Below are 54,817 nucleotides of genomic sequence, written 5' to 3'. Positions count from 1 at the left end.
CGGGACAATAGGAACCCGGCAGACCCGAAAGTCTCCCGCGCACAGCCGCCATAACAGAAAAGTACGAGCGAAAAAAAAAGCCAGCAATCGTAATGGTGGCGCCTGTGCGCCTATTGTAAATCGGGTCGCCAAACCCGTTCGCTGAATTTGCAGCGATGACGGGAGCCTAGCGTGCGGGCCGATAGTCCGCAAGCGTGGCGAAGTGCTGGCCGAGGCTCGAGTGAACCTGCATCTGCGCGGCACAGTCGCCTGATTCGTTACTCCAAGCGCCATTGCTGTTGACGTTTCCAATCACTTTGAAAACCCATGAGTCTCAAGTTTGCCGGCCCCTGCTGATCCATTATTTCGGCAAGACGAGGCTTCCACTGGCTGTCGGGGCTGATCAAGTCGGTTAGATAGGCAAGAATCGTCAAAACGATATATAGCCGTTGCTTGGGCTGAGGCTGGCTGGCAGGCGCATTGGGGATGACCCATTCTTTGGGTAGGGAGGGCCGAATCGAGAGCTCTCGGTTCCATAACCGTGAGTGGTGAGCGCAACAGTTTCGAATGAAAGTCAGGGTATGCAGCCAAGAGGCTAATACATCAAAGGGCAGATCAAATCGGGCGGCGATTGCTTTCTTATCGGCACTTTTGCCTATGGCATAGAAGAGGGTAGAGACCGTCCCAAGGCTGAGCTCTTCCAGGACCGCCCAAGCTGGCGGTAGCTCAGGATGAGCATAAGTCGCCCCGTAGTATCGGAAATAGTTATCACGCTTGCGGTTTTCGATCCGCTGTTGCTGGAGCCCATCGATCTGCCGACCTTTCGCAATGCGATCAATTTCACGTCCGAGTTTGTTGCGCTCCTTATTCAGTTGATCCCGCAGGGGGCGTAATAGCTCGGGATGCGAGTATGACGAGGAGAAAACTGATGCATCAGCTATCCAGTCAGGCCCATATTTTGGGCACATGTGATTACTAATAGTTGCTCGCACGGCGACTTCGACACGCTCGATGGCATCCATGGTAGTGCGCCGCAATGAGCCATCGAAGCGGTAGATGTCTACGACTGCTTTAAGGGTGCTACCGGGCTTGAAGGTGTGTTCGGAGCCCGGCTCTTGGAACGGGCGCATGTAGGGGCTCAGGCGAAACAGCGTGACTACTTCGAGGAAGCGCATGGCTCGGTCGTCGTTAGCGACGTGCAGGCCTCGTTGCTTTAGCAGTTCCAATTGCTGTTCTACGCTGAGGGCCGGCTTGTCAAAGGGCCTCATGTAGTTTTCTCCAGGCAAAAAAAACCCGCACGATTTGAGCTTGCTGACGGGGTCAACCTAGGCTTGGCGGGTGTGTTGGGGTGCATTATAGGTTGGCGGAGAGGGCCGTCAACGTTGTGCTGATGTGGAATTGTAACGGGTGGGTGTAGTGGTCAATTAATTCCGGACACGACATTAAGTTTTCTGGCCTGAGAGCTTCCAGATCAGCGTTCGTCCAGGATTTCTCAGGGGCATAGCACTGGTTTAGACATACCAAAGTCCCGCCCATATTAATTACATCACGTCACTAATGATGTGCTTGAACCCATCTTTATCCCACCAAGGCAACGTCATACAGTCATCTCCACTACCTGCCCATCATCCCGAAGGGAAGGTCACTGGAGAGTCGTCATGCCTTTTGTCAGCGTACGCATTACCCGCGATGGCGTTACCTCGGAGCAGAAAGCTCAGGTGATCGCCGAAATCACTGAAACCCTGGAGCGGGTCCTCAACAAACGCCCGGACCTGACCCACATCGTGATCGAAGAAGTCGACACCGATAACTGGGGTTATGCCGGGATCACCACCACCCAGTACCGAAAACAACTGGCAGAGGGGCAGTCATGAGCCAGCCCGTCACCATCGATTTCATCTCCGATGTGGTGTGCCCGTGGTGCGCCTTGGGTGTGACGGCGCTGGAGCGGGCTATCGAGAATCTGGCCGGTGAAGTATCGGTCGAGTTGGCCTTCAAACCCTTCGAGTTGAACCCGGACATGCCGGCCGAAGGCGAAAACGCGGTCCAGCACCTGATGCGCAAATACGGGCGCAGCGCCGAGGACATCGCGGCCGGCAAAGCGATGCAGATCGCCCGTGGTCAAGCCATCGGTTTCACGTTCGATCTGGAGAAACGCAGCCACTTCTACAACACCTTCGATGCTCACCGTCTGTTGTTCTGGGCATTGCAGGAAGGGCGGCAGATCGAACTGAAGAAAGGCTTGCTGCGCGGTTATTTCCGCGACGGCCAGAACCCCAGCGATCGCGAGACGCTGGTCCGTCTGGCGGCTGAAGCGGGTCTGGATGCGGCGCGTGCGCGTGAGGTGTTGGCGTCCGGAGCGTTTGCCACGGAGGTGCGTGAGCTCGAAGCGTTTTACCGCGATCACGGCATCAACTCGGTACCGGCCATGATCCTCAACGGTCGTCACCTGGTGTCCGGTTCGCAATCGGTCGAGTACTACGAACAGATGCTGAAGCAAATGGCGCAGGCACCCGCTGAAGCCTGATTGATCACGTTTAAAACTCCATTATTTTGTAGAGGTTCATCATGAGCAATTCGAAAAAAGTCATTGTTATTACCGGCGCATCCCAAGGCCTTGGTGCAGGCATGGTCAAGGCCTTCCGTGATCTCGATTACCGGGTGGTTGCCACCTCGCGTTCGATCAAACCGTCCACCGACCCGGACATCCTCACCGTGGCGGGCGACATCGGCGACCCGGCGATTGCCGAGCGCGTGATTCGTGAAGCGGTCGCACGTTTTGGCCGTATCGACACCCTGGTCAACAACGCCGGGATCTTCGTCGCCAAGCCGTTCACCGCTTATACCCACGAAGACTACGCCAATGTGTTGTCGGTGAACCTGAATGGCTTCTTCTACATCACCCAACTCGCCATCGCCGAGATGGAAAAACAAGGCCGTGGCCACGTCGTCAACATCACCACCAGCCTGACAGACCACGCGGTCGACGGCGTGCCGTCGGTACTGGCATCGTTGACCAAAGGGGGCCTCAACGCGGCAACCAAATCCCTGGCCATCGAATACGCCAAGCGCGGCATTCGCGTGAACGCGGTCAGCCCCGGCATCATCAAAACGCCGATGCACGCCGAAGAAACCCACGAAGCGCTGGGCAATTTGCACCCGGTCGGGCACATGGGTGAAATCAGCGACATCGCCCAGGCCGTTGTGTATCTGGACTCCGCCGGATTCGTCACCGGCGAAATCCTCCACGTCGATGGCGGTCAGAGTGCGGGTCACTAAGACCTGCTTTTCCAAGCCCCGGAAACAACAAAGCCCTCGCATTTCTGCGGGGGCTTTGTTTGATAACTCCAAGCATTTAGTGGCCCGCCATTGCGCCAAAAAAGTCTAAATCCATCCTGTTGTTTCTACGATATTTAAGGATTCGTTGCTGGAGTCGTGCTGCTGCCGGCTCTGGCATGGCCGCCAGCGAACTAAACTAAGTTGTACCTCTGGTGCAGATGTCTCCAGAGAGGTAAGGAGGTGCCAAATGGCCATTCGTGATACCTATCGGGAAATTGAGCAGACCCTGGGTCAGGTACCGGAGTGGATCAAGCAGATGCCGGAAGGTGCAGCGAACGGATTCTGGGTCGTAGCCAGGGATTTCTGGCTGGCAGAAACCAAAATTCCTAACAAGTACAAGGAGTTGATAGGTCTGGCAGTGTCCGGGGCGACTCGTTGTAAGTATTGCGCCCTGTTCCATACCGAAGCCGCGCGCTTGTTTGGCGCGAGCGATGAGGAAATTTCCGAAGCCAGCTTTATGGGGTCGCTGACCATGATGGGCAGCACCTTTATTAACGCCCAGCAGATCGACTACGAGCAGTTCCGGCAGGAAACGCTGAGTATCGTCCGGTATGTCAAAGAACACTCGCAACCCAAAGCCGCTTAAGCCGTTGCGGGAACCAGCCCTTCGCCAGTTGACGGAGGATAAGTTGATTGCAATCACCGGCGATGGTCTTAGGACCACCGCTCGGTGGCAAGCGGCAGTGATGCGAGCCGTCAGCGAACTCATGCAATACAGCGATAGCGCCCGCGAAGAAAACCAGGACCTGCGTATCCCCTTCGCCAAAGCACTCCATGACCTCTATGCGGGACAGAAGTCCGACGCTGAATTGACGGAAATGGTTTTGCTGATGCTGGAAGTGGAAACTGCGCCTTTTCTTGGTAAAGGGCCTTAGGCGGGAGCGCAGGGTTTTCCAAACGCCAGAAACAACGAAGCCCCTGCATTTCTGCAGGGGCTTCGTTTTGTATGGTGCCGGCACCAGGAGTCGAACCCGGGACCTACTGATTACAAGTCAGTTGCTCTACCAACTGAGCTATACCGGCGTGTTGGGCGACGATTATAGCGATTGGCGAGGTTCTGTAAACCCCTGATTACTGACTATTTTTCAGCGGGTCTCCGACAAGGTTCGCGCCCTTGTGTGTGCTTGAGCGCTCCGGGGCTGGTTTCGCTCAGCCCATGGTTATCGCTCGTTGTAAAAAGTGCATTCCGCCGGGATGCTTTTGTTGACGAATGACATGGCCCAAATCGTGACGTTGTCACCAATTGAGAGGCTGTCAGCGATGATGCAGCTGTTCGCCCCGACGCCTGATGTGAGGTCTGCAGTGTCAGGTGCGAACCAGCACGTTCTTGAGTGTCTGAATTGCCCGCCACGAGCGGCTGTTGCGCAGTGCGTGCAGCTCGGCCTCGGCGCGGTCGGCGCGTTGGCGTTCAGCGGTTAGTGCTGTTTCAAGGTCTGCAACCGGGTGGCTGAACTTATGGCCTTTGCAGAACTGGAAGTCGTCCAGGTTGCACGGTGGAATCTCGAAGGCAGGCTTGAGGTTCAGGTGCTCTTCGGCGAGGTAGAAGGTGTTGATACCGTCGAACAGCACCGGGTGGTAGCCGGCCTCGGTGACGATTTTTTCCCAGGTCTGGTCGCGGTTCCATGGGGTTTCAATGAGCATGATCCACGGCCGCCATTGGACGAAGTCCATGCCGCGCAGGACGGTTTCTTCGTGGCCTTCGACGTCGATTTTCAGGAAGTGGATCGGGCCTTTGACGTGTTCTTCGCAGATCGACGCCAGGGTGCGCGAGGTGACGGTCTGGGTCTGCACGTGCATGCCGGCGTCTTTGTGCTGTTGGGCGATGGCGGGGTCGAGGGTCGAAAGGCCGGTGTCGGCGATGCCGTAGAACGTCAGGGCCTCTGCGGTTTCGCCCGCGACGCATTGCAGGTTGATGTCTTTGGGGCGTTGCTGGCACAGGGCATCGAAATAAGCCTGCACCGGTTCGACGTTGATGCCGGTCCAGTTGTGTTCGTAGAACGCCCGGGTCACGGAGTCGTGGCTCGGGTCATTGGCACCGATGTCGATGTAAAAGCCGTTCTCGATGTTTTTCAGTACGCGCCACAACCGGATGTCTTCGAAATTTTGTGCATAAGAAATGAACGTCACGGTCTCTTCCTGATAGCTCGAATTGCCTGGGAAATGGGCGCGTGCGTTGAATGTCGCCGCAGGCCAGGTTTCGGAGTGTAGCGACCTTCAATCAGAAAGTGTGCGGGCATAGCGGCCAAATACGGGAGGGTGTGGCAGGCCCGCCGAGGGTTCGACGAGCCTGGTCTTGCGGATCGCGTTGGCCGGGTTACACGCCGTTTTTAACCGCGTTGATCAAGGCCTGGCTCAGGACTTGGGCGGGAGCCACCTGCACGCTTTGGGTATAGAACGGCGGCAGGTTCTGGGCCAGTTGCGACAGCTCCTGGGCCGTGGTGTTGCCTGGCAACAACACGTATTGCAGGTTCGACGGGTAGCTTTGCGGCACCGGGCCTTCCATGGTCGAGCCGTACGCGCCGAAGGTCATCACCGCTTGAGGGGTGGTCGGGTCTGGTGCGTAGAGGAACACGAAAGTGCCGTATTTCGGATGCGTCAGGTACTGCTCGGCCTGGGCACGTACCGCCGGGTCCGGGTCGTTCATCAGGGTCCAGCGCATGACCGCATAGCTGCGGGTGGTTTCCATGAATGCCGTGCGAATCGGTGACTGGTTTTCCACGCCGCCCAGGCACACCAGCAGGTTGCCGAAGGGGTCCAGCAAGGCCACAGAGTTGAACACACTGGCTTGCTGGGCGGTTTTCAGCAGCGGCGGCGCCAGTTCCGCACCAGGGTCGCGCGGGTTGCTGGAGGTGACCGTCAAGGCGTACGGACTCACTTTGGTCAATGCCTGGCGTACCGGACTGTTCGCCGGCAATGTGGCCGGGTTTTTCAGTTTCGAAGGCTCAAGACCGCTGTTGTTGCTCGCCTCGCGCACGGTGTTGACGCTGGCAGAGAAGATCGAACTGGTGAGGTAGTACGCCGCCGAGTCGATGCTCTGGCCACCAAACACCGGGCTCATTGAGCCTTGATAAGCACGGCCGACAGGAGCGGCGACCGCGTAATAGCCCCAGGTTTTTTGCGCCTGCTGACGAATGTGCGGTGGCAACGACGGGAAGTTGAACTGGCTGTTGTAGTTGACCCCCGCGTAGTCATCGATCGCACTCACGGCGACGTTGAATCCGGCCGTGAGCAAAGCGCCGGCGCACATGGCGCAAGGGTCCAGCGTGGTCACGATGGTCAATTTGTTGGGCGGCGGAAGCTTCAGCGATTCCGCTTTTGCGTAGTACCAGTCCACCAGTTGCCGCTCGCCATGGGCGGTCGGATCATGGGGGAGGAAGTAGGTGGTGCCGCTCCCCGGAAAAGGCATCAATACGTTGTTGTGAAGTGCTGCGATGACTTCGCCGGTGGCATTGTTGATGATCGCCCCGCCAACGGCGAAGGTTTGTTGAATGGCCGCGAGAATGGCCTGGTTGGCGACGGTATCGACGGCTTCCTGTGCACTTTTCAGTGTGGTCATTGTGTCCCAGCTCCTTGCTGTCCTGAGTGCCAGAGAGTTCTGGCGCCTCGCAACGATAGTTCAGATAGCGGAGGTTGGTTATGACCTTTCGGATTAATGCTTATGCACAGCGGGGGATGGATTCGCTGTGTTTACGGCGTATTTTGTGGAGCAGTTCTCAATAAATCGCAACTGGCTGTTTTTTCGCCTGTTTTTTTATGTGAACAAAAAATGACCAAGCGCTTTTTTGGCCTATAAGCCATGGATCCAAAGGCTTTTGTCAAGTTTCATCAACAGACTTATCCACAGGCTGTTGATCGAAATGAAGGGGTTACCGACGCTCGGCGAGCAGCATCAGATTGCGCGGTGTCAGTGGGGTTTCGCAGAACAATCCCAGGTGCACCGAATAACCCTGTTCTTCGAGAAACAGTGCTCGGTCGAGTACCAGCCACAGCTCCAGCGGGCGCCGGAACAGGCCGCGTAGCAGCTCAAGATTGCGCACCTGGGCCAGGCGTTCCCAACCAGCGGCTTCCAGCGCCACCCAATCCTGCGCCGGGACTGTGGATAAGTCTTTCAGCGCCGCCAGGTCGCGGCAGTAATCGGCGAATGGTTTATCCAGCCAGGCGCTGGGCAGTGACGGTGTAGGCAGGTAGTCGTCACAACCGCGCAGTTGTCGTTGCAGCAGGTCGAAAGCCAATCGGCGGGCCATGGACGTGTCGCGTTGACGTCGGACGCGGGCACCGGCGGTGACGGTTTCACTCAGCGGCAGGGCCAGATCGTCGAGGGAAAGCTGTAGGCCGGAACCTTTAGCTGTGTCGGACAGCGGCTGATACTGGTGAGCGCTGATGCGGTTGTAACAGCAGGGCGCAATGGCCAGTTGTTTGCACCTGGCCGCGCTGGCGAGTTGCATCAGTCGCACATGCAGGTCGCCGCAGGCGTGCAGGGCGACCGGCGTGTGTTCGGCGCTCAGGCGCGCCGCCGCATCGGCGGCCATCACGTCTTGTTGAAGATGATTGACCGTGAGGTGATGGTGTTGGCTCAGCGCCTGACCACTGGCGATCAGCGTCGGGTCATATTCCAGGCAGGTCAGTTGTTGGTCGGCTTGCAGCAGGCGTCGTCCCAAATGACCTTTGCCCGAGCACCAGTCCAGCCAGTGTCGGGGTTTTGCGGCAAATTGCAGGCAACCGGCGAACGCTTCGATCTGCTGCCATTTGCGCCCGGGCACGTCGACGTTCAGCCGTCGGGTCGAAGGCTCTGTTGTATGAAAGGGCAACTCGCCTACAGCGCTGAGCGCAATGGCCTGCGCAGCCAGTCCTGGAAAAGGCGCGGGTGCCAGCAGATGCTCAGGATGGTTGTGGCTGGTTTCCGCGTCTTCCAGCGAACGCTGGCGTAGCCAATCCGCCAATTCGGGATAGGTCGCTTCCCACGGCAGTTGCCAATGGGTAAACGGCCGCGGTCGCCACAGCGCCTGATGCTCGGTCAGAAACTCGTCCAGCGCCTTGAAGCGGGCGAGCAACTGCTCGCCCGCAAGCACTGGCCGATCAGCGTCCCTGGCAGGCATCGACGCGCAACCAGCGCTCCAGCAGCTTGAAGCCACGCACCAGGATGTAGGCCATCAACAGGTAGAACATGCCGGCCGCGAAGAAAATCTCCACGGGCAAGTAGGTCCGGGCAATGATGGTGCGGGCCATGCCGGTCAGTTCCAGCAAGGTCACGGTGCTGGCCAGAGCGCTGGCCTTGAGCATCAGGATCACCTCGTTGCTGTAGGCCGGCAGGCCGATCCGCGCGGCACGCGGGAGCATGATGTAGAACAGCGCTTTGGGCCGCGACATGCCCAACGCCCGAGCCGCTTCGATCTCGCCCTTCGGGATGGCCTGGATCGCCCCGCGCAGGATCTCGGCGATGTAGGCGGCGGTATGCAGGGTCATGGTGGCGGTGGCGCACCAGAACGGATCGCGCAGGTACGGCCACATCGCACTCGCACGCACGGCATCGAACTGCGCCAGGCCGTAATAGACCAGAAACAGCTGCACCAGCAGCGGCGTGCCACGGAAGAAGAAAATGTACGCGTAAGGCAATGCGCGCACGTACCACAGGCGCGACGAGCGGGCGATGCCCAGCGGAATCGCCAGCAGCAAACCGAGGACGACGGCGATGGCCACCAGTTCCAGGGTCAGGGTCGCGCCCTGTGCCAGTTTCGGCAGCCACTTGATGATGACTTCCCAGTTCATTGCGTGCTCCTCGCGAAGCCGCGAGCGGCGCGTTTTTCCAGCAGGTGCATGCCGGTCATGGCCAGAATCGTCAGGCCCAGGTACATGAAGGCCGCGACCATGTAGAAGGTGAACGGCTGCTTGGTCATGGTGACGCCGTTTTGCGCATGACGCATGATTTCTTCCAGGCCGATCACCGACACCAGTGCGGTGTCTTTCATCAGGATCATGAACAGGTTGCCCAGGCCCGGCAGGGCGATGCGCCACATCTGCGGCATGATCAGCCGGGTAAAGATCCGGAACTTCGAAAGACCCAGCGCAACACCGGCTTCACGGTGACCCTTGGGGATCGCCAGAATCGCGCCGCGGAAGACTTCCGTGGCGTAGGCGCCGAAGCACAGGCCGAGGGCGATCACGCCAGCGGCGAACGCATTGAGCGCGAGATCGGAGTTGCCGAAAAACTCGCCCAGGGCACGCATAAGGTTGACCGTGCCAAAGTAGATCAACAGCACCCAGAGCAATTCCGGGATACCGCGAACCAGAGTCGAGTAAGTGCCGCCAAGCCATTGCAACGGCTTGTACGGGGAAGTCTTGGCCAAGGCACCGAGCAGGCCAAGCACCAGTCCCAGGCACAATGCCGAGAGGGCCAGTTTGACGGTCATCAGCGCACCAGCGGCAAGCGCCGGGCCGAATCCGTAGAGGTCGATAGTCATGGAGTTCTATTCAAGTTGCCGCAGGCATTGCCAAGGACCGGCACCGTCAGAGCGCGGCGCCGGTCAGGCCGGTCAGAATCAATAAATGCTGAACGGGAAGTACTTGTCGTTGATCTTTTTGTAGGTGCCATCCGCGACGATTTCTTTCAGCGCGGCATTCAGCTTGTTACGCAGTTCGTCCTGGCCCTTGCGCACGGCAATCCCGATTTTGTCGCTGGATACAACCGGTTCGCCTTTGAACTCGTAGTTTTTGCCAGCGTCGCTTTTCAGCCAGTCGTAGTTGGCGTATTTGTCGGCGAGGATCGCATCGACACGGCCGGAGGTCAGGTCCAGGTAGGCGTTTTCCTGAGTGTCATAGAGTTTGATGTTGACGTCGTTGCCGTAGTTATCCTCAAGCCAGGTGCCGGCCAGAGTGGCGCGCTGGGTGCCGATGATCTTGCCTTTGAGCGAATCCTTGTCGGTTTTCAGGTCGACGTTTTTCGGCGCGATGAACTGCAGCTTGTTCGAGTAGTACGGGTCGGTGAAATCAACGGCTTGCTTGCGCTCTTCGGTGATCGACAGCGAGGAAATCAGGAAGTCGAATTTCTTGGCGTTCAATGCCGGAATGATGCCGTCCCAGTCGGAGGTAACGACTTCACATTCGACCCGCATCTTGGCGCACAGGGCGTCGCCGATGTCTTTGTCGAAACCGACCACCTGGCCGCTGGCATCTTTATTGTTGAACGGCGGGTAAGCCGCTTCGATGCCCATTTTCAGTTTTTCGGCGGCCATCGCGTTGGCCGAAAACACGAGTGTGGCGGCCGCGGCCAGGAGGAGTTTTTTGTAAGTCTGCATGTAGGTAGCTCCGTTAGCGGTTGCTGGACATGAATTGTTTGCAGCGCGCCGAAAGCGGGTTTTCGAACACCTGCTGGGGCGATCCTTGCTCTTCGATGAGCCCCTGGTGAAGGAACACCACTTCGCTGGACACCTGGCGGGCGAAGCCCATTTCGTGGGTGACCAACAGCATGGTGCGACCTTCTTCGGCCAGGGCGCGGATCACGTTTAGTACTTCCTGAACCATTTCCGGGTCAAGCGCGGAAGTCGGCTCATCAAACAGAATGACTTTGGGCTGCATTGCCAAGGTGCGGGCGATGGCGGCGCGTTGCTGCTGGCCACCGGAAAGTTCTGCAGGGTAGGCGTGACGCTTGTCGGCGATGCCGACCTTGGCCAGCAAGGCTTCTGCCACTTCGATGGCCTCGGCCTTGCTTTGCCCGAGGACGCGGCGCGGCGCTTCGATGATGTTGTCGAGCACGCTCATGTGCGGCCACAGGTTAAAGTTTTGAAATACAAAACCGATTTCGCTGCGCAGGCGATTGATCTGCTTGCCGTCGGCGGCGACCAGTTCGCCGTTTTTCGCAGGCTTTAGCTTGAGCTCTTCACCGGCCACCAGAATCTGGCCCTGGTGCGGGTTTTCGAGCAGGTTGATGCAGCGCAGGAAAGTGGACTTGCCGGAACCGGAGGAGCCCAGGATCGAGATCACATCGCCGTCGCGTGCGGTCAGCGAGACGCCTTTGAGCACCTCAAGCGTCCCGTAGCGTTTGTGCAAGTTGCGGATTTCAAGCGCGGGCGCGGCCTCAGCCATGTGCGGTCCTCATTGTGTCTGTTGTGCTCCTGCTGTTGGCCGGGCCTTTCTGGCGAGGCGCCAAGCTAGCATAGCGGTCGAATGGCGGCCAACAGCCCCACGGGGCGTAGACGGGCAGTGCGTGACCGGTTGTCGCATCAGCGCAGCAGACTGTCGCGCCATCAACAACCCATCCCCCGTTTGAAGCCAGGTCTGCGCGGGTGTCGCGTAAAAAAAGGCGCGATGGTGCCAGCTTTGGCCGGGTGTTGGAAGCGCTAACCGGACAAACGTTCCCGATCTGCACTTTTATTGTGCGTGAGCCGATTTTTCGGTGTGTTTCCGGTGCATGAATTCATCCATGAAGTGTGTGGCAGGGTAACGATCTGGCGAAGTGCCATTAATTTCAATGACTTGCGATGACTGTCCGGTCAAGGCGAGATCGCCGGGATAGAAGGGTATGAAACATTTTGGCGCAATTATTGCGTGCAGAATCCAGAACGCCCTGTTGGCTTCTTTTTACGAGAAGGACGCCAAGCGGGATGGAGGCAATCGCTTTTCCTTACAAAGGTAGTTTCAATGAGCAGTACCCAAAGCTCTAATGGCCTCGAACAGGGGCTCAAACCGCGCCATGTGACCATGCTGTCGATTGCCGGTGTTATCGGCGCCGGCCTGTTCGTTGGCTCGGGTCACGCCATCGCCGCCGCAGGCCCTGCCGTGCTGTTGGCCTACGCTGCTGCCGGTATGTTGGTAGTACTGGTTATGCGCATGCTTGGCGAAATGGCCGTTGCTTCTCCAGACACAGGCTCTTTTTCGACCTACGCTGATCGCGCTATCGGTCACTGGGCCGGTTTCACCATTGGCTGGCTCTACTGGTGGTTCTGGGTTCTGGTGATCCCGCTGGAGGCCAACGCCGCCGCGACTATCCTGCATGCCTGGTTCCCTAACGTGGCTATCTGGGCATTTACCCTGATCATCACGTTGCTGCTGACAGTGACCAACCTGTTCAGCGTGAAGAACTACGGTGAGTTCGAATTCTGGTTCGCTCTGATCAAAGTCCTGGCGATCATCGGTTTCATTGTCCTCGGTGTCATGGCGATCTTCGGCTACCTGCCAGGCAGCCAGGTCAGCGGCGTTTCGCACCTGTTCGACACCCAGGGCTTCTTGCCAAACGGCATGGGCGCGGTACTGGGCGCCATTCTGACCACCATGTTTTCCTTCATGGGCACCGAGATCGTGACCATCGCGGCCGCGGAGTCGAAGAACCCTGGTCAGCAAATCTCCAAGGCCACCAATTCGGTGATCTGGCGGATTGGCTTGTTCTACCTCGTATCAATCTTCATCGTTGTGGCGCTGGTGCCATGGAACGACCCGGTTTTGGCGAGCGTCGGTTCCTATCAGACCGTGCTTGAGCGCATGGGCATCCCGAACGCGAAGCTGATCGTCGACCTCGTGGTGCTGGTTGCTGTGACCAGTTGCCTGAACTCGGCGCTGTACACCGCATCCCGCATGATGTTCTCCCTGGGCAAGCGCGGTGATGCACCGGCCGTTTCCCAGCGCACCAACAAGAGCGGCACGCCGTACTGGGCCGTCATGTTGTCGACCTGCGCGGCGTTCCTCGCAGTGTTCGCCAACTACGTGGCCCCGGCTGCGGTGTTCGATTTCCTGCTGGCCAGCTCCGGCGCTATTGCACTGTTGGTGTACCTGGTGATCGCGATTTCGCAACTGCGCATGCGCAAACAGCGCATGGCCCGCGGCGAAAAAATCGCCTTCAGCATGTGGCTGTTCCCGGGCCTGACCTACGCGGTGATCGTATTCATCGTCGCGGCCCTGACCATCATGCTGTTTCAGGATGCCCATCGCGTGGAAATCCTTGCCACGGGGCTGTTGAGCCTTTTGGTGGTGGCTGCCGGTTTGTTTGTGGCTCGCCGTCGCAAGCTGGAACAGCGTGGCGCGGTAGTGTTGAGCTGATTCGCCCCACGTAATGAAAACGGCCGCTGTCAGGGATGACAGCGGCCGTTTTTGTTTCTGGTGCCGACTTCAATCGAGGTGTACCCAATCCTCTACGCGCAATCCGGGAACACGCTCAAATTCCCGAAGATTATTCGTCACCACAATGAACCCTTGTGAGCGCGCGTGACCCGCGATCATGTGGTCGTAAGGGCCTATCGGTGTACCCGCCTTTGCAAGTTCAGAGCGAATCATTCCGGTGTGGGCAGCGGCTTCGTAGTCGAAGGGCAGGACTTCAAGGCGAGCTGCAAAACCTTCGATGACGGCCAGGTTCTTTTCCGGTGCCGCCGATTTTTCAGCGCCGTAAATCAACTCCATCAACGTGACTGCGCTGATACACAGCTGGCCGTGATGGCGATTGAAAGCGTCGCGTACGACCTGTGGTTTGTTCTTGATGGTAAAAATGCAGATGTTGGTATCGAGCATGTATTTGATCATCAGAACGACTCGCGCTCCTGATCGGCCGGTTGCTCGCGGTCGGCCATAAAATCGGCAGTAACGTTATCGCCATCGAACCAGCTATCCCAGGCTTCATCGGCCGGCGTGATGATGCGAGCGCGGCCAATGGCTACAACGTTGACGCGCTTTACATCTTCAGGCATCGCCACGGCTTTGGGCAAGCGGACGGCCTGGCTTCGATTGCTCATGAAAAGGGTGGTCTGTTCCATTGGGTGTCCTCCGCTTTTGGTGCGCTTAGAGCCCAAGAATAGGTTGTGGTGGGGATATGTCAATGGGATATACGTTTGGGCTGATGGAGGGTAGTGCCAGCTCTTCGATAGGGTGATGACCTTTAAAAAAAGAAACGGCCGCTGTCAGGGACGACAGCGGCCGTTTTTGTTTTCGTAAGCTTCAGTGGCGTGTTATTCGGCTTTTGCCTCTGGCTCTTCCAGCGACTCGCGGTAGCTGTCCAGTGCATTGCCGAAGTCGGTGATGAACTGCGGGTCTGTCAGCCAGGCCTGGGCGGCCTCACGGTCCATGCCATCGGTCCACATGCGGTAGTCGATCAACATGTCGGCAGCCAGGTGAGTGGCGGCCATGGCTTCGTTCTCGGCGTTTTCCATGTCCAGTAGTTCTGGATGGTCGTTGATGATCTCGCTGAGGTTCGACAGCAGGGTCAGCAGCATGTCGTTGCGGCTGATGGCCTCGGCCTCACGCATTTTGCTGAACATCGCCAGGGTGTACTCGGGAATCTGCTCGGCTGGCGCGTTCGGGTCGTCATGCATTGCGATGGGTTTTCTGCCGCTGATGCGAATCTGCTTGGCTTTGATCTTGGCGCGTTTGGCGCGTTTCTGTTGCTTGTTCGTGGCGGCCATGTACTTCGTTCCGTATTCGTGTGGGGGAGCGCAGTCAGGTGGGTACGCTGCGCGGTACCAACCGTCCTGGCGTGTCGGGATGCAATTCGCCGTTCTGTAGCCAGGACAATGCAATGGGCCATAGTGTGGCTTGGTACGGGCTGCGAAAAAAGGCGAAATGTCCGACTTCCACTTCGCCGATGTCTTCTGGAGCGATTCGCAGGTGCGTGTTGGAACTGGCCTGGAAGTAGCCGAGCAAGCGCTCGATGGCAGAAATCGTCCCGTACGGATCGTCGCTAAGGCTGATAGCCAGGGTTTGTGCGGTGACGGTGGCGAAGGGCAGACCTTGGGCTTTTGCGGCGATTACACGGCCACTGGGCCGCTCTTCGTAGCGAGCGGTCGGCGTGCTCCAGTCGTGGACGACGCCAGCGGGCGTATCTTCGAGCCAGCCGAGACGTTTGCCGGGAAAGTAACCGTAGAACTTCGTCATCAGCGGCATGAACAGATGCCACTTGATGAACATCCGCCAGCGGCTGGCCGAGGCGTAGTCGCGCCAATAAGCGAACTGCGCGCCCACGGTGACCAGGCGCCGGATCAGTTCTGCGGAAGCGGCCAACCCTGCCGCGCAGCCACCGAAGCTATGAGCGACTACATCGATCGGTTGGCCTGGAAATTCCCGTGTCGCCCGTTGCAGCATCGCTTCGAAATCCAGTGCGCCCCAGTCCGACCAGGACGCTTTGAATCCGCGCAGCGAGTCAGGCCGGGATTCGCCGATGCCACGGTAATCGTAAACCATGACATCAAAACCGTTGGCAAACAGGTAATCGGCGAAACGAAAGTAATGCCGAGAGCGCACCGAGGTTGCCGCGTTGATGATCACCACCGGGCGATTGGGATTTTGAAGGGAATGGCGCCAGGTAAAACCGCCGAGGACAAAACCATCGGCGGCCGGCTCTTTGAATGATTCGCTGGGGCCGGTGGTTGGCAGCGGCAATTCAATCCGGGCTGGCGACGACGGTGCCTTTGACGGTGTGTTCGACAGAGTCATTGGATGGAGACCTGAGCGCGGTTTGCTGCCAACGATAGACGTCAAATTGCGGGGTAACAATCTGCTGGTATTTCCCGGTGCTAGCGCGCCATAAAAAAACGGCCATTGTCATCGCTGACAGCAGCCGTTCTTCCGGTTCGCAGAAATTACCGTGGCGATTTCACCAGCGCCTCGGAGGCGGCCACGTAGTCCGCCTGGAACTGCGGGCTTTCGATCCATGCCAGGGCCTTGGCTTCGTCCGCTTCGGTCGACCACTGGCGATACTCGATCAGTGCCGCGAGGATGAAATCGGTGGCGCCTTCTTCGCCTTCCTGTTCAAACACGATTTCGAGCAGCGGGTCTTCCAGGAATGCCGTGCACAGTGCTTGTTGGCTGGTCTTTTCGGCATCGCGCATTTTTATGAACAGCTCGGTCAGGTCCACCGACTCAAAGTCGATACGCTCATCGTTCGGGTCCAGTTCGACCGGAGCACTCGCGCGCTGCACGCGATTTTGTTTGGCCTTGGCTTTCGCGCGTTGGGTTCTTTTGTGCTGCTTGTTCGCCGATGCCATGGGCTTCGATCCTTAGTTCAGGAGCAAGGGGGAGGGTGCTATTGAAGCGCAGGTCGGTGAATTTCCCAAGGATGGATTGCTCGGTTGTCCACGATAGCGGCTTGGCGGGCGAACTGGCTGACAACCGGTAGTCGTATCGGCGGCGGCTTTCACAACCAATTGATCTAAACGATGGGTCTGAGCGGGAAGTCATAAAAGTGTAAGCAGTGCTCTAACCGGTTTTCGGTTTGGGCAGTGATGTTGGGGATAGCACTGGGTGTCACCGTTTTATGGCATCGGCTTCATGGGTGGCATCGCATTCGTTGGACCCGTAACGGGTCCGGGAGTCGTCATCATGAGATCCTTGCGTTTACTCACGCTATCCGGCGTTGCTCTGCTCGGGCTCGCTGGCTTGCCTATTTCCAGTGTTCAGGCGGAGGTTTGTCGTGACCCGATTGACCCGCAGGGCGTGCAGCTGGAACAGCAACAACAGAACGGCGTTAACTTCATGTCCGGTGGTATCGGTCAGGATGAGTCGTGCGCAATCCAGCGGATGGGTGGCTATAACTTGCACATGACTTTTTCCACTGGACCGTCCAATGAGTACGTGCCTGACGTCAAGGTAGCCATTCAGGGGCCGAAAGGTCATGAAGTGTTGTCGCTGGACCAGGCGGGCCCGATTGTTTTGACTCGGTTGCCCGCAGGTAAGTACGTCGTCGTGACGGAGCGTAATGGCCGCGAACTACGTCACACGATTGACCTCAGCGGTGGTGGAGTTCGTACGCTGAACATCCATTGGGCTGATGCAAGCTGACCCTCAGGGATTGCAGGTCAATCAAAAAACGCAGACAACAAAAAACCCGCACGAGGCGGGTTTTTTGTTGGGCTTTCACGTGATGCTGACACCACATGAAAGCTGAATGTGGTGCCCAGAGACGGAATCGAACCGCCGACACGGGGATTTTCAATCCCCTGCTCTACCGACTGAGCTATCTGGGCAACGGGGCGCATTAAACGGGTTTTTCAGGGGGGCGTCAAGCAAGTTTTCAAAAAATATTTAATTATTACCGTCGCTTACGATCCAACCCCCGTTTTTACGGGATTACTCGGCAGGTGGAACGTAGCCTTCGGCCTTGGCGTATTCCTCGCCGGAGAAGTACTTGTCCATCTCGCCCTGAAGATATTTGCGATCTTCGGCGTTCATCATGTTCAGACGTTTTTCGTTGATCAGCAGGGTCTGGTGTTTTTGCCAGTCGGCCCAGGCCTTGGCCGAGACGTGGTCAAAAATGTCCTGACCTTTGGCGCCCGGGAACGGGGCGCGCTCCAGGCCTGGCAATTGTTCTTTGTACTTGCGGCACATGATGGTGCGGGTCATGACGACTCTCCTGCGTTCAATACATCGGCCGCGCGCTTCAGCAGTTTTTTCACCGGGGCGGCAAGGCCCAGGCGCGGCGGGGTGGCGAGGTTATACCAGAGCCAGTCGGCCTCGGCCACGTGATGGCCGGCCTCCTGGACCTGGACCAGCCAGGGTTCGATAGCCAGTTGGAAATGGCTGAAGGTGTGGACCAGGCTTGGCAGTTCAACGTGCCTGCCCAGTTCCAGCGAGTGTTGCGATGCCAGATGCTCCAGATCGCCTAGGTCGTCGAGTTCCGGCAGGCTCCACAAGCCGCCCCACAAGCCCGTGGAAGGGCGGCGGTAAAGCAGAATGGCGCCGTCGCGGTTGGCGAGCATCGGCATCAGCGTGCGCTTCTGTGGCACGGTTTTACGCGGTTTGGGAATCGGGTAGCGGGTCTCCAGGCCGAGCATGTGCGCTTCGCAGCCTTTTTCCAGCGGACACAGCAGGCAACTTGGCTTGCTGCGAGTGCAGAGCGTCGCGCCCAGGTCCATCATCGCCTGGGTGTAGGCGTTGACCCGATCGTAAGGCGTGAAGCGCTCAGCGTTGGCCCACAGCTGCTTGGCAACCTTCGGTTCGCCGGGGTAGCCCTCTTGCGCGGTAAAGCGTGCCAGCACCCGTTTGACGTTGCCGTCGAGGATCGGCGCGCGCAGGCCCATGCTCAGGCTGGCGATGGCGCCAGCGGTGGACAGGCCGATGCCCGGCAAGTCCGTGAGTTTTTCCACATCCCGGGGAAACTCGCCGCCGTACTCGGCAACGACGATCTTCGCGGTTTTTTGCAGGTTGCGGGCGCGGGTGTAGTAACCCAGTCCGGTCCACAGGTGCAGCACTTCATCTTCTGGCGCAGCGGCCAGGGCTTCGACTGTTGGCAACGACGCCATGAACCGGTCGAAGTAGTTCAGTACGGTGCTGACCTGAGTTTGCTGCAGCATGATTTCGGAGACCCACACCCGATACGGGGTGATGCCCTGTTGCCAAGGCAGGTCGTGGCGGCCGTGGCGGTCGTACCAGTCCAGCACTGCGGTTGAGAACTGCTCGGCTTTCATCGCTTGAACAACCCCTTGAGGGCGTTTTTCAGTTCCGGACTGACTTTGTCGCCGAGTTTCTCATCGATTTTTTCGCCGAGCTTGTCGCCTGCCAGTTTGCTTGCCATCTGACCGAGACGCTCATTGTCCAGGCGGCAGGCCTTGGCGCCGAGTTCCAGCGGGCCACGGCAGCGCAATGGCCACTCGATACTGGCATAGCGTTCGTTGACCTGGCAGGCCGGGTCCGGCATGTCGCTCTTGTCACCTTCGACGATGATGCCGATGCGGTAATCCATGCCCAGCACACGCAGGTCGACGTCACCGTTGCCGTTGACGGTCATGCCTGGGATACGGACTTTCAGGTCTGGATTGCTGGCCACGCCATTGCGCAACGTCAGGTTGCCCTTGAGTTCCTGGAAGGGGGTGTCCTTGCCGTGCGGTTCGCCGCTGAGGGTTTTGTGGTTCAGGGTGGCGATGCCTTTGCACAGCTGTTGCTCGAGGTTGGCGTTGAGCAGCACGCCGTTATTGAGCACAAAACTGGCCGTGCCGTTGAGGCTGTCGATCAGTGCTTTCTGGCTGTTGCCGCTGGCGGTCAGGTTGCTGTTGAGCGTGACCAGGCCTTTGACTGGCGGTTTTTTCCCTTGGCTTTCGAGAATGTTCTCCATCGGGACTTTGCTGATCTGCGTTTGCAGGCTCAGCGATGGCACGGGTTGGCGTACATCCAGCGTGCCCTTGGCGGCGAAGTTGCCGTTGTAGAGATCGCCACGCAGGTTTTCCAGGGTCAGCAGGCCGCCCTGGCCATTGGCTTTCAGCACGGCATTCTGGATCGACAGCTTGTCTAGGGTCAGCTGGCCGAAGGTCAGGTCGGCGTCCAGATCCAGTTTGCTCAGGCGTTCCGCCGGAATCAGTTTGTCGCTGCTCCAGGCGCCTTTGGTGGGGGCGTTCGGCAGTGGTGTGCTGCCGGCGCCGGCCAGTGCGTTGGTCTCGGTGCTGCTGACTTCCGACTGACGAGCCACGGCAGCGCTGTTGGCTTCGGCGGATTTTGGCGGCAGGTAGCGATCAGCGTTGAAGGTGTCGCCCTTGAGCTGCACGCGCAACGATTGCTTGGCGAAATCCTCGACGGCGATACGCCCGCTGAAGCTGCTGTCGTCGACTTTCAGGTTGAGATCGTCCAGCACCACGCTGCTCGGGGTGCCGGCCAGACGACTGACCAGTTCGACTTTGCTCAGGCTGCCCTCGGCCATGGCCGGGAGTTTCTGGCCGATGCTGTCGACAAACTTCGCCAGGTCAAATTGGGCAATCGACACACCGCCGCTGATTTGCGGGGTTTTGTTCAGGTCGTTGACTTTCAGTTCACCGAGCGCACGCAACTGGTTGGCAGAGATCTTGATGCCGGTCCATTCGGCGACATTCGCTGCTTTATCCAGCAACAGTTGGCCTTGAGCGGCAAAGGTCACGATCTTGCCTTGCAGCGGTTCGCCGGAGATTTCGCCTGCCAGTTTCATGTCTTCGAACTGGTAGCGCTGGAGGGCGCGTTCGAAACGCAGCTCGCCGTTGAGTTCGGTGCGCACACGCACGTCCGGCTGGTTGCTGGCCAGGAATGCCGTCAGCTTGACCTGAATGTTGGTCGCGTCGTGCACCGGACCGGTGCTCAGCTGGATGCTTTCGGCGCTGAACTGCTTGCCGGTTTGCTCATCGTTGTATTCAACCCGGGCGTTGTTCACGGTCAGGCTGTCGATGTCGAGACGAATTGGTTGGGTCGGTTTTTCCGGGGCCGCGGGTATTTCGGCGACCGGCTCGCTGGTGCTGCCGGTAGCTGGCGCGTCCGCCTTGGCGGCGACAGGCGGGACTTTGCCGATGTCTTCCCAGTTACCGTGACCATTCTTGTCACGGTTGAGGCGCAGGTTCAGGCCCTCGACGCGGACATCGCTCATCTGCACTTCACGGCGCAGCAACGGCAGCACCCGCACGGACAGGCCAAGCATTTGCAGGTCGGCAAACGGCTGGGTCGGGTTGGCCAGGGTCGCGACGCCGGCGTCGTGCAATTCAAGGCCGAGCCAGGGGAACAGGCTCCAGCCGATATCGCCATTGAGCGTCAGCTCGATGTGGGCCTTGTCGCGGGCAATTTGGCGGATCTCGTCTTTGTAGTCGTTGGGATCGAAGAAGTGGGTCAGGGCAAAGCCCAGCGCCACAATGATCAGCAACAACCCGAGAAGCACCAATCCCAGGATTTTGCCGAACGCTTTCATGGGCGAGTCCTTGTAATGAGTCAATGTCGTAATTTAGCCAGGGAGTATAGCGCCCCGAAACCGACGACTGGTCAGTGATCGCCTATAGCAGGTCCAGAGGCAATTTGAGCTTGGCAGCAAGTGCCTGGGCTTCGAGGTGCCCGGCCGGGGCCTGCAAGTGCAATTTGGCCCCCGCGAGCTCGGCCATTTTTTGTGCTTCGCTGACCAGACGCTCAGCCACGCCGCGGCGACGGGTGATTTTTCGCACGCACAAATGGGATAGCTGCCAGATGTCCTGCTGCCGGTGCAGGCGTGCCGCGCCAAGCAGTCGGTCATTGAAGCGTCCAGCGATCAGCGAGCCGTCGCGCAGGCTGTGTTCAATCAGTTGCGCCTGATTGTTGAACGGAGCAAGCAGCCAATGCGGGGCGTCGTGGTAGATCTTCTGCAGATCCTGCTGATCCTGATAGCTGGGTTCGTTCAGCGATTCGACGACGATGGGCATAGGGTTTCCTGTGAAAGGGTTGTCCGGGTATTACCCGTCAACGGGTGAAACGGTTTTTTAGTGCGTGATCGGAACAGATGTCACACAAAAGGTGATATCAGTTTGGTTTTTCTGTCACGGGCAAATGGTAATCTTTGCCCGTTCGTCGGTCCTTCCGCGACCTGTCGTCGCGCCCGAACGGAGCTCTACTCGATAAAACGGTCATGCCGGCGTGCAACAAGGCCGAGAGTTAAGAGTGTCTGGCGAACCATACTAATAATTGGGGGAAACACAAATGAGCACGAGTACCGAGGCGGGCATTATTCCCGCCCAGTCAGCGTTCCTGTCCAAGGAGCGGATCATCGCCAAGCCCGGTTTCAACCGTTGGCTGGTTCCACCGGCCGCGTTGGCCATCCATCTGTGCATCGGCATGGCCTACGGTTTTTCGGTGTTTTGGCTGCCGCTGTCCAAAGCCCTCGGCGTGACTGCGCCGGTGGCCTGCGCACCTGACATGAGCTTCATTGCACAGATTTTCTCGTCCCAGTGTGACTGGCCGATCTCGATGCTCGGCTGGATCTACACCCTGTTTTTCATCTTCCTCGGCTGCTCGGCAGCGATCTGGGGTGGCTGGCTGGAACATGCCGGGCCACGCAAGGCCGGTGTCGTCTCGGCATTGTGCTGGTGCGGCGGTCTGCTGATTTCCGCGCTGGGGGTGTATACCCACCAGATCTGGCTGATGTGGATCGGCTCCGGCGTCATCGGGGGGATTGGCCTGGGGCTGGGTTACATCTCGCCGGTTTCAACCTTGATCAAGTGGTTCCCGGACAAGCGCGGCATGGCGACCGGCATGGCGATCATGGGCTTCGGTGGCGGTGCGATGGTCGGTGCTCCGCTGGCAGCAGCGCTGATGGGCCATTTCGCTTCGCCGGCTGGCGTCGGCGTTTGGCAGAGCTTCCTGGTGATGGCTGCGATCTACTTTGTGTTCATGATCGGCGGCGCGCTGTCGTACCGCGTTCCGCCGACCGGCTGGAAGCCTGAGGGCTGGACCGCACCGGCGAAAAAAACCGCGAACGCGATGATCACTCACCGCCATGTGCACGTTAACGTCGCATGGAAAACTCCGCAGTTCCGTCTGGTGTGGCTGGTGCTGTGCCTGAACGTGTCGGCGGGTATCGGCATCCTCGGCATGGCGTCGCCGCTGTTGCAGGAAGTGTTCGCCGGTAAATTGCTCGGTAACGACCTGACCTTTGGTCAGCTGGACGCCTCGCAGTTGGCGTCGATCGCCGCAATCGCTGCCGGTTTCACTGGCTTGCTGAGTCTGTTCAACATCGGTGGACGGTTTTTCTGGGCGTCGTTCTCCGATTATCTGGGCCGCAAAAACACCTACTTCGTGTTCTTCGCTCTGGGGGTTGCCCTGTACGCGTTGATCCCGAACCTCGGCCACCTGGGCAATATCGCGCTGTTCGTGGCGGCGTTCTGCATCATTCTGTCGATGTACGGCGGTGGTTTTGCGACGGTTCCGGCGTACCTGGCGGACCTGTTCGGTACGCAGATGGTCGGTGCGATCCACGGTCGCCTGCTGACCGCCTGGGCCGCTGCCGGCGTGCTCGGCCCGGTGTTGGTGAACTACCTGCGTGAGTATCAGTTGAGCATCGGCGTCGAGCGCGCGGCTGCGTATGACATCACCCTGTACATCCTTGCCGGCCTGCTGGTGCTGGGTTTCCTCTGCAACCTGCTGGTGCGCCCGGTGGCGGACAAGTACTTCATGACCGATGCCGAGCTGGCCGCCGAGCAGGCGCTGGGCCACGACAAAGGCGCGAACAGCACGACCGTGCTGGAGTGGAAAGCTTCCTCGGGCAGCGTGCCGTTGGCCATTGCTGCATGGCTGGCGGTGGGCATTCCACTGGCGTGGGGCGTTTGGGTGACGTTGCAGAAGACAGCCGTCCTGTTCCACTAACAAACGCAATACCCATGTGGGAGCGAGCTTGCTCGCGATGACGACTTCACATTCAACATTGATGTTGAATGTCAGTCCGCTATCGCGAGCAAGCTCGCTCCCACATGATGTCAACAGCCATGCTTCGCAATGAATTCTGGCTTGTACTGACATGTATAGCCCCGGTGGCATTGGGTTCAGCCCGTCAGGGATATCACCTCGCGTGTTTCTGTTTGGCGTCCGCGCCCCTATAATGGTTGCCTTTTTCGCCCAATGATTTTGCGGAGCTGGTGATGGCCGAACGTAAGGCGTCAGTCGAGCGCGACACTCTGGAAACCCAGATCAAAGCCTCGATCAACCTGGATGGCACCGGAAAGGCCCGATTTGATATCGGTGTTCCCTTCCTTGAGCACATGCTGGACCAGATCGCCCGTCACGGGCTGATCGACCTGGATATCGAGTGCAAGGGTGACCTGCATATCGACGACCACCACACGGTGGAAGACGTCGGTATCACGCTGGGTCAGGCTTTCACCAAAGCCATCGGCGACAAAAAAGGCATCCGTCGTTACGGCCACGCCTATGTGCCGCTCGATGAAGCGCTGTCGCGCGTGGTCATCGACTTCTCTGGCCGCCCTGGCCTGCAGATGCACGTGCCGTATACCCGCGCCACTGTCGGCGGCTTCGATGTCGACCTGTTCCAGGAATTTTTCCAGGGCTTCGTCAACCACGCCAACGTCAGCTTGCACATCGACAATCTGCGTGGGCACAACACCCACCACCAGATCGAAACCGTGTTCAAGGCCTTCGGTCGCGCATTGCGCATGGCCGTCGAGCTCGATGAGCGCATGGCCGGGCAAATGCCTTCGACCAAGGGCGTTCTGTAATGCAGACGGTCGCGGTTATCGATTACGGCATGGGCAACCTGCACTCGGTGGCCAAGGCCCTCGAGCACGTCGGTGCCGGCAAGGTGCTGATCACCAGCGATGCCAACGTGATTCGCGAAGCCGACCGGGTGGTTTTCCCCGGTGTGGGCGCGATTCGCGATTGCATGGCGGAGATCCGTCGCCTGGGCTTCGACTCGCTGGTGCGTGAAGTCAGCCAGGACCGTCCGTTCCTCGGCATCTGCGTGGGCATGCAAGCCTTGCTCGAGCGCAGTGAAGAAAACGACGGCGTCGACTGCATCGGCCTGTTTCCCGGCCAGGTGAAGTTCTTCGGCAAAGGTCTGCATGAAGACGGCGAACACCTGAAAGTCCCGCACATGGGCTGGAACGAAGTGAAGCAGACGGTGGATCACCCGCTGTGGCACAACATTCCGGACCTCGCGCGTTTCTACTTCGTGCACAGCTACTACATCGCCGCCGGCAATCCGCGGCAGGTCGTGGGTAGCGGTCACTACGGCGTCGACTTCGCTGCAGCGCTGGCCGAAGGTTCGCGTTTCGCTGTGCAGTTCCACCCGGAGAAGAGCCATACCCATGGCCTGCAATTGCTGCAGAACTTCGCTGCGTGGGACGGTCGCTGGTAATGGCCGTCAAGAAAAAGCCGCCGATTCTCACGCTCACACCCGAGCAAGAGAACGAGGCCAACGGCAAGATCAAGCGTTTCATGGAAGACCGCTTCGAACTTGACCTTGGTTCGTTCGAGGCGGCTGAAATTCTTGAGCTGTTTACCCGCGAAATTGCTCCGCACTATTACAACAGGGCGATTTTCGATGTGCAGGCGCACCTCAAAGAGAGGTTCGAAAGCATCGAAAGCGACTTGTGGGCGCTCGAGAAAAACTGATTTCCGAGCAACGCTGAAAAATCGAATTTAAAGGTTTGCCAGATGCTGATTATTCCCGCTATCGATCTTAAAGACGGTGCCTGCGTACGTCTGCGCCAGGGCCGCATGGAAGATTCCACAGTGTTCTCCGATGACCCGGTGAGCATGGCTGCCAAGTGGGTGGAGGGCGGTTGCCGTCGTCTGCATCTGGTCGACCTGAACGGTGCCTTTGAAGGCCAGCCAGTCAACGGCGAAGTGGTCACCGCGATCGCCAAGCGCTACCCGAACCTGCCGATTCAGATCGGTGGTGGTATCCGCTCGCTGGAAACCATTGAACACTACGTGAAAGCGGGCGTGAGCTACGTGATTATCGGCACCAAAGCGGTCAAGGATCCGGCCTTCGTCGCCGAAGCCTGCCGCGCCTTCCCGGGCAAAGTTATCGTTGGTCTGGATGCCAAAGACGGCTTTGTTGCCACCGACGGCTGGGCTGAAATCAGCACTGTGCAGGTCATCGACCTGGCGAAGCAGTTTGAAGCCGACGGCGTGTCTGCGATCGTTTATACCGACATCGCCAAAGACGGCATGATGCAGGGCTGCAATGTGTCGTACACCGCAGCACTGGCCGCCGCCACGCGGATTCCGGTGATTGCGTCCGGCGGTATTCACAACCTGGGTGACATCAAGTCGCTGCTCGACGCCAAGGCGCCAGGCATCATCGGCGCCATCACCGGCCGGGCGATTTACGAAGGCACCCTCGACGTCGCTGAAGCGCAAGCTTTCTGCGATTCGTACAAAGGCTGAGGACTTACCATGGCGCTGGCCAAACGCATCATTCCTTGCCTGGACGTGGATAACGGCCGGGTCGTCAAAGGTGTGAAGTTCGAGAACATCCGAGACGCCGGTGATCCGGTGGAAATCGCCCGTCGCTACGACGAACAGGGTGCCGACGAGATTACCTTTCTCGATATCACCGCCAGCGTCGATGGCCGCGATACCACGTTGCATACCGTCGAGCGCATGGCCAGCCAGGTGTTCATCCCGCTGACCGTTGGCGGTGGCGTGCGCACCGTGCAAGACATCCGCAACCTGCTCAATGCCGGTGCCGACAAGGTCTCGATCAACACCGCGGCGGTGTTCAACCCTGAATTCGTCGGCGAAGCAGCGCAGCATTTCGGCTCGCAATGCATCGTTGTCGCCATCGACGCCAAGAAGGTTTCACTGCCGGGCGAAACCCCGCGCTGGGAGATCTTCACCCACGGCGGTCGCAAACCTACCGGGCTGGATGCGGTGGAGTGGGCGAAGAAGATGGAAGGTCTGGGGGCCGGCGAAATCCTGCTGACCAGCATGGACCAGGACGGCATGAAAAACGGTTTCGACCTGGGCGTCACTCGCGCCATCAGCGATGCACTGGGGATTCCGGTGATCGCCTCGGGCGGCGTCGGCAATTTGCAGCACCTGGCTGACGGCATCCTCGAAGGTCATGCCAGCGCAGTGTTGGCGGCGAGTATTTTCCACTTCGGCGAATACACCGTGCCGGAAGCCAAGGCTTATATGGCACAACGCGGTATCTGCGTCCGATAAAGGCCAGTGGACAGCATGGCGGGCTCAGGGCAAGCTTGGGCACGCCATGGATTCCGGTAAACCGTCATGCTCAAACGTCTTCTCCTGGTACTCGCCAGCGCCTCGTTACTCTTGGCTGGCGCTGCACGTGCTGCAGAAAAAACCGGCACCGACCTGGTGTTGCTGACGGAAAACTTCCCGCCGTACAACATGGCGAAGAACGGCAAGAACTTCGCTCAGGAAGACAACATCAATGGCATCGCCGTGGACATCGTCCGCGAGATGTTCAAGCGCGCCGAAATCACCTACAGCCTGACCCTGCGTTTTCCTTGGGAGCGAATCTACAAGCTCGCCCTGGAGAAACCCGGGTATGGCGTGTTCGTCATGGCGCGATTGCCGGACCGCGAGAAACTCTTCAAATGGGTCGGCCCGATTGGTCCGGACGACTGGATCATGCTGGCCAAGGCTGACAGCAAAATTACCCTCGAGTCGCTGGCGCAGGCGCGCAAGTACAAGATCGGCGCCTACAAAGGTGATGCGATTGCCGAAACGTTGGCCAAGCAGGGTCTGAAGCCGATCGTGGTGCTGCGTGATCAGGACAATGCGAAGAAGCTGGTCAATGGCCAGATCGATCTTTGGGCGACGGGAGATCCTGCCGGCCGTTACCTGGCTCGGCAGGATGGTGTGACCGGCCTCAAGACTGTACTGCGTTTCAACAGTGCTCAACTTTATCTGGCACTGAACAAAGACGTGTCGGACGAAATCGTCGCCAAGCTTCAGGCTGCGCTGGATCAGTTGCGCAAGGAAGGCGTGGTGGACGACATCATGGCGCGGTATCTCTGATCGCGTTCAGTGCGTTTCGAGCGGCTGATGTGTGTTCAGCAAGGTAGACCGCCCACGTGAATGCATTGCGTAACAATGCAGTGGTGATGGGTTGTTCTGCGCTATCGACGCCAATGATACACAGCACATGGACACCGGTTTGAGGCCCTATGGTCCGATTGATATAGGGCATGGCGGAGTCAAAGGCTGCACTGTAATGATTGGGTATACGGCAGTCTTTTGCATGGCGTGTAGTTTTGTATCGATAGAAGGGTGAGCTGATAGAGAACCTGTAGTTCCAGGTTGGCAAAATACTTTCCTGGCCAGTGCGCCGTTCCTTGTAGACGTGGCTTCGTATGTTCCAGGGCTCTTCGATTGCAATGTCCACAGGTTGCAACAGGCAGTTTGTTGAGTTGCCGTCAAACCTGCCATTGATAAAACAGTAGTGCAGAAAGTTGGCGGCGTAACTGTAGTTGTAGGTCGCTGCCTCACAGGTGCCGCTGTCTCTGCATTGGGGCTGGCTGGTTTGATCCGCAGGGAGCGCGTACTTGCCGACGATGCTGGTGATCTCGCTGTTGCTGCGATCCAGCATCGGGCTTCCGGAACTACCTTCACCGATTGCGTCGCAGCGATTTCGCAGCGCATCAGGAAACACTCCTTCGTGCCCAGTAAAACTGCCGGCCGGGTGTTCCGAGCAGGCACTCATGCGGAGGCCTTTTTCGGGGAGCCCTGTCGGAGCTCCAATGTTAAGTACGTCACGGCTATCGTTACTTTGGTGGGCAGCAAGTTTGAGTGGTTTGATACCGCGTTTGATCATGGTTGCCAGTGATGCATCAACCTCGATGACCGCCAGATCGGTGCCGACCATGCTGCTCCAGAGTGCGGTGCGTACCGGGAACGTAAGCTGCTGTTCGGGCACGTCATGAAAATAGTTGAAGGTGATGTTCGCTTCGATGGGCACGTTGGTGCGGGCAGTGCCGTATTCGTAGACAACGCAATGGCCGCTGGTAATCAGGTACGCGGGGCCTATCGCTTTGCCTTGGCTGTTTCGGGTATCGAGCAGGGCGGCGTTGCAGGAGGCGCCCGAACGATGGGTCAGGCGTCCGATGCCGCTCCAGAGTGCGTAGCGGTTGTCGATGTTTTGCAGTGCTTTCGAGGCTGATTCGTTGGCGGCGCCTTCTCCCAGGTCCCGCGCTTGCAGGCAGGTGCTGGTGATCAGCAGGCAGTAAAGGGCTAGGTGATTGATGTATTTCATGGCCATTCCTTGGGGATGAAATTCGGAGCGAGCTCTATCCTGGCACGTGCCTGAGTACCTGAAGACATAGATAGTTATTGCATCGCAGAAGGCCGAAGTCCGAGGCTCGGTGGTGCGTTTCAGCGGGTGCGGTAGTTCCCATCGGTGCCATGGGCCGCTGTCGCGCGATTGCCGCGCAGGCCGATCATCGACTTGATATCGATCCACTCAATGCCCTGGGCCTTGAGCTTGGGCAGCTCGCGCTCCAGCACCGCCAGGGTTTGCGGATAAGGGTGGCCGATCATTACCGCCGAGCCTTGTTTGCGGGCCAGGCTGATGGCGGTCTGTAGCTGAGTGAAGATTGCGGCCTCGGTGCGCTCGTCATCGAGAAACACGTCTCGTGAGACGCTGGCCAGACCAATCTTCTGCGCCTCGGCGGCGGCGACTGTCTGGGCGCTGGTGCGGCTGTCGACAAAGAACTTGTGCCGACGTTGCAGTTCGGCCATCAGCCAGGTCATGGCTGGTTGCTGGGCGGTCATGCGGCTGCCCATGTGGTTGTTGATGCCGCTGGTAAAGGGCACGGCTTTGAACGCCGCGTTCAGGCGTTTTTCCAGCTCTTCGATGGGGAGTTCGGGATGCCAGGCGAACGGGCCGGTGGCCGGGTCCATGGGCATGTGCAGTATGACGATCTTGCCGGCGCGGTGGGCCTCGCGGGCAAATTCGGCAGCGTGGGGAGTGTCGGGCATGATTGCCGTGGTCACCGGCCCGGGCAGCGCCAGCACGCGGCGATCGCGGGGCAGGTTTTGCCCGAGGTCATCGATGATCAGGCTCAGGTAGGCCTTGTGGGGCGCCGCCGTCTCGGCAGACGCCGCGTGAGCAGCGCCTGCCAGACAGCACAGCAGACTGAGGATGACCCGCAAGCGCATCTCAGTGGCCGCGTGTGATGCTCAGGCCTTTGAGCAGGCTCAGGGCCTGGGCCAGCTGGTAATCGTCGTCCTGTGGCATCGGTTTGGCTTTGCCGCTGGACTTGGTGGGCTTGTCGGCGCCGCCGTTGCCATTGCCCAGGTGACCTTGCAGATCGGCTTCCTTGAAGTATTCACCGTCCTGCTCGTTGGTGATCTTGGCCTTGCGCACTTCGATGTCCGGAACGATGCCCTGGGCCTGGATCGAGCGCCCGTTCGGCGTGAAGTACAACGCGGTGGTGATCTTCAGCGCACGGTCGTTGTTCAGTGGCAGCACGGTTTGCACCGAACCTTTGCCGAAACTGGTGGTGCCCATGACTACTGCGCGTTTTTGATCTTGCAAGGCGCCGGCGACAATTTCCGACGCCGAGGCGCTACCGCCGTTGATCAGCACAACCATTGGCACCGCTTCGCTTTCGTCCTTGCCGGTGGCAGAGAAGCGCAGTTCGGAGTTGGCGATGCGGCCCTTGGTGTAAACGATCAGGCCTTTGGTGATGAAGTGGTCGACCACTTCGACCGCCGCTTGCAGCACGCCGCCCGGGTTGTTGCGCAGATCAAGCACGATGCCGCTGAGCTTCTTGCCGTTGTCCTTGCGCAACTTGGCCAGGGCCTTGGAGACCTCTTCGCCGGTCTTGACCTGGAACTGGGTGATGCGGATGTAGGCGTAGCCCGAATCCAGCAACTGGCTCTTCACGCTCTTGACCTGGATGGTCGCGCGGGCCAGCGTCACGTCGAACGGCGCACCGCCGTCGCGCACCAGGGTCAGGGTAATCTTCTCGCCGATCTTGCCGCGCATCTTATCCACGGCTTCGGTCATGCTCTGGCCGCGGGTTGGCTGGCCGTTGATCTTGACGATGAAGTCGCCCGCCTGGATGCCGGCCTTGGAGGCTGGCGTGTCATCGATTGGCGAAACGACTTTGATGAAGCCGTCTTCGGCACCGACTTCGATACCCAGGCCGCCGAATTCGCCGCTGGTGCTTTCCTGCAGCTCGGCAAAGTCTTCCGGGCCGAGGTAGGCGGAGTGCGGGTCGAGGTTGCTGAGCATGCCCTTGATGGCATTTTCCAGCAGGGTCTTGTCGTCAACCGGTTCGACATAGGCTGCCTTGATCCGGTCCATGACCTCGGCAAAGGTGCGCAGCTCTTCCAGCGGCAATGGCGCCTTGGTGGTCGCGGCCGGGGCCAACGGGGCCGGTTCAGCGGCAAACGCCAACGGCGCACCGATCACCAGAGCGATCGTCAGGGCCAGCGAATTGAGGCGGGACAAATGCAGCATGTCGAACGAACTCCTAATGTAGGTGACTCAACGCCTATCCTTGCGCGCGGCACCATTGTGCTGGATCACTCGGGTGACCCTGCTGACGAATAGCGAAATACAGCGCAGGTGTGTCCTGGCCACCACTGTTACCGACAGTGGAGATGGACTCACCGGCCTTGACCACGTCACCGGCCGCTTTAAGCAGCGTCTGGTTGTGGCCGTACAAACTCAAAAAACCATTGCCGTGGTCGAGGATCACCAGCAAACCGGCGCCGCGTAACCAGTCGGCGAACACCACGCGACCGCCGTGTACGGCATGCACCTGGCTGCCTGCAGAGGCGCTGATCATCACGCCGTCCCACTTGGTTCGGGCATCGTCACCGCGGGTTTCACCAAAGCGCGCAAGCAATCGACCATCGACAGGCCACGGAAGTTTTCCGCGAGCTGAAGCAAAGGGTCCGCCGAAGGACTCGCCTGCACTTGAAACCAGTGCGCCGGATGTCGATTTGGCGGGCTTGCGTGGGGCATCAGTAGGGGCTTCAGCCCGGGCCTGAGCCTCACGTAAACGCTTTTTTTCGGCTTCCTGCTGGGCGATCAGCGCTTTTTGTCGCGCTTCTTCTGCCTCACGGGCCTGGCGGGCCAGGGTTTCCTCGATGGTTTTGAGTACTTTAGACAGATCGGCCTGATCCTGCTCGCGGGCTTGCAGCTTCTGGTCGCGGGCTTTCACGTCGTCGTTGAGCTTGGCCAGGACTTGCTGACGCTCCTTGCGGACTTTGTCGAGTTCATCGCGCTGACTGTCTAGGCTGCTTTTCTGCACCAGTAACTGGGCTTGTTGCAGGGCGATGTCCTGTTCGACGTTGGCCAGTTGGCGCAAGGTTTCGTTGAAATTCTTCAACTGCTCCAGGCGTGCCTGGCTCAGGTAGTCGTAATAGGTGAGGGTGCGGGCGAATTTTTCCGGGTTCTGCTGGTTGAGCAGCAGCTTCAGGTACTCCTGACGGCCGTTCTGATAGGCCGCGCGGGCCTGAATGGCGATCAGTCGTTGCTGTTCAATGCGCGCGCTCTGGAGTTTTTTTTTCTCGCCATCGAGTCGCTGTATCTCGGATTCGCTTTTCTTCAGCTCTTTTTGCAGGGCATCGACCTGCTTCTCGAGCTTGCCCATCTCGGTCTCGGTGCCTTTGAGGTCCTTTTGTACGCCGGACTTTTCTTCCTGCAATTTGCCCAGCAGCTTTTTCAGCTCGGCAATATCCTGACGCGTAGCGTCCAACTGTTGTTGGGTTTGCGCGCGTTCATCGGCAAACGCCGGATGGAGCAGGCAGGTCAGGGCAAGGGCAATCAGGGCGCGAAGCATAGAGGCGGGCGACACCAGGGGAAAAAAGACAGCCTAGTATGCCCGGCCAAGACTGTAAAAAAAACGTCCAATTCGGGCTGTGTGATAACTGGAGCAGAGGGCGAGGATTTGAAGGCAGGTTTTGTTTCCTGAAAACACGACAAACCACTGTGGGAGCGAGCTTGCTCGCGATGGCGTCTAAACATTCAACATCGATGTTGGCTGTCAGATTGCTATCGCGAGCAAGCTCGCTCCCACAGGGTGTAGCAGCGTTTGAACGACTTGATTACACGAGAATCGACGTACCCGTCATCTCCGCAGGCTTCGCAAGGCCCAGCAGCTTGAGCATGGTCGGTGCAACGTCTGCCAGTACGCCGCCTTCGCGAACCTTGAGGTCGCGTTTGCCGACGTAGATGAACGGTACCGGTTCAGTGGTGTGAGCGGTGTGCGCCTGGCCGGTAGTTTCGTCGGACATTTGCTCGACGTTGCCGTGGTCGGCGGTGATCAGTGCTTCGCCGCCGACTTTTTCCAGGGCATCGACGATGCGGCCGACGCACAGGTCCAGGCACTCGACGGCTTTCACTGCGGCATCGAACACGCCACTGTGACCGACCATGTCGCCGTTGGCATAGTTGACCACGATCACGTCATAGCGCTGGTTTTCGATCGCGTCGACAATCCTGTCGGTGACTTCCGGCGCGCTCATTTCTGGCTGCAAGTCATAGGTTGCGACTTTCGGCGACGGGATCAGGATGCGTTCTTCGCCCGGGAACGGTTCTTCGCGACCACCGGAGAAGAAGAAGGTCACGTGAGCGTATTTTTCGGTTTCGGCGATGCGCAGCTGGGTTTTGCCGTTTTTCGCCAAATAGTCGCCCAGTACGTTTTCCAGGCTGCCCGGAGCAAAGGCCGACGGTGCCGGAATGCTGCCTGCGTATTGGGTCAGCATGACAAACCCGGCCAGTTTCGGCTGGCGAGCGCGTTCGAAGTCCTTGAAATCGTCTTCGACGAATACCCGGGTCAGCTCGCGGGCGCGGTCGGCGCGGAAGTTCATGAACACCACGGCGTCGCCGTCTTCGACCTTGACCGGCTCACCGATGGTGGTGGCTTTGACGAATTCATCGCTCTCGCCACGTTCGTATGCCGCCTGCAGGCCTTGCTGGGCGGTGGCGGCATTGAATTCGCCGTTACCGTCAACGATCAGGTTGTAGGCCTGGGACACGCGATCCCAGCGGTTGTCGCGGTCCATGGCGAAGTAACGGCCAATGATGCTGGCGATTCGGCCTTTGCCCAGCGTCTTGAAGGCTTCATCCAACAGTTCGATCGACGACTGTGCGCTTTTTGGCGGCGTGTCGCGGCCATCAAGGAAGGCGTGCAGGTAGATCTTCTCGGCGCCGCGCTTGAAGGCCAGTTCGGCCATGGCGATCAGGTGATCCTGGTGGCTGTGTACGCCGCCTTCGGACAGCAGGCCCATGAAGTGCACGGCTTTGCCGGCAGCAACGGCTTTATCCACGGCGGCGCAGATGGTCGGGTTTTCGAAGAATTCACCATCGCGGATCGCTTTGGTCACGCGGGTGAAGTCCTGATACACCACGCGGCCTGCGCCGAGGTTCATGTGGCCGACTTCCGAGTTGCCCATCTGCCCGTCCGGCAGGCCGACGTCCATGCCCGAGCCCGAGATCAGGCCGTTCGGTACGGTGGCGTACAAACGGTCGAGGACCGGCTTTTTGGCCGCGAACACGGCGTTGGATTCCTGGCTTTCACTGTGACCGAAGCCGTCGAGAATAATCAGGACCAAAGGTTTAGGCGTGGTAGTCATGGATTCCACTCTGGCTTAAGTTAAAGGGGCGATGGAAAAAGGGAGTGGCAGTTTAAAGCGAAGTTCCGACCGCGTCACCGCCGGACGGGGTTTGGCCCACCATAGTGGCTGTGTATACTGGCCGACATTTTAACGCCCTGGAACCTCCTTGATGGTTGCTCACCTGATTGAATTTGCCACTAACCACTATCTGCTCGTCGGTATCTTCGTCGTACTGCTGGCGTTGTTGATCGCCCGCGAGATGAGCCGTGGCGGCCGCAGCCTCAGCACTGCCGAGCTGACAGCGCTGGTCAACAAGGACCAGGGCGTCGTTGTCGATATCCGTACCACCAAGGATTTCGCCGCCGGTCACATTGTTGGCGCGCTGAACATTCCGCAGGACAAACTGACCGCGCGCGTTGGCGAACTGGAAAAGCACAAGGCCAAGACCATCATTTTGGTCGACGCCCTGGGCCAGCATTCCGGTACTCACGCTCGCGAGCTGTTGAAGTCCGGTTTTACCGCAGCCAAGCTGTCCGGCGGGATCTCCAGCTGGAAAGCCGACAATCTGCCGCTGGTGAAGTGATATGAAAAACGTCGTCGTCTATTCCAGCGATTACTGCCCCTACTGCTCGCGAGCCAAGTACCTGCTCGAGAACAAGGGCGTAGCCTTCGAAGAGATCAAGGTCGATGGCAAGCCGCAGGTGCGTGCCGAGATGGCCCAGAAAGCCGGACGTACGTCCGTGCCGCAGATCTGGATCGGCAGCACCCACGTTGGTGGTTGTGATGATTTGTTTGCCCTGGACCGCGCCGGCAAGCTCGACGCGCTGCTCACGGCCTGACTGACCCCTTAAGATCAGCAAACCCTACAAGACCCCAAGATCAGAAAGGATCTGAGATGACTGACCAACAGAACACTACTGCGAACGAAGAAGAAACTGCACCGCAATTCTCCTTGCAGCGCATTTATGTGCGTGACCTGTCCTTCGAAGCCCCGAAAAGCCCGGCGATCTTCCGCCAGCAGTGGGAGCCGAGCGTTGGTCTGGACCTGAACACCCGTCAGAAAACGCTGGAAGCCGACTTCCACGAAGTTGTGTTGACCCTGTCCGTTACCGTGAAAAACGGTGATGAAGTGGCGTTCATCGCTGAAGTTCAGCAGGCCGGTATCTTCCTGATCAAGAACCTCGACGAAGCTTCGATGAGCCACACCCTCGGTGCTTTCTGCCCGAACATCCTGTTCCCGTACGCTCGCGAAGCCCTGGACAGCCTGGTGACCCGTGGTTCGTTCCCGGCCCTGATGCTGGCTCCGGTGAACTTCGACGCTCTGTACGCGCAAGAACTGCAACGCATGCAGCAAGACGGCGCACAGACCGTTCAGTAAGCGTTCCTGAGCGTCGAAGCAAGTCCAATGTGGGAGCGGGCTTGCTCGCGAAAGCGGTGTATCAGTCAACATCAATGTTGAAACTGATGTCCCCTTCGCGAGCAAGCCCGCTCCCACATTTGTTATGCGGTGCTATTTAAAACCGTTTTGACGCCATGCTTCGTATACAGCCACCGCCACGGTGTTGGACAGGTTCAGGCTGCGGCAGCCCTCTCGCATCGGCAGGCGCAGGCGCTGTTCGGCGGGCAGGGCGTCCAGCACCTCGGCGGGCAAACCACGGCTTTCCGGTCCGAACAGGAAAGCATCACCCTCGGCGAAGCTGGCGTCGTGGAACGGCCGGGAGCCCTTGGTGGTGAAGGCGAACAAGCGCGGATGGCCAAGGCTTTCCAGACAGCTGGCAAGGTCGGCATGGCGCTGCAAGGTGGCATACTCGTGGTAATCGAGGCCCGCCCGGCGCAGGCGCTTGTCGTCCATCTCGAAGCCCAGCGGTTCGATCAAATGCAGGTGGCAGCCACTGTTGGCGCACAGCCTGATAACGTTGCCGGTATTCGGCGGAATTTCTGGTTGAAAAAGGATGACGTGAAACATGCACGGCTCCGAAGGTAAAGATGGGCAGCATTCTACGCCTGAAGTGGACCTGCGGCCGAAGCTATTCCCTAGGGTGATGGCCTCATTGGCAATCGTCGGTGTAATGGTCGGGATGATGATCGGTCGCCTGACCGAGCCGGACCCTACAGTATTGCAACAGGTTGAGGTCGAACCGGATGGCTTGGTGGTGTGGTTCAACAATGAACCGAAGACCCACGGCGAGTTCATCGACGGCAGCGTCGCGTTGCTGTTCGAGGCTGAAGGCAAGGCGCAGAACGGCCAGCTGAAGCTCAACGACAAGGATGTGAACTGGCGGGTGCGATTGAGTGATAAGGGCTTGTTGCTGACGCTGGTGGCGGCCCGCCCCCTGAAGGGTGAGTGGGCCGGCAGCGAGGTCAATGACCGCTGGCGGTTGGAGATCCATCTCCAGGAGCAATAAAAGAGGGAATCCCCGGCCTGCCTGTACCAAGGTTCCCCAAAACGGGAGGGGGTTCGTCGCGGTCTGCGTGATGAACCCCGGATGTAAAGAGGGGAATCCCCGGCCTGCCTGTACCAAGGCCCCCGAAACTGGGTAGTGAATCGAATCACTGATTGGACTATTGCAGGGGGCGTGCCAGGTTTAGAGATGTTGCAGAAAACAGCTTGCAGGCAGCGCTCAAAGCCCCGTTATTCGGGGCTTCTGCGTTTTTGTTGAGTGGTTTTTCGTATGGGCAGAGGCGGGATTTTGCTTGCCGTGAAGTGCGCGATTGCGGTTCACGGTGCATTGAGGCGGTGCACACAGGCCCTAAATGCATCGCGAGCAAGCTCGCTCCCACAGTGGACTTCAGTGTTCCATCATTGTGTGAACACCATTGAACCCTGTGGGAGCGAGCTTGCTCGCGATTGGATCTGGAGATCAGCGAAGATCTAAAGGCTGCTTAACCCTCATCCCCTTCGTCATCATCCCCGCTATCGACCTTCATCCCCAGTTCCTTGATCTTGCGGGTCAAGGTGTTGCGGCCCCAGCCGAGTAATACGGCGGCGTCGCGGCGGCGGCCGGCGGTGTGTTTGAGGGCGGTTTCGATCATGATCCGCTCGAAGCTCGGCACGGCGCTGTCGAGCAGGCTCGATTGACCACGTGCCAACGCCTGATCGGCCCACTGACGCAGTGCTTGCTCCCAGTTGGTTACCGGTGCCGAATCCTGCGGCAGGCTCAACAACTCGGGCGGCAGGTCACTGATGTGCACTTCGCGACCCGACGCCATCACCGTGATCCAGCGGCAGGTGTTTTCCAGCTGCCGTACGTTGCCTGGCCACGGCAGGTTCTTCAGGTATTCCTCGGTTTCGCTTTTCAGCAGCTTCGGTTCCACCGCCAGTTCTTGTGCAGCGCGGGCGAGGAAATGCTTGGCCAGGGTCGGAATGTCTTCGCGACGGTCCGACAGGCGCGGAATGTGGATACGGATCACGTTCAGGCGGTGGAACAGGTCTTCACGGAATTTCCCGGCGTGCACCAGGGTTTCCAGATTCTGGTGAGTCGCGGCAATGATGCGCACATCGACCTTGACCGGCACATGACCGCCGACGCGATAGAACTCGCCATCGGCCAGTACCCGCAGCAAGCGCGTCTGGGTGTCGGCCGGCATGTCGCCGATTTCATCGAGGAACAGCGTGCCGCCATCCGCTTGCTCAAACCGTCCGCGCCGCAGGTTGGCCGCGCCGGTGAACGCGCCTTTTTCGTGACCAAACAGCTCGGATTCCATCAAATCCTTGGGGATCGCCGCCATGTTCAGTGCGATAAACGGCGAGGCCGCGCGCGGGCTGTGGCGGTGCAGGGCGTGGGCCACCAGTTCTTTACCGGTACCCGATTCACCGTTGATCAGCACAGTGATGTTGGAGTGGCTCAAGCGCCCGATGGCGCGAAACACTTCCTGCATCGCCGGCGCTTCACCGATGATTTCCGGAGTGCGAGTCAGGATTGGCGCCACTTCCAGGCCTTGCTGTTCCTGGGCGTGCTGGTTGGCGCGCTTGACCAGCGACACCGCTTCATCGACGTCGAACGGCTTGGGCAGGTACTCGAACGCACCGCCCTGATAGGACGCGACAGCGCTGTCCAGGTCGGAGTGCGCGGTCATGATGATCACGGGCAGCCTTGGGTGTTGCTCGCGAATCCGTGCCAGCAGGTCCAGGCCGCTGGTGCCGGGCATGCGGATGTCGGAGATGATCACGTCCGGTTGTTGGCGCGCCAGGCGGCTCATCACGCCATCGGCGCTGTCGAAGCTTTGCGTGGTCATGCCTTCCTGTTGCAAGGCTTTTTCCAGGACCCAACGGATAGAACGGTCGTCATCGACGATCCACACGGTTTCACTACGGCTCATGTCGATGTGGCTCCTTGTTCCAGTGGCAGAAAGATCGAGAACGTGGTGTGGCCTGGATGGCTGTCACATTCGATCAGGCCCTGGTGCTGGCTGATGATGTTCTGGGTAATGGCCAGGCCGAGCCCGGTACCGTCCGGGCGGCCGCTGACCATGGGAAAGAAGATGGTTTCCTGCAGGTCTGCCGGAATCCCCGGGCCGTTGTCGATGATTTCGAGCTTGGTCACCAGGCGATGGCGCACGTGGCCAATGGTGAATTGGCGCATGGCGCGCGAACGCAGGGTGATGCGGCCCAGGCGCAACTCGTTCTGGGTGCTGATGGCCTGCATCGCATTGCGCACGATATTCAGCACGGCCTGAATCATTTGCTCGCGGTCGATCAACACGTCCGGAATGCTCGGGTCGTAGTCGCGCACCAAAGTGATGCAACCTTGGCTTTCGGCTTCCACCAGATGACAGACGCGCTCCAGCACTTCGTGGACGTTGCACAGGGCAAGCGACGGCAGTTTGTTCGAGCCGAGCATGCGATCGACCAGATTACGCAGGCGATCCGCTTCCTCGATGATGACGTTGGTGTAGTCCTTGAGGCTTTCTTCCGGCAGCTCGCGGGCCAGCAACTGAGCGGCGCCGCGAATCCCGCCGAGCGGGTTCTTGATCTCGTGAGCGAGGCCGCGCACCAGCATCTTGCTGGTTTCCTGTTTGGAGAGCTGGGCTTCTTCTTTGGTGATGCGCAACAAGCGATCCCGCGGATGGACTTCGAGCAGCAGCAGCGTGTCGCCGTTGCTCAGGATCGGTGTCACCGCATAGTCGACGGTCAGGGTCTGGCCGGTCAGCGCAGTGAGCATCGCTTCGCGCTTGGTAAACGGGTGCGCTTGTTCGACCGCCTGGCGCAAGGAATTCAGGGCCTCGGTCGACTCGGTGAACAGCTCGCTGATGAACTGCCCATGGCTGCGCTGGCCGCTGATGGCCAGGAGCATTTCCGCCGCGGGGTTCATGTACTCAAGGCGCAGTTCGGCGTTGAGCAGAATGGTGGCGGTCGTCAGGTTGTCGAGTAGCAAGCGGTGCAGTGCGTCGCTGATGGTCATTAGGACCTCTTTTGGAGCGTGGCGGCTCAGACGGGTCTGAATCGCGCGCGTGAACTGGGCGCTGATACGAGGAAAATGCAAAAACCAAACCAAGGCTCCGAAAAGAAGCGCTCAGGCCCTGAAACAGGCGTTTGACGCTCGTTTGCGCGGCGTTCTGCCAGCGCTCGCGGGTACTTTCGAACCAAAATGGGTTGGAATATGGGTGTGGTGCAGTACAATGCACCAATATAGTGCGCAAACCTGAACGGTGTTCAGAAGAAAGAAAAAATCCCGACTTTTTCTTCTTCAGGCTTATCCGCGAGCGGACATTCCGGGCGTTGGCCGTAATCGGTCAGGGTGCAGGGCTTGATCTGGCGCTTCTGCGCCAGAGAGATGCGCAGCATATGGAAGGGTTGATTAGCCGTGCGTTCGACAATCCGTCCGTGTTCGTCGAGGATTTCCACCGCCAGTTGATGGGTGCCGCGATCGATATTGCTCAAGGCGAACACCGGGCTAGGGCCGGGATCGGCAGTCGGTTGGCCGTCCAGTAACAACCGATAGCGATGGCCGCGTTGCAAAGTGGGTTCGTTGGTGACACTGACGATCACTTCCCCCGCGCTGCTGCGCACCGAAGCGTCCGGTTCCGGTACGAGTACGCGAAGCATGTCGTAGTGAAACAGTGGTTTTTCCTCAGGCTTTTTGGGGGCTGCTTGCCGTGCTGCATTGCCGGGGTTGGCCGACATGCGATTACCCGGCGCCAGTGTGACTCGCTTGGCGTTTCCAGGGTGGGGCTGATCGGTGAAGACCCGATTGCCCTGGGCGTCGACGTAGGTGTAGACCTCGGCCTGCACCGGCAGGGCGGTCAGCCACAGGCACATGGCGAGTGTCCAGCACCTCACGGGAGGTGTACCCGCTGCACGGTGAAGGTGAGGGTCGGGCTTTGCTGCACCAGGCTTTCTCCGGCGAGCACCTGCACCGCGAGACTGTGTTCGCCGCGATCGATGTTCACCAGTTGCAAGCGCGGCACATTGCTCGGCTGGCCATACGGTTGACCGTCCAGCAGCAATCGAAACAGATGCGACCCTTGCAGGCGTGGCTGAATCTGCACGCCGACGGTGAAGGTGCCGTTATTGGCGCGCAAGGCTTCATCGCTGGGCAGGCCGGTCAGTTCCAGTACTGAATACATGGTGTTTTTGTCTGCGTGCGCGGCCGGTTGTTCGGGCGCTATCGGTGCCTGGCGTTCGATGCTGTTGAGTGGTGGCAGCTCGACGGCCTGGCTCTTCACGCCATCGGGCGGTTGATTGCTGTAGGCGGTATTGCCGCTGGCGTCGGTGTAGCGGTAGATCTGCGCGATAGCGGGCTGGGCAATCAGCAACAGGATGAACAGAAAAACACGACCCATAAAAACCGACCAATAAACGAAAGCGTTGGGTTGCAGCATAGGTCAGGGTTACGTGCTGGCCCACGTCACTTACACCCTGACACGAAAGATCAATAAATCTCGCCAGCTCCTACGGATGGACGCCGCACAATTCTGCAGTGGCGCGTACCAGCGCAAGCTCGCGCAGCGGCACTTGGGTCGCGGCCTTATTGGCTGTGGCCAGCCATGACGGGCAGTGTGGATCATTGCGATACGGGGTGAAGTCGGCCAATTGTTGCAGTAGGCGTGTTTGCAGCAGGTCGAGTTGCGGGCGGATCAAGCCAACGAGGTCGGGGCGAGGGTCGTTGGGCGCTTTGCCTTGTGCGTGCCAGTCGGATAAATGCGCGTACTGCACTAACTTGTTGGCTTCGATCTGCGCTGAGAAGAACTGCTCTACGGCTTCATTGCTCAATTTATAGTAGGGCGCTTCGGCGATAGCGTCGGCAATGACTTCACGTTCACGCTGACGATCCTCGACAGGTTTGCCGCTGTCCCACTTGCTCAGCGCGACCTTGTCAGCAATCACCAGTCTCTCCTGAATGGTGCTGAGCAGCGGGGCGAGGGCTGCGGGTGCCGGGGTTGGAGCTGGAGCATGAGTGGCGGCGGTGGCAGCGCAGGCTGAGTTGGCGAGCAGGGCGGTGAACAGTGCGAGGCTCAAGCGTAGGTACATGGGATGTCTCTTCTTCATTCCGTGGAAAGGCATGATGCCTATAACAGTAGGCCTGATAATAAGTGTTCGCCCACAAAAAAGGCCTCCCGAAGGAGGCCTCTTTTTTGTTACGCCGCTTGCGCGAGCGTTACTGGATCAGCAGCTGTAGTACAGCTCGTATTCCAGTGGGTGTACGAAGGTACGTACTTTGATTTCTTCTTCGCTTTTCAGGGCGATGTAAGCGTCAATGAAGTCGTCGCTGAAAACGCCGCCTTTGGTCAGGAACGCACGACCTTTGTCCAGCTCTTCCAGGGCTTCTTTCAGGCTGCCGCAAACTTGCGGGATCTCTTTCGCCTCTTCAGGCGGCAGGTCGTACAGGTTTTTGTCAGCCGCATCGCCTGGGTGGATCTTGTTCTGGATGCCGTCCAGGCCAGCCATCAACAGTGCAGCGAAGCCCAGGTACGGGTTGGCTGCCGGATCCGGGAAGCGAGCTTCGATACGGCGAGCGCGAGGGCTCGACACGTAAGGAATACGGATCGAAGCGGAACGGTTGCGAGCCGAGTAGGCCAGCATCACTGGAGCTTCGAAACCTGGGACCAGACGCTTGTAGGAGTTGGTCGACGGGTTGGTGAAGCCGTTCAGGGCCTTACCGTGCTTGATGATGCCGCCGATGAAGTACAGGGCGGTATCGGACAGGCCGGCATAACCTTCGCCAGCGAAGGTGTTCTTGCCATCTTTGGCGATGGACAGGTGAACGTGCATACCCGAACCGTTGTCGCCGTACAGCGGCTTAGGCATGAAGGTCGCGGTGCGGCCGTATGCATCGGCAACGTTGTGTACGCAGTACTTCAGGGTCTGAACTTCGTCAGCCTTGGCGACCAGGGTGTTGAACTTCACACCGATTTCGTTCTGGCCGGCAGTCGCCACTTCGTGGTGGTGAACTTCGATGACCAGGCCCATTTCTTCCATGGCGTTGCACATGGAGGTACGGATTTCGTGGTCGTGGTCGAACGGCGGAACCGGGAAATAGCCGCCTTTGACGCCTGGACGGTGGCCTTTGTTGCCGCCTTCCACGTCCTGGTCGGACATCCACGAACCTTGTTCGGAGTAGATCTTGAACATCGAGCCGGAGATGTCGGACTTGAACTTCACTTCGTCGAAGATGAAGAACTCAGGCTCTGGACCGACGAAAACGGTGTCGCCGATACCGGTGGACTTCAGGTATTCCTCGGCGCGCTTGGCGATGGCACGTGGGTCACGGTCATAGCCTTGCATGGTCGAAGGCTCGATCACGTCGCAAACCAGGATCAGGGTCGGCTCTTCGGTGAACGGGTCCAGAACGGCAGTGGTGTCGTCCGGCATCAGGATCATGTCGGAAGCTTCGATGCCTTTCCAGCCAGCGATGGAGGAACCGTCGAACATTTTGCCTTCTTCGAAGAAAGCTTCATCCAGCGCATCGCGAGCCGGCATGGTCACGTGGTGCTGAGTGCCTTTTGTGTCCGTGAAGCGCAGATCAATCCACTTGACGTCATGATCTTTGATGAGTTGAACCGACTTCGACATAGTGTCCTCCGGGTGGCTTCGGGCTTAGTAATGGATGCCCTTAGAATGTGGGTGATGCCGGCGCGAATACTCTGCCTTGGCAACCTGCCTCACAAGGGAGCAAATTGCATGCCAGTGCCCCGACTTGGATTTATTGCCCCAATATCACGCTTATAAAGGTGCAAAGCGCTTTAAAACGGAAAATCTCGCCCTTTAATGTAGCGCTCAATTTCATAAATGACCTGTTTTGGTGCATTGAAAACCTTCTGCACATTAACTGGTTAAACCTTGAGCAATTTCCGCTATAATCCGCGCCCCCCTTTTTCGGCTGGCCCTGCGCGCGCTGTTTTCATGAAACTAATCGTAAAAGTCTTCCCCGAGATCACCATCAAGAGCCGCCCGGTACGGACGCGTTTCATCCGTCAATTGGCCAAGAACATCCGTGCCGTGCTCCGCGATCTGGATCCGGCCGTGGTGGTGAACGGCGTGTGGGACAACCTCGAGCTGGAAACACGCGTCAGTGACCCCAAGGCCCTGAAGGACATGACCGAGCGCCTGAGCTGCATGCCGGGCATCGCGCATTTCCTGCAGGTCGACGAGTACCCGTTGGGCGACTTCGACGACATCGTCGCCAAGTGCAAGCAGCACTACGGTGAGTCGCTGGCCGGGAAGATCTTTTCGGTGCGCTGCAAGCGTGCCGGCAAGCACGAATTCAGCTCGATGGACGTCGAGAAATACGTCGGCAGTCAGCTGCGTCGTCAGTGCGGCGCCGCCGGGATTTCGCTTAAAGAGCCTGAAATCGAAGTTCGCATCGAAATTCGCGACAAACGGTTGTTTGTGATTCACAGCCAGCACAACAGCATCGGCGGCTACCCGCTCGGCGCGCTGGAACAGACCCTGGTGCTGATGTCCGGCGGTTTCGATTCCACCGTCGCGGCTTACCAGATCATGCGTCGCGGGCTGATGGCCCACTTCTGCTTCTTCAATCTCGGCGGGCGTGCCCACGAATTGGGCGTAATGGAAGTCGCGCATTTCATCTGGAAGAAGTACGGCAGCTCCCAGCGCGTGTTATTTGTCAGTGTGCCGTTCGAGGAAGTGCTGGGAGAAATTCTCGGCAAAGTCGATAACAGTCATATGGGCGTAGTATTGAAGCGTATGATGTTGCGCGCTGCGTCCCGGATCGCTGATCGGCTGGACATCGAGGCACTGGTCACTGGCGAAGCGATTTCCCAGGTTTCCAGCCAGACGCTGCCAAACCTGTCCGTGATCGACTGCGTGACCGACAAGCTGGTGTTGCGCCCGCTGATCGCCAGTCACAAGCAGGACATCATCGACCTGGCCAACGAGATCGGCACCGCCGATTTCGCCAAGCACATGCCGGAGTACTGCGGGGTCATTTCGGTGAACCCCAAGACCCACGCCAAGCGCCCGCGCGTGGAGCATGAAGAGAAAGAATTCGATATGGCAGTGCTCGAGCGTGCGCTCGAGAACGCCAAACTGGTGCCGATCGATCGGGTAATCGACGAATTGGGCCAGGATGTGCAGGTTGAAGAAGTCAGTGAGGCGCTGGCCGGTCAGATCATCATCGACATCCGTCACCCGGATGCCGCCGAAGACGACCCGCTGGAGCTTGCTGGCATCGAGGTACAAGCGATGCCGTTTTATGCTCTGAACGCTCGTTTTAAGGAACTGGACCCTACTCGCCAGTACCTGCTCTATTGCGACAAAGGCGTGATGAGTCGCCTGCATGCCCACCATTTGCTCAGTGAGGGGCATGCCAATGTGCGCGTTTATCGACCGAGCTAAGAGCCCGGGGCTGTTTGCCTGTGGCCTGCGTCACCGGCCCCCCGACTCTGCCGTCAAGCTGTAACGGCAAGGCCTGACTCTACTGTAAATCGCTGCCAAGACTTGTCAGCACACCGAATCCTCTGATCGAGATACACAAGTGATCGAAAATCTACGTAACATCGCCATCATTGCTCACGTTGACCATGGTAAAACCACCCTGGTAGACAAACTCTTGCGTCAATCCGGCACTCTGGAGCGCAACGAGCTCAACGACGAGCGCGTGATGGACTCCAACGACCAGGAGAAAGAGCGCGGTATTACCATTCTGGCGAAAAACACCGCCATCAACTGGAACGGCTACCACATCAACATCGTGGACACCCCGGGCCACGCCGACTTCGGCGGCGAAGTTGAACGCGTAATGTCGATGGTTGACTCCGTTCTGCTGCTGGTTGACGCTCAAGACGGCCCTATGCCGCAAACCCGTTTCGTGACCAAGAAGGCTTTCGAAGCCGGCCTGCGTCCGATCGTGTGCATCAACAAGGTTGACCGTCCAGGCGCGCGTCCGGACTGGGTTCTGGACCAGATTTTCGACCTGTTCGACAACCTGGGCGCCACCGAAGAACAGCTGGACTTCAAAGTCGTCTACGCCTCGGCCCTGAACGGTATTGCCGGTCTGGACCACGCCGACATGGCTGAAGACATGACCCCGCTGTACCAGTCGATCGTCGACAACGTACCTGCGCCGAAAGTCGACCGTGACGGTCCGTTCCAGATGCAGATCTCCGCACTGGACTACAACAGCTTCCTGGGTGTTATCGGCGTTGGCCGTATCGCTCGTGGTCGCGTCAAGCCGAACACCCCGGTTGTCGCTATCAGCGCCGACGGCAAGAAGCGTAACGGTCGTATCCTGAAGCTGATGGGTCACCACGGTCTGCACCGTATCGACGTTGAAGAAGCTGCCGCAGGCGACATCGTGTGCATCAGCGGTATGGACGAGCTGTTCATCTCCGACACCCTGTGCCAGCTGGACACCCCGGAGGCTATGAAGCCTCTGACCGTTGACGAGCCAACCGTTTCCATGACCTTCCAGGTCAACGACTCGCCTTTCTGCGGTAAAGAAGGCAAGTTCGTGACTTCCCGTAACATCAAGGAACGTCTGGACAAAGAGCTGCTGTACAACGTTGCACTGCGCGTTGAAGAAGGCGACTCGGCTGACAAGTTCAAGGTTTCCGGCCGTGGTGAGCTGCACCTCTCGGTACTGATCGAAACCATGCGTCGCGAAGGCTTCGAAATGGGCGTTGGTCGTCCGGAAGTGATCATCCGTCAAGTTGACGGCGTGAAGCAGGAACCGTTCGAAAACGTAACCATCGACACCCCTGAAGAATCCCAGGGCAAGGTCATGGAAGAGATGGGCCTGCGTAAAGGCGACCTGACCAACATGGTGCCGGATGGCAAAGGCCGTGTTCGTCTGGAATACAACATCCCTGCTCGCGGTCTGATCGGTTTCCGTAACCAGTTCCTGACCCTGACCAACGGTGCTGGCATCCTGACCTCGATCTTCGATCGCTACGACACCATGAAGTCCGGCGACATGTCCGGCCGTCAGAACGGTGTTCTGGTATCGGTAGAAACCGGCAAGGCACTGACCTACTCCCTGGAAACCCTGCAGGCGCGTGGCAAGCTGTTCGTTGAACACGGTCAAGAGATCTACAACGGTCAGATCGTTGGTCTGAACAGCCGTGACAACGACATGGGCGTCAACCCAACCAAAGGCAAGAAGCTCGACAACATGCGTGCTTCGGGTAAAGACGAAACCATCGCCCTGGTTCCACCTGTTCGCTTCACCCTGGAACAGGCCCTGGAATTCATCCAGGACGATGAATTGTGCGAAGTGACACCTAAGTCGATCCGCCTGCGTAAGAAGATCCTGGACGAAGGCGAGCGTACCCGCGCTGCCAAGAAAGCCAAGAACTGAGTTAACTCAGGCTGAATGAAAACGCCCCCGGTCGAAAGGCCGGGGGCGTTTTTGTTTGTCTGGGGTTTGTGCGGTGTTTGTCCCGGCCTCATCGCGAGCAAGCTCGCTCCCACAGTGATTTGTGGCGTACACAGAATTCGTGCTCAGCACCGAACTCTGTGGGAGCGAGCTTGCTCGCGATGGGGCCCTGTCAGATAGCGAGATGCTTGATCAGAACTTGTCGAGGGTCCGCGGATTGCTCTCGCGCACGACTTCTTTCGGCTTGTACGCGCAATACCCAGGCCGTGGGCCGATTTTCGGGTGGTTGCGGCAAGTATCCGGGCGCTTTTCATAAATAGTGCACAAACGGCTCTTACGATCCAGATACAGGCAATCGTTGTTGCTCATGCGTTGGAGCGTGAAGATCTCGGATTTCTGGTTGTAGCGCTCGACAATCCCTTCCTTCTGCAAGCGCTTGGCGATGTTCTTGGGTGGTTCGCCCAGTTCGAATTCGTCGACGATGCCGATGCGGATCAGGTCTTTGATCTTGACCTCGACCGGCAGCGTGCAGCAGCTGGACACGCACGAGCCGCACATCGGGGCAGAGTACTTGGCCCAGGTATCGAGACGGTCGATCTCCGCGGCGGCGATCAGGTTCGGCTTCATCATGTGGAATTACCAGCGTGCATCAGGGCGCGCGATCATACCGGGACTGGTGATTTTTTGAACGACCATTTGCCGGTTTTTTTATGGCTACACTGAATTTTCCGAGCGATCGGCATGGCATCTGCATCTTTTCAACGTGTATCGGCAAGGGGATAGGCTCGATTCAGGCGATTGAAAAAAACGCCGAACGAGTGCATTTATCTCCTGTCAGACCGACTAGGCTCGTCTATTTCATGCTCGTCCGAGGTCCTATCGATGACTCAAGAACCACTAGTTCGTGAAGCTGAAGTGGCCGCATTTCGCGACGCCGTATTGACCAAACTTACCTATGCAGTGGGCAAGGATCCGGATCACGCTTTTGACCATGACTGGTTTGAAGCCATTGCCCTGGCGGCGCGTGATCACATGGTCGAGCACTGGATGGACCACACGCGGCAGATCTACCGCAAAGGCCAGAAGCGCGTTTACTACCTCTCGCTGGAATTCCTCATCGGCCGCTTGCTCTACGACAGCCTGAGCAACCTTGGCCTGCTCGATGTGGCTCGTGAAGCGCTGACCGAGCTGGGCGTCGACCTCGAACGTATTCGCCTGCTGGAGCCGGACGCCGCACTGGGTAACGGTGGCCTCGGCCGACTGGCGGCGTGCTTCATGGAAAGCATGTCGACGCTTGGCATCGCTGGACATGGCTACGGTATTCGTTATGAACACGGGTTGTTTCGCCAGGCGGTTGTCGATGGCTGGCAGCAGGAGCAGACCGAAAACTGGCTGGATTTCGGTAACCCCTGGGAATTCGAGCGGCCGGAAGTGGCTTACCCGATCGGCTTTGGTGGCGGCGTTGAAACCGTGACCGATGAGACCGGCAGGTCCAAACAGGTCTGGTCGCCGGCGGAAACCGTTCGCGCAATTGCTTACGACACGCCAGTCGTCGGCTGGCGCGGCGCTAGCGTCAACACCTTGCGCCTCTGGCGTGCACGTGCCATGGAAGACTTGCACCTGGAGCGCTTCAACGCCGGCGACCACTTGGGTGCGGTGGCCGAAGTGGCCCGTGCGGAAAGCATCTCCCGCGTGCTCTATCCTGCCGACAGCACCGAGGCCGGTCAGGAGTTGCGGCTGCGTCAGGAGTACTTCTTCGTCGCGGCGTCCTTGCAGGACTTGCTGCGCCGTCACCGCAATATGCACACCTCGGTGCTGACCCTGGGCGATCACGCGGCGATCCAGCTCAATGACACGCACCCCTCGATCGCGGTGGCCGAGTTGATGCGCCAACTGGTCGATGTGTATGACGTGGCGTGGGACGCAGCCTGGCAGATCACGGTCGATACGCTTTCCTATACCAACCACACACTCTTGCCCGAAGCGCTGGAAACCTGGCCAGTCGGTTTGATGGAGCGGATGCTGCCACGGCACATGCAGATCATTTATTTGATCAACGCCCATCACATCGACTCGCTGCGCGCCAAAGGCATGCATGACTTTGACGTATTGCGCGCGGTGTCGCTGATCGAGGAAGACAATGGTCGCCGGGTGCGCATGGGCAACCTGGCGTTTCTGGGTTCCCACAGTGTCAACGGCGTGTCCGGCCTGCACACTCAACTGATGCGCAGCACGGTGTTTTCCGAGTTGCACAAGCTGTATCCGGAGCGAATCAACAACAAGACCAACGGCATTACGTTCCGCCGCTGGCTCTATCAGGCCAACCCGGAACTGACCTCGATGATGGTCGATGCGCTGGGCCCGGATCTGTTGGATAACCCGGAACAGAAACTGATCGGCCTGGAGCCGTTTGCCGAGAAAGCGGCGTTCCGCAACAAGTTCGCCGAGCAGCGCCTGCACAGTAAAAAAGCCTTGGCCTATCTGATTCATGAGCGGTTGGGGATTGCGGTCAATCCGGCGGCAATGTTCGACGTGCAGGTCAAACGGATTCACGAGTACAAGCGCCAGTTGCTCAACCTGATGCACACCGTGGCGCTGTATCAGGCGATTCGCGCCGAGCCGGAAGTCGATTGGGTGCCGCGGGTGAAGATATTTGCCGGCAAAGCCGCCGCGAGTTATCACCAGGCCAAGCTGATCATCAAACTGACCAACGACATCGCCCGGGTGGTCAACAACGACCCGACGGTGCGCGGCTTGCTGAAAGTGGTGTTCTTGCCTAACTACAACGTCAGCCTGGCGGAAAGCATCATTCCGGCGGCCGACCTGTCGGAGCAGATATCCACGGCCGGTTTTGAGGCTTCCGGTACCAGTAATATGAAGTTCGGCCTCAACGGCGCGCTGACCATCGGCACCCTGGACGGTGCCAACGTGGAAATGAGCGAGCGCATTGGCGTCGAGCACATGTTCATCTTCGGTTTGACGGCGCAGCAGGTTGAGGCGCGCAAGCAAAATCACGAGTTCTATGCCGCACCGGACATCGCCGCCTCCCATCGATTGGGGGATGTACTGCAAGCGATTCGTGGCGGTGTGTTCTCGCCCGATGAACCGTCGCGTTACACCGGACTGATCGATTCGTTGATCGAATATGACCGCTTCCTGGTCTGCGCCGACTTCGATTCCTACTGGCACGCCCAGGCGCGGGTTGAAGAGCGCTGGCACGACTCGAAGGAGTGGTGGCGCTCGGCGGTGCTCAACAGTGCGCGCATGGGCTGGTTCTCGTCCGACCGGACCATTCGCGAGTACGCCACGGATATCTGGAAAGCGCTGGAGTAACTTTTAGCAATAATTGCGAGCAAGGCCCTACGGTTGTGGGGCCGGATCGATATACTAGGCAGCAGTTTTGCAGGGCCGCAGTGTCAAAGGGCTCAGTCAAATTTGGACGCATAGGCAATCCAATGTGGGAGCGAGCTTGCTCGCGATGGGGTCATTTCATTCAGCATTGATGTTGAATGTAAATCCGCTATCGCGAGCAAGCTCGCTCCCACAAGGTTTGTGCTGTTTCACACTAGACTGAACCAGACGCTGTTGTGCCCGGACTCGCCCGGCAATGGGCCGCTTAGGGATATTGACCATGCAATGGATGTTCATGCTGATAGGGATGGTGCTGGGCTGGGTGCTCGATGAGTCATTCAGCGATGCGCTGATTGGCGCGTTGATCGGCCTGGGTGCGGGGCAGGCGATTGTGCTCAAGCGCCTGAATTCACAAGCGGACGAACAGCGTCGCCAACTGGAGCAGGCGCAGGTCGCCCTCGGCGCGGTCGAGCAACGGCTGGCGCTACTCGAAACCCATGGCGTCCAGGCAGCTCCGGTCCCTGAGTCGACAACGGCCAGCGAGCCGACTATTTCTCCTGAAATCACCTTTGACCAAGCACCTGAGCCTGGCCCGGCGCCGTTGTCTGCCGCGCAGGAACTGGTCTGGGAATTGCCGCCCGAATTCGAACCGGCGCACGCGAGCATCACCCCTGAGCCTGCCGATCTCTGGGCCCCGCAAGCCAGCGAGCCGCTACAACCTGCCGAACCCCGTGGCCCGAATCTGATCGAGCGCGGCATTGCCGCCGCGCGCAATTGGCTGTTCGGTGGCAACACTGTGCTGCGGGTCGGTGTGGTGCTGCTGTTCTTTGGTCTGGCGTTCCTGCTGCGTTACGCCACCGAAGGCATGGTGGTGCCGATTGAAATGCGTTACGCCGGGGTCGCTGCGGCCGCGTTGGCGTTGCTGGGTCTGGGCTGGTGGTTGCGACTGCGCAACACCAACTATGCGTTGATCTTGCAGGGCACCGGCATCGCCGTGCTGTACCTGACGGTGTTTGCCGCCATGCGCTTGCACCCGTTGCTAGACCCGTCGGCGGCGTTGGGCTTGCTGGTGGCCGTGACGATCTTCTCGGCGATTCTGGCGATCACCCAGGACTCGCTTGCGCTGGCCTGCGCCGCGGCGTTGGGCGGGTTTGCCGCGCCGATCCTGACCTCCACCGGCGCCGGTAACCATGTCGCGCTGTTCAGCTACTTCGCCTTGCTCAACACCGGCATTCTCGCTATTGCCTGGTTCAAGGCCTGGCGGCCGCTGAACCTGATCGGCTTCGCGGGCACCTTCGGTATCGGTTTCGCCTGGGGCCTGCGTTCCTATGCGCCGGAACTGCTGTGGAGCACCGAGCCGTTCCTGATTCTGTTCTTCCTGATGTTCCTGGCGATTGGCTTGTTGTTCGCTCGCCGCAAATTGCTCGAGATGACTGACGCGCCGGAGGATGACAGCCGTGAAGCGCTGCTGCGCTGGTCGGCACGCAAGGGTGACTACGTCGACGGCACGATGCTGTTCGGTCCGCCACTGGTGGGCTTTGGCATGCAGTTCGCGCTGATTCATCATTTTGAGTTCGCGGCGGCATTCAGCTCGCTGGCGTTGGGCGTTATTTACATGGGCCTGGCGCGTTTTCTCAGCGGCGGTCGAGCCCTGCTGCTGGCGGAAACCTGCCTGGCGCTGGGGGTGATTTTCGCCAGCCTGGCGATTCCGCTGGGTCTGGATGCGCGTTGGACGGCGGCCGCCTGGGCGGTGGAGGGCGCAGGGATTTTCTGGCTTGGTCTGCGTCAGCATCGGCCGTTGGCACGGGCTTTTGCCTTGCTGTTGCAACTGGGTTCGGCGCTGGCATTCCTCAGCAAGCTGAGCCAGGGCGACAGCAGCCTGCTGGCTGGCTCACCGCTCGGTGCGCTGATGCTCGGCGTGGCGTTGCTGTTCAGTTTCTATCACTTGCGCAATGCTTCCCCTGAGCAAACCGCGGCCTGGGAGCGCAAAGGCTTGCCGGTGTTGGCCTGTGTGGGGCTGACGTTCCTTTATCTGCTGGCGCCGTTGTTCTTCTTCACCCACGGTACTGCGATCAGTTGGGCGCTGGCCGGTTTGGTGACGTTGTTTGTCGGCTTGCGCCTGCAATCGCGGACCTTCCTGTTTACGGCGTTCGCGGTGCAACTGCTGGGCGGTGTGTTGTTTCTGCTGCGGCTGCAAGGTGCCAGCGGTGAGGCAACGGCGGTGTTCAGCGCGGGCTGGAGTGGTTTGCTCACTGCTTCGTTGATTGGCCTGGCGTTGATCGGCGGGATGTTGTTCGCCGCCCGTGACGACATGGTGCGCAGTGACGCGCGGTTGCTGCGTGGGCTGTCGGTGGTGTTGCTGGCCGGGTTGGTGCTGATCAATCTGGCGGTGCTGTTCGTGTTGCCGTGGCAAACGGCGAGTGCGGTATGGGCGGCCAGCGGTCTGTTGATCATCTGGTTGAGCCTGTACTTGCAGCAGCGGGTGAGTTTTGTCTTTGGCTTGTTGTTGCAGGTGATCGGCGGCGCGGCATTCCTGATCGCCGGCCCCGAACTGCTCGGGCCGCTCGCCAGCGAAGGTCTGCGACCACTGGGCCACAGCGGTTTCTGGACGCCGATGGTGCTCGGGCTGGCGGCGATTGTCGGTGCCTGGCGCTTGCAGCTTGGCAATCATGCCAGTGCGTTCGATGCCTTGAGCTTGCAGCGCTTGTCCGAGTTGTTGCTGGTATGGGGCGCGGCCTGGTGGGCACTGGCGCTGATCAGCGAAGTGCTGCGTTTTGCACCGCTGAACCTGCAAGCCACGCTGTTGCTGGGCCTCGCGGCGCTGAGCGTCGCGGTGTGGACGTTGTTGTCCCGACGACTGCAATGGCCGGCACTGGGCGTGCTCTGCACCTTGCTGATTCCAGCGGCGGCGCTGGTCTTGGTCGCAGCCTGGCATTCGCGTTATCACCCGGCGGCGAATTTCGGCTGGCTGGCGTGGGCGATGGTGTTCGGGATGCATTTCATCTCGTTGCGGCACTTGGCGCCGATGCTCCCCGCGCGAGTATCGAGCGCGGCTCATGTGCTGGGTTGCTGGCTGTTGATCGGCGTGTTGGCGTTGGAGTTGCGTTACGGCTTGCTGGTGTTGTCCGAGCAATACAACGCCTGGCGCTGGCTGGGTTGGGCGATCTTGCCGAGCCTGTATCTGGTGCTGATGGCCGCACCGCGCGCCTGGCCGTGGCCGGTGTCGGCGTATGCCCGCGAGTACCGCGTGTACGCCGCACTACCGCTGGCGCTATTGATGCTCGGCTGGTTCTGGCTTGCGAACATTGCCAGTGACGGCACCGCCGAACCGCTGCCTTATCTGCCGTTGCTCAACCCATTGGAAATCGGCCTGCTGTTTGCCTTGTTCGGTGTGTATGTCTGGTCGCGCAGTGCGGTCAGCTCATTGGCGATTCGTGTCGATTACGCCGAGCACGCCACGCAAGTGGTGGCCGGGGTTTCACTGTTCGCCTTCTTCACCGCGCTGGTGATGCGCAGCGCTCACCATTGGGGTGGCGTGCCGTATGAGCTGGATGCGTTGCTGGAGTCGATGTTGGTGCAGGCGGGCTTGTCGATCGTCTGGACCCTGATTGCCCTGAGCCTGATGATCGGCGGTCATTTGCGCCATCGTCGGGAAGTCTGGCTGGTCGGCGCAGCGTTGATTGCGCTGGTGGTCGCCAAACTGGTCTTTGTCGAACTGAGTAACCGCGGCGGGCTGGCGCGGATCGTGTCGTTTATCGGTGTGGGCGTGTTGCTGCTGGTGGTGGGCTATTTCGCACCGCTGCCGCCCAAGCGCGCCGAACCAACGCCTGGGCCTGAGAAGCCGGCCAATGAATCTGAAGGAGTGTCGTCTTGAATCGGAAGTTGTCGCTGGGCGTTGTTGGACTCTGTGTGGCGTTGTCGGCCACGGCTCAGGAAGCACCGGCAGACTTCACCACGCAGGTGCCATTGAGCCTGAGCGGCGAGGGGCCGTGGTATCGCCTCGATTTGCCGCTGGCGGTGCAATTGAATGCGCGCCAGACCGATCTCAGCGACGTGCGGGTATTCAACGCAGCCGGTGAGGTGCAGGCCTATTCGCTGGCGCGGGAGCAGGCGCAGAGCCGCGAAAGTCTGGTGGTGAATAACGTTAAGTGGTTCCCGATTTACGACTCGGCCTCTGCCAGTGCATCGGTGCCGAGCGTGCGCGTGCAGTCGAGCGCCAATGGCACGCTGGTGGACGTCCAGCCATCGAACCCGCTCAAGGCTGGCGAAGAAGTACTGCGCGGCTGGTTGCTGGACGCCAGTGCGATCAAGGCGCCGTTGCAGCAGTTGATCCTCGACTGGAGCAGTGAACGCGACGGCTTCCAGCGTTTCAGCATCGAAGCCAGTGATGATTTGCAGCATTGGCAGCCGTGGGGTGAAGGCCAGGTGGCGCGGCTGTCGTTTGCCGACGAACGGGTCGAGCAGCATGAAGTCAGTTTGCCGGGGCAGAGCGCGCGTTATCTGCGCTTGCTGTGGAAAACCCCGCAGGCAGCGCCCGCGCTGACCTCCGCGCAACTGCAAAGCGCCAGTTCCAGCTACCTGCCGCAGCCGTTGGTCTGGTCCGAGCCGTTGGCCGGCAGCAGCACCAGGGCCGGCGAATACACCTGGCAATTGCC

The 54,817-nt window shown here is 59.0% G+C and carries 53 protein-coding genes and 2 tRNA genes (1 of these 55 running past the window's edge); 23 read left to right on the top strand and 32 right to left on the bottom strand.

Features of this window, described 5'->3' with window-relative positions:
* Window positions 1-257: 257 nt before the first annotated feature.
* A complete protein-coding gene (locus AC1DIG_RS14620; RefSeq protein WP_477767857.1) occupies window positions 258-1,247 on the bottom strand; it encodes an Abi family protein in 990 nt (329 codons plus the stop codon).
* 390 nt (window positions 1,248-1,637) lie between these two features.
* Between AC1DIG_RS14620 and AC1DIG_RS14615 the strand changes: the two genes are divergently transcribed.
* From AC1DIG_RS14615 to AC1DIG_RS14595, 5 genes are all read left to right on the top strand, one after another.
* A complete protein-coding gene (locus AC1DIG_RS14615) occupies window positions 1,638-1,853 on the top strand; it encodes a tautomerase family protein (protein ID WP_019691259.1) in 216 nt (71 codons plus the stop codon).
* Window positions 1,850-2,506: a DsbA family oxidoreductase gene (locus AC1DIG_RS14610; RefSeq protein ID WP_477767856.1), complete on the top strand. Its 657-nt coding sequence runs from the start codon at window positions 1,850-1,852 to the stop codon at window positions 2,504-2,506. The genes AC1DIG_RS14615 and AC1DIG_RS14610 overlap by 4 nt, the downstream gene beginning before the upstream one ends.
* Window positions 2,507-2,547: 41 nt before the next feature.
* Window positions 2,548-3,258, top strand: coding sequence for an SDR family NAD(P)-dependent oxidoreductase (locus tag AC1DIG_RS14605; RefSeq protein WP_477767855.1), 711 nt, complete (start codon window positions 2,548-2,550; stop codon window positions 3,256-3,258).
* 247 nt (window positions 3,259-3,505) lie between these two features.
* On the top strand, window positions 3,506-3,904 hold the full coding sequence (locus AC1DIG_RS14600) for a carboxymuconolactone decarboxylase family protein (protein ID WP_477767854.1): 399 nt from the start codon (window positions 3,506-3,508) through the stop codon (window positions 3,902-3,904).
* A 43-nt stretch (window positions 3,905-3,947) separates the two neighbouring features.
* A complete protein-coding gene (locus AC1DIG_RS14595; RefSeq protein WP_477767853.1) occupies window positions 3,948-4,193 on the top strand; it encodes a hypothetical protein in 246 nt (81 codons plus the stop codon).
* A 72-nt stretch (window positions 4,194-4,265) separates the two neighbouring features.
* Here the strand turns inward: AC1DIG_RS14595 and AC1DIG_RS14590 are convergent.
* The 8 genes from AC1DIG_RS14590 to AC1DIG_RS14555 form a co-directional block, all read right to left on the bottom strand.
* Window positions 4,266-4,341 (bottom strand) — tRNA-Thr (locus AC1DIG_RS14590).
* Window positions 4,342-4,623: 282 nt separating this feature from the next.
* On the bottom strand, window positions 4,624-5,445 hold the full coding sequence (locus AC1DIG_RS14585; protein ID WP_477767852.1) for an FkbM family methyltransferase: 822 nt from the start codon (window positions 5,443-5,445) through the stop codon (window positions 4,624-4,626).
* Window positions 5,446-5,632: 187 nt separating this feature from the next.
* Window positions 5,633-6,874, bottom strand: coding sequence for a nucleoside deaminase (locus AC1DIG_RS14580; RefSeq protein ID WP_477767851.1), 1,242 nt, complete (start codon window positions 6,872-6,874; stop codon window positions 5,633-5,635).
* Between the two features lie 310 nt (window positions 6,875-7,184).
* Window positions 7,185-8,414 (bottom strand): methyltransferase, encoded by a 1,230-nt coding sequence (locus tag AC1DIG_RS14575; protein WP_477767850.1) that lies wholly within the window; start codon window positions 8,412-8,414, stop codon window positions 7,185-7,187.
* Window positions 8,395-9,084: an ABC transporter permease gene (locus AC1DIG_RS14570; protein WP_477767849.1), complete on the bottom strand. Its 690-nt coding sequence runs from the start codon at window positions 9,082-9,084 to the stop codon at window positions 8,395-8,397. The genes AC1DIG_RS14575 and AC1DIG_RS14570 overlap by 20 nt, the downstream gene beginning before the upstream one ends.
* Window positions 9,081-9,776, bottom strand: coding sequence for an ABC transporter permease (locus AC1DIG_RS14565; RefSeq protein WP_103319704.1), 696 nt, complete (start codon window positions 9,774-9,776; stop codon window positions 9,081-9,083). Before AC1DIG_RS14565 ends, AC1DIG_RS14570 begins: the two co-directional genes overlap by 4 nt.
* 78 nt (window positions 9,777-9,854) lie before the next feature.
* Window positions 9,855-10,610 carry an ABC transporter substrate-binding protein gene (locus AC1DIG_RS14560; protein WP_477767848.1) on the bottom strand — a complete coding sequence of 252 codons (756 nt, stop codon included), beginning with the start codon at window positions 10,608-10,610 and terminating at the stop codon, window positions 9,855-9,857.
* A 13-nt stretch (window positions 10,611-10,623) separates the two neighbouring features.
* On the bottom strand, window positions 10,624-11,397 hold the full coding sequence (locus AC1DIG_RS14555) for an ABC transporter ATP-binding protein (RefSeq protein WP_123582090.1): 774 nt from the start codon (window positions 11,395-11,397) through the stop codon (window positions 10,624-10,626).
* Window positions 11,398-11,952: 555 nt separating this feature from the next.
* Here AC1DIG_RS14555 and gabP point away from each other — a divergent pair.
* Window positions 11,953-13,344, top strand: coding sequence for a GABA permease (gabP, locus tag AC1DIG_RS14550; RefSeq protein ID WP_427544643.1), 1,392 nt, complete (start codon window positions 11,953-11,955; stop codon window positions 13,342-13,344).
* Window positions 13,345-13,413: 69 nt separating this feature from the next.
* Here gabP and vapC read toward each other — a convergent pair whose 3' ends face one another.
* The 5 genes from vapC to AC1DIG_RS14525 all read right to left on the bottom strand — a co-directional run bounded on the left by vapC (window position 13,414) and on the right by AC1DIG_RS14525 (window position 16,274).
* Complete coding sequence (vapC, locus tag AC1DIG_RS14545) at window positions 13,414-13,821, bottom strand: type II toxin-antitoxin system tRNA(fMet)-specific endonuclease VapC (protein ID WP_123424026.1); 408 nt, start codon at window positions 13,819-13,821, stop codon at window positions 13,414-13,416.
* Complete coding sequence (vapB, locus tag AC1DIG_RS14540) at window positions 13,821-14,051, bottom strand: type II toxin-antitoxin system VapB family antitoxin (RefSeq protein WP_054595147.1); 231 nt, start codon at window positions 14,049-14,051, stop codon at window positions 13,821-13,823. The genes vapC and vapB overlap by 1 nt, the downstream gene beginning before the upstream one ends.
* Before the next feature lie 192 nt (window positions 14,052-14,243).
* Window positions 14,244-14,696 carry a hypothetical protein gene (locus tag AC1DIG_RS14535; RefSeq protein WP_477767847.1) on the bottom strand — a complete coding sequence of 151 codons (453 nt, stop codon included), beginning with the start codon at window positions 14,694-14,696 and terminating at the stop codon, window positions 14,244-14,246.
* Window positions 14,697-14,730: 34 nt separating this feature from the next.
* Window positions 14,731-15,723 carry an alpha/beta hydrolase family protein gene (locus AC1DIG_RS14530; protein ID WP_477767846.1) on the bottom strand — a complete coding sequence of 331 codons (993 nt, stop codon included), beginning with the start codon at window positions 15,721-15,723 and terminating at the stop codon, window positions 14,731-14,733.
* Between the two features lie 146 nt (window positions 15,724-15,869).
* Complete coding sequence (locus AC1DIG_RS14525; protein WP_427530647.1) at window positions 15,870-16,274, bottom strand: hypothetical protein; 405 nt, start codon at window positions 16,272-16,274, stop codon at window positions 15,870-15,872.
* A gap of 334 nt (window positions 16,275-16,608) precedes the next feature.
* Here AC1DIG_RS14525 and AC1DIG_RS14520 point away from each other — a divergent pair, with 334 nt between their 5' ends.
* On the top strand, window positions 16,609-17,067 hold the full coding sequence (locus AC1DIG_RS14520) for a hypothetical protein (protein ID WP_347928638.1): 459 nt from the start codon (window positions 16,609-16,611) through the stop codon (window positions 17,065-17,067).
* A gap of 109 nt (window positions 17,068-17,176) precedes the next feature.
* Here AC1DIG_RS14520 and AC1DIG_RS14515 read toward each other — a convergent pair.
* The 5 genes from AC1DIG_RS14515 to panM form a co-directional block, all read right to left on the bottom strand.
* Window positions 17,177-17,252: transfer RNA gene (locus AC1DIG_RS14515), tRNA-Phe, on the bottom strand.
* A gap of 103 nt (window positions 17,253-17,355) precedes the next feature.
* Window positions 17,356-17,628, bottom strand: a complete 273-nt coding sequence (locus tag AC1DIG_RS14510; protein WP_019691289.1) for an oxidative damage protection protein — start codon at window positions 17,626-17,628, stop codon at window positions 17,356-17,358.
* A complete protein-coding gene (gene mutY, locus AC1DIG_RS14505) occupies window positions 17,625-18,692 on the bottom strand; it encodes an A/G-specific adenine glycosylase (RefSeq protein ID WP_477767845.1) in 1,068 nt (355 codons plus the stop codon). The genes AC1DIG_RS14510 and mutY overlap by 4 nt, the downstream gene beginning before the upstream one ends.
* A complete protein-coding gene (locus AC1DIG_RS14500) occupies window positions 18,689-20,920 on the bottom strand; it encodes an AsmA family protein (protein WP_477767844.1) in 2,232 nt (743 codons plus the stop codon). The genes mutY and AC1DIG_RS14500 overlap by 4 nt, the downstream gene beginning before the upstream one ends.
* Before the next feature lie 82 nt (window positions 20,921-21,002).
* Window positions 21,003-21,401: an aspartate 1-decarboxylase autocleavage activator PanM gene (panM, locus tag AC1DIG_RS14495; protein WP_477767843.1), complete on the bottom strand. Its 399-nt coding sequence runs from the start codon at window positions 21,399-21,401 to the stop codon at window positions 21,003-21,005.
* Window positions 21,402-21,675: 274 nt separating this feature from the next.
* Here panM and AC1DIG_RS14490 point away from each other — a divergent pair, with 274 nt between their 5' ends.
* The 7 genes from AC1DIG_RS14490 to AC1DIG_RS14460 all read left to right on the top strand — a co-directional run bounded on the left by AC1DIG_RS14490 (window position 21,676) and on the right by AC1DIG_RS14460 (window position 27,480).
* Window positions 21,676-23,337: an OFA family MFS transporter gene (locus AC1DIG_RS14490; RefSeq protein WP_477767842.1), complete on the top strand. Its 1,662-nt coding sequence runs from the start codon at window positions 21,676-21,678 to the stop codon at window positions 23,335-23,337.
* 272 nt (window positions 23,338-23,609) lie between these two features.
* A complete protein-coding gene (gene hisB, locus AC1DIG_RS14485; protein WP_071552374.1) occupies window positions 23,610-24,203 on the top strand; it encodes an imidazoleglycerol-phosphate dehydratase HisB in 594 nt (197 codons plus the stop codon).
* Window positions 24,203-24,841, top strand: a complete 639-nt coding sequence (hisH, locus tag AC1DIG_RS14480; protein ID WP_103319672.1) for an imidazole glycerol phosphate synthase subunit HisH — start codon at window positions 24,203-24,205, stop codon at window positions 24,839-24,841. Before hisB ends, hisH begins: the two co-directional genes overlap by 1 nt.
* Window positions 24,841-25,098, top strand: a complete 258-nt coding sequence (locus AC1DIG_RS14475; RefSeq protein ID WP_477767841.1) for a DUF2164 domain-containing protein — start codon at window positions 24,841-24,843, stop codon at window positions 25,096-25,098. Before hisH ends, AC1DIG_RS14475 begins: the two co-directional genes overlap by 1 nt.
* A gap of 42 nt (window positions 25,099-25,140) precedes the next feature.
* The gene (gene hisA, locus AC1DIG_RS14470; RefSeq protein WP_054595157.1) at window positions 25,141-25,878 is read left to right on the top strand and encodes a 1-(5-phosphoribosyl)-5-[(5-phosphoribosylamino)methylideneamino]imidazole-4-carboxamide isomerase; all 738 of its coding nucleotides are present in this window, start codon (window positions 25,141-25,143) and stop codon (window positions 25,876-25,878) included.
* A gap of 9 nt (window positions 25,879-25,887) precedes the next feature.
* Complete coding sequence (gene hisF, locus AC1DIG_RS14465; RefSeq protein WP_054595158.1) at window positions 25,888-26,658, top strand: imidazole glycerol phosphate synthase subunit HisF; 771 nt, start codon at window positions 25,888-25,890, stop codon at window positions 26,656-26,658.
* A gap of 66 nt (window positions 26,659-26,724) precedes the next feature.
* Window positions 26,725-27,480 (top strand): substrate-binding periplasmic protein, encoded by a 756-nt coding sequence (locus AC1DIG_RS14460; protein WP_477767840.1) that lies wholly within the window; start codon window positions 26,725-26,727, stop codon window positions 27,478-27,480.
* On the opposite strand, the gene AC1DIG_RS14455 is transcribed toward AC1DIG_RS14460, so the two are convergent.
* The 5 genes from AC1DIG_RS14455 to gpmI all read right to left on the bottom strand — a co-directional run bounded on the left by AC1DIG_RS14455 (window position 27,461) and on the right by gpmI (window position 34,053).
* Window positions 27,461-28,714 (bottom strand): trypsin-like serine peptidase, encoded by a 1,254-nt coding sequence (locus AC1DIG_RS14455; RefSeq protein WP_477767839.1) that lies wholly within the window; start codon window positions 28,712-28,714, stop codon window positions 27,461-27,463. The two genes, AC1DIG_RS14460 and AC1DIG_RS14455, sit on opposite strands and share 20 nt — an antisense overlap.
* Window positions 28,715-28,833: 119 nt before the next feature.
* Window positions 28,834-29,619, bottom strand: a complete 786-nt coding sequence (locus AC1DIG_RS14450; protein ID WP_477767838.1) for a divergent polysaccharide deacetylase family protein — start codon at window positions 29,617-29,619, stop codon at window positions 28,834-28,836.
* Window position 29,620: 1 nt separating this feature from the next.
* Window positions 29,621-30,928 (bottom strand): S41 family peptidase, encoded by a 1,308-nt coding sequence (locus AC1DIG_RS14445; RefSeq protein ID WP_477767837.1) that lies wholly within the window; start codon window positions 30,926-30,928, stop codon window positions 29,621-29,623.
* 34 nt (window positions 30,929-30,962) lie between these two features.
* Complete coding sequence (locus AC1DIG_RS14440; RefSeq protein ID WP_477767836.1) at window positions 30,963-32,258, bottom strand: murein hydrolase activator EnvC family protein; 1,296 nt, start codon at window positions 32,256-32,258, stop codon at window positions 30,963-30,965.
* Window positions 32,259-32,523: 265 nt separating this feature from the next.
* Window positions 32,524-34,053: a 2,3-bisphosphoglycerate-independent phosphoglycerate mutase gene (gene gpmI / locus AC1DIG_RS14435; RefSeq protein WP_477767835.1), complete on the bottom strand. Its 1,530-nt coding sequence runs from the start codon at window positions 34,051-34,053 to the stop codon at window positions 32,524-32,526.
* 151 nt (window positions 34,054-34,204) lie between these two features.
* Here gpmI and AC1DIG_RS14430 point away from each other — a divergent pair, with 151 nt between their 5' ends.
* From AC1DIG_RS14430 to secB, 3 genes are read left to right on the top strand one after another with little or no spacing between them, the layout of a single operon-like run.
* Window positions 34,205-34,618 (top strand): rhodanese-like domain-containing protein, encoded by a 414-nt coding sequence (locus AC1DIG_RS14430; protein WP_054595164.1) that lies wholly within the window; start codon window positions 34,205-34,207, stop codon window positions 34,616-34,618.
* Between the two features lies 1 nt (window position 34,619).
* On the top strand, window positions 34,620-34,874 hold the full coding sequence (gene grxC, locus AC1DIG_RS14425) for a glutaredoxin 3 (RefSeq protein WP_019691307.1): 255 nt from the start codon (window positions 34,620-34,622) through the stop codon (window positions 34,872-34,874).
* Between the two features lie 56 nt (window positions 34,875-34,930).
* On the top strand, window positions 34,931-35,413 hold the full coding sequence (gene secB / locus AC1DIG_RS14420) for a protein-export chaperone SecB (protein WP_477767834.1): 483 nt from the start codon (window positions 34,931-34,933) through the stop codon (window positions 35,411-35,413).
* Between the two features lie 132 nt (window positions 35,414-35,545).
* On the opposite strand, the gene trmL is transcribed toward secB, so the two are convergent.
* Window positions 35,546-36,001 (bottom strand): tRNA (uridine(34)/cytosine(34)/5-carboxymethylaminomethyluridine(34)-2'-O)-methyltransferase TrmL, encoded by a 456-nt coding sequence (gene trmL, locus AC1DIG_RS14415; RefSeq protein WP_477767833.1) that lies wholly within the window; start codon window positions 35,999-36,001, stop codon window positions 35,546-35,548.
* On the opposite strand from trmL, the gene AC1DIG_RS14410 reads away from it, so the two are divergent.
* Window positions 36,000-36,440, top strand: coding sequence for a hypothetical protein (locus AC1DIG_RS14410; RefSeq protein ID WP_477767832.1), 441 nt, complete (start codon window positions 36,000-36,002; stop codon window positions 36,438-36,440). The genes trmL and AC1DIG_RS14410 overlap by 2 nt on opposite strands.
* A gap of 478 nt (window positions 36,441-36,918) precedes the next feature.
* Here AC1DIG_RS14410 and ntrC read toward each other — a convergent pair whose 3' ends face one another.
* From ntrC to glnA, 6 genes are all read right to left on the bottom strand, one after another.
* A complete protein-coding gene (ntrC, locus tag AC1DIG_RS14405) occupies window positions 36,919-38,355 on the bottom strand; it encodes a nitrogen regulation protein NR(I) (RefSeq protein ID WP_477767831.1) in 1,437 nt (478 codons plus the stop codon).
* Window positions 38,352-39,437, bottom strand: a complete 1,086-nt coding sequence (gene glnL / locus AC1DIG_RS14400; RefSeq protein ID WP_123582046.1) for a nitrogen regulation protein NR(II) — start codon at window positions 39,435-39,437, stop codon at window positions 38,352-38,354. The genes ntrC and glnL overlap by 4 nt, the downstream gene beginning before the upstream one ends.
* A 251-nt stretch (window positions 39,438-39,688) precedes the next feature.
* Window positions 39,689-40,294 (bottom strand): DUF4124 domain-containing protein, encoded by a 606-nt coding sequence (locus tag AC1DIG_RS14395; RefSeq protein WP_477767830.1) that lies wholly within the window; start codon window positions 40,292-40,294, stop codon window positions 39,689-39,691.
* Window positions 40,295-40,311: 17 nt separating this feature from the next.
* Complete coding sequence (locus tag AC1DIG_RS14390; protein ID WP_477767829.1) at window positions 40,312-40,818, bottom strand: DUF4124 domain-containing protein; 507 nt, start codon at window positions 40,816-40,818, stop codon at window positions 40,312-40,314.
* 109 nt (window positions 40,819-40,927) lie between these two features.
* Entirely contained in the window at window positions 40,928-41,506 is a 579-nt protein-coding gene (locus AC1DIG_RS14385; RefSeq protein WP_477767828.1) for a chorismate mutase, read from the bottom strand.
* Between the two features lie 135 nt (window positions 41,507-41,641).
* Window positions 41,642-43,048, bottom strand: a complete 1,407-nt coding sequence (glnA, locus tag AC1DIG_RS14380) for a glutamate--ammonia ligase (RefSeq protein WP_019691316.1) — start codon at window positions 43,046-43,048, stop codon at window positions 41,642-41,644.
* 330 nt (window positions 43,049-43,378) lie between these two features.
* Here glnA and thiI point away from each other — a divergent pair, with 330 nt between their 5' ends.
* Window positions 43,379-44,833, top strand: coding sequence for a tRNA uracil 4-sulfurtransferase ThiI (thiI, locus tag AC1DIG_RS14375; protein WP_477767827.1), 1,455 nt, complete (start codon window positions 43,379-43,381; stop codon window positions 44,831-44,833).
* Window positions 44,834-44,972: 139 nt separating this feature from the next.
* Window positions 44,973-46,793, top strand: coding sequence for a translational GTPase TypA (gene typA / locus AC1DIG_RS14370; RefSeq protein WP_019691318.1), 1,821 nt, complete (start codon window positions 44,973-44,975; stop codon window positions 46,791-46,793).
* Between the two features lie 210 nt (window positions 46,794-47,003).
* On the opposite strand, the gene AC1DIG_RS14365 is transcribed toward typA, so the two are convergent.
* Window positions 47,004-47,441, bottom strand: a complete 438-nt coding sequence (locus AC1DIG_RS14365; protein WP_123423993.1) for a YkgJ family cysteine cluster protein — start codon at window positions 47,439-47,441, stop codon at window positions 47,004-47,006.
* Window positions 47,442-47,693: 252 nt separating this feature from the next.
* Here AC1DIG_RS14365 and AC1DIG_RS14360 point away from each other — a divergent pair, with 252 nt between their 5' ends.
* From AC1DIG_RS14360 to AC1DIG_RS14350, 3 genes are all read left to right on the top strand, one after another.
* Window positions 47,694-50,144, top strand: a complete 2,451-nt coding sequence (locus AC1DIG_RS14360) for a glycogen/starch/alpha-glucan phosphorylase (protein ID WP_477767826.1) — start codon at window positions 47,694-47,696, stop codon at window positions 50,142-50,144.
* A 298-nt stretch (window positions 50,145-50,442) separates the two neighbouring features.
* On the top strand, window positions 50,443-54,036 hold the full coding sequence (locus tag AC1DIG_RS14355) for a DUF2339 domain-containing protein (protein ID WP_477767825.1): 3,594 nt from the start codon (window positions 50,443-50,445) through the stop codon (window positions 54,034-54,036).
* Window positions 54,033-54,817: the 5' portion of a DUF3999 domain-containing protein gene (locus tag AC1DIG_RS14350; protein ID WP_477767824.1), read on the top strand. The gene runs 580 nt beyond the window's last position; 785 of the gene's 1,365 nt are visible here — the first part of the coding sequence; the start codon lies at window positions 54,033-54,035; the stop codon falls past the right edge of the window. Before AC1DIG_RS14355 ends, AC1DIG_RS14350 begins: the two co-directional genes overlap by 4 nt.

Source organism: Pseudomonas sp. 05N431 (assembly GCF_056397005.1).
The sequence above is the reverse complement of the archived record's forward strand: the minus strand, read 5'-3'. Positions and strand labels throughout refer to the sequence as shown.

What these genes read in the sequence shown, in the direction of transcription:
- AC1DIG_RS14565 (WP_103319704.1), bottom strand. Translation starts at nt 9,776, where the DNA reads ATGACTATCGACCTCTACGGATTCGGCCCGGCGCTTGCCGCTGGTGCG.
- AC1DIG_RS14500 (WP_477767844.1), bottom strand. Translation starts at nt 20,920, where the DNA reads ATGAAAGCGTTCGGCAAAATCCTGGGATTGGTGCTTCTCGGGTTGTTG.
- AC1DIG_RS14510 (WP_019691289.1), bottom strand. Translation starts at nt 17,628, where the DNA reads ATGACCCGCACCATCATGTGCCGCAAGTACAAAGAACAATTGCCAGGC.
- AC1DIG_RS14605 (WP_477767855.1), top strand. Translation starts at nt 2,548, where the DNA reads ATGAGCAATTCGAAAAAAGTCATTGTTATTACCGGCGCATCCCAAGGC.
- gpmI (WP_477767835.1), bottom strand. Translation starts at nt 34,053, where the DNA reads ATGACTACCACGCCTAAACCTTTGGTCCTGATTATTCTCGACGGCTTC.
- AC1DIG_RS14520 (WP_347928638.1), top strand. Translation starts at nt 16,609, where the DNA reads ATGAGATCCTTGCGTTTACTCACGCTATCCGGCGTTGCTCTGCTCGGG.
- AC1DIG_RS14600 (WP_477767854.1), top strand. Translation starts at nt 3,506, where the DNA reads ATGGCCATTCGTGATACCTATCGGGAAATTGAGCAGACCCTGGGTCAG.
- AC1DIG_RS14395 (WP_477767830.1), bottom strand. Translation starts at nt 40,294, where the DNA reads ATGTGCCTGTGGCTGACCGCCCTGCCGGTGCAGGCCGAGGTCTACACC.
- hisH (WP_103319672.1), top strand. Translation starts at nt 24,203, where the DNA reads ATGCAGACGGTCGCGGTTATCGATTACGGCATGGGCAACCTGCACTCG.
- AC1DIG_RS14530 (WP_477767846.1), bottom strand. Translation starts at nt 15,723, where the DNA reads ATGACTCTGTCGAACACACCGTCAAAGGCACCGTCGTCGCCAGCCCGG.
- AC1DIG_RS14535 (WP_477767847.1), bottom strand. Translation starts at nt 14,696, where the DNA reads ATGGCCGCCACGAACAAGCAACAGAAACGCGCCAAACGCGCCAAGATC.
- hisB (WP_071552374.1), top strand. Translation starts at nt 23,610, where the DNA reads ATGGCCGAACGTAAGGCGTCAGTCGAGCGCGACACTCTGGAAACCCAG.
- trmL (WP_477767833.1), bottom strand. Translation starts at nt 36,001, where the DNA reads ATGTTTCACGTCATCCTTTTTCAACCAGAAATTCCGCCGAATACCGGC.
- AC1DIG_RS14440 (WP_477767836.1), bottom strand. Translation starts at nt 32,258, where the DNA reads ATGCTTCGCGCCCTGATTGCCCTTGCCCTGACCTGCCTGCTCCATCCG.
- glnL (WP_123582046.1), bottom strand. Translation starts at nt 39,437, where the DNA reads ATGACCATCAGCGACGCACTGCACCGCTTGCTACTCGACAACCTGACG.
- AC1DIG_RS14610 (WP_477767856.1), top strand. Translation starts at nt 1,850, where the DNA reads ATGAGCCAGCCCGTCACCATCGATTTCATCTCCGATGTGGTGTGCCCG.
- AC1DIG_RS14390 (WP_477767829.1), bottom strand. Translation starts at nt 40,818, where the DNA reads ATGGGTCGTGTTTTTCTGTTCATCCTGTTGCTGATTGCCCAGCCCGCT.
- AC1DIG_RS14460 (WP_477767840.1), top strand. Translation starts at nt 26,725, where the DNA reads ATGCTCAAACGTCTTCTCCTGGTACTCGCCAGCGCCTCGTTACTCTTG.
- AC1DIG_RS14570 (WP_477767849.1), bottom strand. Translation starts at nt 9,084, where the DNA reads ATGAACTGGGAAGTCATCATCAAGTGGCTGCCGAAACTGGCACAGGGC.
- hisA (WP_054595157.1), top strand. Translation starts at nt 25,141, where the DNA reads ATGCTGATTATTCCCGCTATCGATCTTAAAGACGGTGCCTGCGTACGT.
- AC1DIG_RS14475 (WP_477767841.1), top strand. Translation starts at nt 24,841, where the DNA reads ATGGCCGTCAAGAAAAAGCCGCCGATTCTCACGCTCACACCCGAGCAA.
- AC1DIG_RS14430 (WP_054595164.1), top strand. Translation starts at nt 34,205, where the DNA reads ATGGTTGCTCACCTGATTGAATTTGCCACTAACCACTATCTGCTCGTC.
- AC1DIG_RS14445 (WP_477767837.1), bottom strand. Translation starts at nt 30,928, where the DNA reads ATGCTGCATTTGTCCCGCCTCAATTCGCTGGCCCTGACGATCGCTCTG.
- secB (WP_477767834.1), top strand. Translation starts at nt 34,931, where the DNA reads ATGACTGACCAACAGAACACTACTGCGAACGAAGAAGAAACTGCACCG.
- AC1DIG_RS14455 (WP_477767839.1), bottom strand. Translation starts at nt 28,714, where the DNA reads ATGAAATACATCAATCACCTAGCCCTTTACTGCCTGCTGATCACCAGC.
- AC1DIG_RS14490 (WP_477767842.1), top strand. Translation starts at nt 21,676, where the DNA reads ATGAGCACGAGTACCGAGGCGGGCATTATTCCCGCCCAGTCAGCGTTC.
- vapB (WP_054595147.1), bottom strand. Translation starts at nt 14,051, where the DNA reads ATGGAACAGACCACCCTTTTCATGAGCAATCGAAGCCAGGCCGTCCGC.
- AC1DIG_RS14575 (WP_477767850.1), bottom strand. Translation starts at nt 8,414, where the DNA reads ATGCCTGCCAGGGACGCTGATCGGCCAGTGCTTGCGGGCGAGCAGTTG.
- AC1DIG_RS14555 (WP_123582090.1), bottom strand. Translation starts at nt 11,397, where the DNA reads ATGGCTGAGGCCGCGCCCGCGCTTGAAATCCGCAACTTGCACAAACGC.
- thiI (WP_477767827.1), top strand. Translation starts at nt 43,379, where the DNA reads ATGAAACTAATCGTAAAAGTCTTCCCCGAGATCACCATCAAGAGCCGC.
- gabP (WP_427544643.1), top strand. Translation starts at nt 11,953, where the DNA reads ATGAGCAGTACCCAAAGCTCTAATGGCCTCGAACAGGGGCTCAAACCG.
- hisF (WP_054595158.1), top strand. Translation starts at nt 25,888, where the DNA reads ATGGCGCTGGCCAAACGCATCATTCCTTGCCTGGACGTGGATAACGGC.
- AC1DIG_RS14525 (WP_427530647.1), bottom strand. Translation starts at nt 16,274, where the DNA reads ATGGCATCGGCGAACAAGCAGCACAAAAGAACCCAACGCGCGAAAGCC.
- grxC (WP_019691307.1), top strand. Translation starts at nt 34,620, where the DNA reads ATGAAAAACGTCGTCGTCTATTCCAGCGATTACTGCCCCTACTGCTCG.
- AC1DIG_RS14360 (WP_477767826.1), top strand. Translation starts at nt 47,694, where the DNA reads ATGACTCAAGAACCACTAGTTCGTGAAGCTGAAGTGGCCGCATTTCGC.
- AC1DIG_RS14355 (WP_477767825.1), top strand. Translation starts at nt 50,443, where the DNA reads ATGCAATGGATGTTCATGCTGATAGGGATGGTGCTGGGCTGGGTGCTC.
- mutY (WP_477767845.1), bottom strand. Translation starts at nt 18,692, where the DNA reads ATGAAAGCCGAGCAGTTCTCAACCGCAGTGCTGGACTGGTACGACCGC.
- glnA (WP_019691316.1), bottom strand. Translation starts at nt 43,048, where the DNA reads ATGTCGAAGTCGGTTCAACTCATCAAAGATCATGACGTCAAGTGGATT.
- AC1DIG_RS14580 (WP_477767851.1), bottom strand. Translation starts at nt 6,874, where the DNA reads ATGACCACACTGAAAAGTGCACAGGAAGCCGTCGATACCGTCGCCAAC.
- AC1DIG_RS14385 (WP_477767828.1), bottom strand. Translation starts at nt 41,506, where the DNA reads ATGTACCTACGCTTGAGCCTCGCACTGTTCACCGCCCTGCTCGCCAAC.
- ntrC (WP_477767831.1), bottom strand. Translation starts at nt 38,355, where the DNA reads ATGAGCCGTAGTGAAACCGTGTGGATCGTCGATGACGACCGTTCTATC.
- AC1DIG_RS14365 (WP_123423993.1), bottom strand. Translation starts at nt 47,441, where the DNA reads ATGATGAAGCCGAACCTGATCGCCGCCGCGGAGATCGACCGTCTCGAT.
- AC1DIG_RS14410 (WP_477767832.1), top strand. Translation starts at nt 36,000, where the DNA reads ATGCACGGCTCCGAAGGTAAAGATGGGCAGCATTCTACGCCTGAAGTG.
- vapC (WP_123424026.1), bottom strand. Translation starts at nt 13,821, where the DNA reads ATGATCAAATACATGCTCGATACCAACATCTGCATTTTTACCATCAAG.
- panM (WP_477767843.1), bottom strand. Translation starts at nt 21,401, where the DNA reads ATGCCCATCGTCGTCGAATCGCTGAACGAACCCAGCTATCAGGATCAG.
- AC1DIG_RS14450 (WP_477767838.1), bottom strand. Translation starts at nt 29,619, where the DNA reads ATGCGCTTGCGGGTCATCCTCAGTCTGCTGTGCTGTCTGGCAGGCGCT.
- AC1DIG_RS14620 (WP_477767857.1), bottom strand. Translation starts at nt 1,247, where the DNA reads ATGAGGCCCTTTGACAAGCCGGCCCTCAGCGTAGAACAGCAATTGGAA.
- AC1DIG_RS14560 (WP_477767848.1), bottom strand. Translation starts at nt 10,610, where the DNA reads ATGCAGACTTACAAAAAACTCCTCCTGGCCGCGGCCGCCACACTCGTG.
- AC1DIG_RS14615 (WP_019691259.1), top strand. Translation starts at nt 1,638, where the DNA reads ATGCCTTTTGTCAGCGTACGCATTACCCGCGATGGCGTTACCTCGGAG.